The organism is Bacillus cereus group sp. MYBK14-1, assembly GCF_051916885.1.
Lineage (GTDB): Bacteria > Bacillota > Bacilli > Bacillales > Bacillaceae_G > Bacillus_A > Bacillus_A cereus.
Genome location: NZ_JBQAHM010000009.1, coordinates 1 through 57671, shown reverse-complemented (window position 1 = coordinate 57671; position 57671 = coordinate 1). Strand labels below are relative to the sequence as shown.

The window sequence follows — 57671 nt, the reverse complement described above, 5'->3', positions numbered from 1 at the left end:
CGGGAACGGACCAAACAAATCTTTATCACTTGTTAGTATATAAAAACAACGATCTATTGGATTGTTCTTTGCAAAACTTTGAGCAATTTTTGCATTTTGCTCCGCTTCTTTCACGGTTTTCCCATAACCAAATCCAATAGCTATCGTTCCTTCTACGCTCGCAAACAAGTTATCTATCGCATTTGTTTTAATAATTGATTCGATATCACCACGAGTTGTATACAAAATGCATGTCATTTCATCCACTTGTTTAAATGAACCACGTAGTTCTTTTGAAATGACATCTAGTTTTTCAAGCAAACTCGTTCGTAATTCTAAGGAAGAAATAATACAAGCACCAACAGTAGCTGAATAGCTTTTTGCTAACTCAGCTTTTATTTTTGCATCTTTTAGCCCATGTATAATGGATTGTGTTGGATCAATCATACGCTCTGAAGGAACACCTATTTTTTGAAGCTCGTCGTAAACAGCGTGAATACTAGTTAAAGCTAAATGAGCCTCTCCAGATTGATATTTAGCTACATGAAAATTGATAACTCTATTTATCTCATCTTTACTCCACAGCATATTTTCATAATCCAACACTTGCGGACTTTCTTTTATACCGATATCATGGAACACATTTGTAATAAAAGAGCGGTCTACTAAATCGATGGAAATGTTATGTGGTTGAATACTTTGATGATACATGATAGAAAGAATTGAAGATGCGACAGTTGTCTCGTCTTGCTGTAAGTATGTACTTGGAATTCGTAATTGTTCTCTTATTTCTTTTGCCATATAATAAGGTAAAGCACCTGAGAAAAAGATGACATCACAAGGCTTTAAACACTTTAATAGTTCAGAAGATTCCGCCGGATGAAGGTAAATATATGGATCAATTTCTATTCCTTCTAATTTTTGAGCAATAGGAAAAAGGTTGTCCATAAATTCCTTTGAACCGACAACTGCAATTTTTATCATCATTTTCTCTAACTCCTTATCATTAATTAACGACTATTTAACGTCAACTATATCAAATGTATAAAACTATTGTAAACAGGAAGGGGTTTCTATTCAATGAAAATTACAGCTATTCATCTTTACGCAATTCGTTTACCGCTTCGCAATCCGTTTGTTATTAGTTATGGCTCTTATTCTGATATGCCCTCTATTATCGTCAAAATGGAAACAGATGAAGGTATTATCGGTTACGGTGAAGGCGTTGCTGATGATCACGTCACAGGTGAATCATGGGAAAGTACTTTCTATACTTTAAAACATACGCTAACCCCTGCTCTAATCGGGCAAAATCCAATGAATATCGAAAAAATACACGACATGATGGACAATACAATTTACGGTGTTCCAACAGCGAAAGCCGCAATTGATATTGCTTGTTTTGATATAATGGGCAAAAAACTAAATCAACCTGTATATCAATTAATTGGCGGGCGCTACCATGAAGAATTCCCTGTCACTCACGTTTTAAGTATTGCCGATCCAGAAAACATGGCTGAAGAAGCTGCTTCTATGATTCAAAAAGGTTACCAATCTTTCAAAATGAAAGTTGGTACGAATGTAAAAGAAGATGTGAAACGTATTGAAGCTGTACGAGAACGTGTAGGAAATGACATCGCTATTCGCGTTGATGTAAACCAAGGCTGGAAAAATAGCGCAAACACATTAACAGCACTTCGTTCATTAGGACATTTAAACATTGACTGGATTGAACAACCTGTTATCGCGGACGATATTGATGCCATGGCTCATATCCGTTCTAAGACAGACCTCCCGCTTATGATTGATGAAGGCTTAAAAAGTTCTCGTGAAATGCGCCAAATTATTAAATTAGAAGCTGCTGATAAAGTAAATATAAAACTAATGAAATGCGGCGGCATATATCCAGCTGTAAAGCTCGCTCATCAAGCAGAAATGGCAGGCATTGAATGCCAAGTGGGATCAATGGTCGAGTCATCTGTTGCCTCTTCCGCAGGTTTCCATGTCGCTTTCTCAAAGAAAATCATTACGAGCGTAGAGCTAACAGGGCCATTAAAATTCACAAAAGACATCGGAAACTTACATTACGACGTACCATTCATTCGCTTAAACGAAAAGCCTGGACTCGGCATTGAAATAAACGAAGATACATTACAAGAACTAGCCGTCTTTCAAGACGTTGTACGCTAAAGGAGGACTATCATATGACGGTTCTATACGAAGGAACATTAAAACAAAATAACAATCCATTTCACGTTACATTACTATCACTAGAGCACATCGAGCAAATCTTATCACTACAAAACATTGTAGTTGAAGCACTAGAAGATAAAAGTCGTTTACAACCACTCTCACAAGAAGAATTTCAATACATTCTAGAAGGAAACGGCATGATGATCGGTGCTTTTATTGAAAACAAACTCATCGCATTTCGTGCTCTACTCGTCCCTCCTATCGACGATGAACATTTAGGGCTTGATATTGGTCTATCAGAAAGTGAACTGCACCGCGTCATCTATCAAGAAATCTCAAACGTTCATCCGAACTGCCGAGGAAATGGTATGCAAAAAATATTAGCAAACGTCATCATGGACGAATTGCAAAAAGAAGATAGCAAATATGATTATGTATGCTGCACCGTTGCTCCTTTTAACATCCCGAGTTTGAAGGATAAGTTTGCGCAAGGGATGGCGATTGCTGCGCTAAAGGAGAAGTATGGTGGTAGTCTGCGGTATGTTTTTGTGAAGAAATTGCGCGGAGATAAAGAAAGCGATTGGACGGATATTCAAAGTATTCTAATGAGTGATGCTAGTGGACAGCAGGCTTTGCTTTCGGAGGGGTATCGTGGGTATGAGATGGAGAAAACAGCAGATACTTTCATTGTGAAGTTTGGGCGATAATCTATATACTCGAAAAGAGGAGATGTCTGCTGTGACCTCTTCTCTTTTCGATTTGTTGAACAATCCTGTGGTAAATGAAATTATATCAACGATTTTTCGAATATATCTATCATAACTTACAATATATCAACGATTTTTAAAATATATCTATCAAAACTCACAATATATCAACGATTCGACAAGAAATATCGATTTACAGACAAAAATCGATATCCCTTCCTAAACCGTCATCTTCCAACTAGATAACGCTAACCAATTCTCCATTTCTTTATAATCAGGCATTATCTTCCCGACAAGACGCCAAAAAGATCGATCATGATTTAAATGAACCATATGACACATTTCATGAACAACTACATAGTCAATTACTCGCTGTGGTGCCATTGCTAGCTTCCAATTGAATGTTAGTTGTAAATTCGAATCGCAAGTACCCCAAGTACGACTACTATCTTTAATACGAATAGAACGTGGTTTTGTTTTGAAATTACTTTGATGCGCTTTAATACTCTTCTCTACTAAAGATTTACACTGCTTATAGTAAAATCGTTTTAAAGCTTGTTGTATTTTCTCATCCTTAAGCTCTTTCACATAAATATGTAACTTATCCCCTTCAAAAATCGCATTGTCTTGCTCAATGCTTGCATCTTGGGAAATCTGTATCGGATACGTATTCCCTAAATACAAAAAGCCCTCTCCTTGATCATAATCCTTTTCCTGTGGTCCACGCGCTCGCTCCGCCATTTCCTTACGTGTTGTCTGAATCCAATCCCACTTTTCCTCTAGCAACTGAACTAAGTATTCAACAGGTGTCCCTTTCGGAGCCTGCACTTCCACATTTCCATACGAATCCACAAAAAGACGCACGGACTTTTTCTTCTTATAAGTTATATGAAAATTAATTGTCTCACCTAAATATGTATGTACCATTTCATCACCTAGCATAGTATTTTTATAAATAAAAAAGAGTAGGATACGAACGTCCTACTCTATCTATTATATCATTTACTGCTTTAACGAACTCATTACCCTCTATACTTTACACCTAATCCCTTAATGAAATTCCTTGCGTATCTATCGCCGCACTCTTTGTAATTTTTATGGCCTTTTTTTCTTAATAGAGCGCCTAGTTCTCCTTTTGTCACCTTAACGCCCACGCTATCTAATATATCAAGCACATCTTCACTCGTTAATGAAAGTGCGATTTTCATTTTCTTTAGAAGAAGGTTATTGGCACTCTCCTTGCTCTGTACAGGTGCAGGCTGCCCTGGTTTCGGATCTTGCTTTCCTCTTTTTAAAGTAATAAATCCATTTAAAAATGCCTCTAACATCATCATATCGCATGTTAATACGTACTCATCTTCGATTACATCAGGGTTTTCAGGCTCGTGCTGAGGCTCTCTCTTTATTTTTGTAAGCATATCAACTACGTCTTCTTTCGTTACTTCCATCCCGCCAAGTTTAAAGATTTCTACCATATCTATGTCTTTTATATCTAAAGCATATCTTACTCTTTTTAATATATCGTTGTTGCTCATTGCCATTGGGTTTCCTCCTGAAATGTTGATTATAGTAATGCTTTTAGCATGTGTAAATTAATGTCGTTAAGTTACTACTTTAACATTTTAGGGGGAGGTTTTGTAGTCTTAACCAAATTTATGATTATAGAGGCTATACTACAATCCAAGCAATAATTTGATTCTATAGAAGGGTTACAGTAACTTTTCGGTTCATTTTTTCTTAGTTCATTAGATCTACATTCTATTTTATATTTGTTAACTATAAAAGCAGTGCATTGATTCCTCAAATACACTGCTCGTCTCTTACATTGTTATATTTCTTCTATACAAACTAGAGTTTATGGGTTTCGATGAATTTTATCCATATAGGAGACTATTGCATATCATAAATTAGCCACTTTCCGTCAACTTTCTTCAAATCAATAGTAATATTGTCAGGATTAGGGCCGTATAAAGGTTTTGGAGAGATATCTATCGTAACTTTTAATTTTGCTCTATCTCCAACTTTTCTTTCTTCTATATTCAATATATCTATTGACGCATTTTTTGGAATTCCAATACGTTTTCCAGCTTCTACATCCCAAGGGAGACTCGGATGTATATACTCACCTGCTTTGTTTAAATCTCTTGATTCAAGAGCTTTAAAAAAGCCTTTTACTGTTTCTTGTGGACTATTATTTTGAATTAGAACGTTAACTAATATAACTATAAATACAATCCCAATTATCCACACGTACCAAGGAGATTTTTTTGCAATTCTTATTAATTTTATGTTTTTATCATTTCTATTTTGGGGCGTAATATCGTTATGGAATTCTCCATTATCAAATAGTTCTTCTGATTCATCCAAATTTATTCTCTCTGTACCACAACTAGTACAGTACTTATTTGTTTTCAATAATTTCTTATTACATGCTGTACAATTCATTATTTTATTTCTCCCTGCCCTATTATTAAAATCAAATCCCCAAAGTTTCACATATTAATTTTCTATTATTTTCAATTTTTTTGATGTAGTAGCATTAAAATTACCTGATGAATCCAATTCTGTATGATAAATGTACGTTTTGACTCTAAAATTTTTATGTGGAAACTTTTTATTTACAGCACTTACCACTAAATTGTTAATTTCATTTCCGATTTTCACAGCTTCTTCTACCGTAGACTTATTATCAACTCGAACTTTTATCGGAAAATCAGCTGTATAATACATATTTGGATTATCATACAGCGTTGCTTGAAATAAAAATGGGGCTAATCCGGTTTGTTCAATAAGTAAATCCTTCGTATCATAAACTTTTATATTTGCAATATTCTTTCCTACTTCCGATCCTGCCTCTGCATCAAAGGGTTCTAATTTCTCGTTAGCAACACTTGTTTCATTTCCTACCGCCTTACCCTTATAATTCATTTCAATAAATTTCACATTACCATCCCGGTCACAATCCAACCAAACAGTACCTTCTTTATTTTTGAAAGCCCCATCCACACTTACAGATATGCTACCGCCCCCAGTTCCTGAAAACTTCTCAATCTGCACACTTTCCGCATCATTTCCTCGAACATCATATTTTGCATACCCTTCCGCCTCAGTGCCTTCTGATTCAATTTTAGTACCTAACATAATATCAAGACCTAATAATTTGAAGGCATCCTTATACTTCAAATCTTTTGGCTCTAATAATTCAATCTTAATATGATTAATAATTTTCCCATCACTTTCAAATGTATATTTAGCATAATTATCTACATATAACCATCTAGTTTCCTCTTTTGTTCTTGGGGATGAAAGCGTTCTCTCTAAATCTTCAAGTCGATAAGTTTTTTTTAGGTACATTGCTATTCCACTTAAATTTGAAGTCGAAATATCATTGCTCTCATTCGTCATAATTTTCTTCTCATCTTGCTTAACATTTTGGCTTACTTCTTTTGTTGGTACTGATTCTGTTGATTTTTGACAACCCGATGTAATTAATCCTGCTGTAAGTAAAGCTATTAATACTTTCTTCATAATTTCCCTCCAATTAAAATAAAAAAATTCTGGTAGCTCCTATAAGAAAAAATCTTCAAATCAGAAGAAAATTCCACAGTACTCTAAAATTATTATCGAATATTTAAAAATAACTATTATTCAAAAGATCTTCATACCAATACTAAATAATTAACTTTATAAATTATGTCGAAAGAAGTCGAAAAACAATATTTTTATAATCGGAAATTTAGATTTAATTTTTCCGCTGTTAAATTAATTAATTTGAACATAAAATAGGACCTCCTTACATGCACTCTGCATGTAAGGAGGTCCTATTTAGATAAAAATCATACATTTTCTTAACTTGATGGCCATGCTCAAATAAAGAGATTTTTTATTTCTGTCTATTATTCAGATTACATTTCATACCTCGATAGAGCCTAATGTACTCTACTCCAGCTCTTGTCATTTTTCTCCTTACGAGTATTCGTTAGTTCATTATATTCTCAAAGACTTCTTTTTTCAGCAAGCAGACTGTATCAACAAAAAAAGTTACATTCACAAAAAAACTCAAAACTAAATAAAATAACTACCCACAAATTAATACAATCCATTTCCCTCTATCTTCAAAGTATTACACCGTCTCACTATCCTGAGCCACACCAACACTATCCTCAAACTTATCAAGCAACCCACGCACCTCATCAGTCGATTTCGTACTCATCAATTGATTTCTCAATTCAGCAGCTCCAGGGAAGCCTTTTACATAAATTTTGAAGAAGCGGTGAAGCCCTGTGATTGAGCGTGGCAGTACTTCTGCATATTGATCTTGAAGATCAAGTTGTAGTCTTAAAAGATCTAGGTGCTCTTTACTGCTATGCTCTCTTGGCTCTTTTTCAAAAGCAAATGGATTTTTGAAGATGCCTCGTCCGATCATTACGCCATCAATGCCGTATTTTTCAGCAAGTTCCAGCCCCATTTTACGATCAAGGATGTCTCCATTGATTGTTATTAACGTATTTGGTGCGATACGGTCACGTAATTTTTTAATTTCCGGAATTAGTTCCCAATGCGCATCTACTTGGCTCATTTCTTCTCTTGTACGTAAGTGAATAGAAAGGTTTGCAATATCTTGTTTGAAAATGTGCGTTAACCAATCTTCCCACTCGCTTAACTCTTTAAAGCCAAGTCGTGTTTTTACGCTGACAGGTAGTCCGCCCGCTTTTGCTGCTTGGATAAGTTCTGCTGCAACGTCTGGACGTAGAATAAGGCCACTACCTTTTCCTCTTGATGCAACGTTCGGAACTGGGCAACCCATATTAATATCGATGCCTTTAAATCCTAGTTCTGCCATACCAATACTCATTTGACGGAAGTATTCGGGATTGTCTCCCCAAATATGTGCCACCATCGGCTGTTCGTCTTCTGTAAAAATTAAACGGCCACGTACACTTTTCATACCTTCTGGATGACAATAGCTATCCGAGTTTGTAAACTCTGTGAAGAATACGTCCGGACGACCTGCTTCACTTACTACGTGACGGAAAACAACGTCTGTCACATCTTCCATTGGTGCAAGTACGAAAAATGGTCGTGGTAATTCACGCCAAAAATTATCTATCATTTCAAATTCAAATCCTCTCACTATGAATACAATTTCAAAATCTCAATTTATAATTTGTGAAAATCAGCAATATTTATTTTAACTAAAATCGCTTATGAATGGTATTTTTGTAAACCAAAAAGCAGATGGTATAGATTTCCCCTATATCAACTGCTTTCCTATTATACTAACTTAAGCCAAGCCACACACTCCACATGCGTCGTATGCGGGAACATATCAACAGGCTGTACTTCCTGTGTTTTATATCCGCCTTCTTCTAGTACTTTTAAATCACGTGCTAATGTTGCTGGGTTACACGATACGTATACGACGCGGTTTGGCTTCATGTCGATGATTGTATTTAGTAATGCTTCGTCACAGCCTTTACGCGGTGGGTCTACGACCATTGTGTCGGCGATTACGCCTTCTTTGTACCATTTTGGAATGACTACTTCTGCTTCTCCTACGCCAAATTCAGCGTTTGTCATGTTGTTTAGTGCTGCGTTTCGGTTTGCGTCTTCGATTGCTTCTGGGACGATTTCAACGCCGTACACTTTTTTCGCTTTTTGCGCTAGGAATAACGAGATTGATCCGATTCCGCAATAGGCATCGATTACTGTTTCGTTACCATTTAATTTTGCGTATTCTAACGTTTTATCGTATAGCACTTTCGTTTGTTCTGGATTTACTTGATAGAATGAACGTGCTGAAATCGCAAATTTAATGTCACCGATAAAGTCATAAATATATTCTGATCCGTATAATACTGTCGTTTTGTCTCCGAAAATTACGTTTGTACGCTTCGTATTTACGTTTTGAACAATCGATTTTACTTCTGGGAATTTCGCTGCAATTTCTTCAATAATTGCTTTTTTGTTCGGCAATTCTGCTGTACGTGTAATGAAGACCAGCATAATTTCTCCTGTTACTTGCCCGTAACGAGCCATTACGTGACGAAGTGTTCCTTTGTTACGCTCTTCGTTGTACGCAGTGATACCGTGCTTTTCACAAATACGTTTTACTTCTTGAATTAATGTATCGTTTTCTTCTGCCTGAATTAAGCATGATTCCATATTAATGATATCATGCGTTCCTTGGCGATAGAAACCAGCTACAAGTCCGCCTTCACGTTCTCCGATTGGTACTTGTGCTTTATTACGGTATACCCACGGATTTTGCATGCCAAGTACAGGATGAACAGGAACATCACCTAGTCCTCCAATGCGCTGCATAACGTCACGTACTTGCTTTTCTTTCGCCTGTAATTGTCCCTCATATGATAAGTGCTGAAGCTGACAACCGCCGCACTGATTATATACTGGGCATTCAGCATCTTTACGATATGGGCTTTCTGTATGAAGCTTCATTAAACGACCAAATGCAAAGTTTTTCTTCACTTTAATAATTTTAATTTGCGCTTCTTCACCTGGTAATCCGTTTTTAACGAAAATAGGATAGCCCTTTACTTTCGCAACACCGGCACCATCATGTGTTAAATCTTCAAATACTACATCTATAAACTCGTTTTTCTCAACTGGTGGCGTCATTTTAGTACTCATTTTCCGACCTCTCTTTTTCATAACACTGCGTTACATTTTATCATACTTATATGGTCTTTTTCTATTGGAAGAAAAAAAGCTATTGACGATACTTCTCTGTTAATGTTACGCTACTACTAATTTAATACGGACGATGTTACCTCATATATACTTGATAATATGGATCGAGAGTTTCTACCCGGCAACCTTAAATTGCTGGACTATGGGGAAAACTAATGAATATTAGCCTATGCGCAAAAAAGGACTCATATTGATTAGCTTTCTCTCATAGATGAAAGTGAATCCATATGGGTCTTTTTTTATTTTTATTTTTCTAAAAGGTCAGACATCTTACGTATGACATAAAACCTCATTCCTTTATTTTTAGTAATATAACGAGCGTTTTATGTACAAACTTTATACGAACTTCTGAAAGGGGCAACTACATGCAATATGTAATGAGCATTATCGGTATTATTGCCGTGTTAGGTTTATGTTTTGCTTTGTCAAACAACAAAAGTAAAATCAACTTCCGTGCAATTGCAATTATGATTGGTTTCCAAATTTTAATCGGTTGGTTTATGTTTGCTACAAAGATTGGTCAACAAATCATTATTTTCATTAGTAAAGTTTTCAACAAACTAATTAAACTTGGTACGACAGGTGTCGATTTTCTCTTTAATGGAATTCACAGAGATTTTGTCTTTTTCTTAAACGTATTATTAATTATCGTATTTTTCTCAGCACTACTTTCAATCTTTAGTTATTTAGGTGTTTTACCATTCATCGTTCGCGTTGTCGGCGGTGCTATTTCAAAAATTACTGGTTTACCACGTGTTGAGTCATTCCACGCAGTAAACTCTGTATTCTTCGGTTCAAGTGAAGCGTTAATCGTTATTAAAAACGATTTACAGCATTTCAATAAAAACCGTATGTTTATCATTTGTTGTTCTGCGATGAGCTCCGTTTCTGCTTCTGTTACAGCATCATACGTAATGATGTTAGATGCAAAATACGTACTGGCAGCTCTTCCGCTAAACTTATTCTCAAGCTTAATCGTTTGTTCGTTATTAACACCAGTTGATACGAAGAAAGAAGATGAAGTGATTCAGAAATTTGATAGAACTCTATTCGGGGACAGCTTTATCGGCGCAATGATTAACGGTGCGCTTGATGGTTTAAAAGTAGCTGGTATCGTTGCCGCATTAATGATCGCCTTTATCGGTGTGATGGAAGTTGTAAACTACGTAATTAGTGCAGCTTCAGGCGCAATGGGACATGCTGTTACTTTACAACAAATCTTCGGTTACGTACTTTCTCCATTCGCATTCTTAATGGGTATTCCAACTCAAGATATTATCCCAGCTGGTGGTATTATGGGTACGAAGATTGTTTTAAATGAGTTTGTAGCAATCCTTGATTTAAAAGACACAGCTACAACATTAGCTCCACGTACAGTTGGAATCGTTACAGTATTCTTAATTAGCTTCGCAAGTATTAGCCAAATTGGTGCAATCGTTGGTACAATCCGTGCCCTTTCTGAAAAGCAAGGAAGCGTTGTTTCTAAATTTGGTTGGAAAATGCTATTTGCATCAACACTTGCTTCTATTTTATCTGCGACAATCGCTGGATTGTTTATTTAATAAAAAATCACCTTTGCTTAGACAGCAAGGTGATTTTTTTATTATCATCATTTAAGAAACTGAAGAAAACTCTAATGCCTCTTCCTTATTAATAATTTCCCCCTTATATTTACCTTTCACCGAAATATCAATAATTGATTTATTTTCTGCTTCCATTTTCCCTAAAGAAAATATATATATTAAATCATCTTTTTTTAACATCCATTGTTTTCCGTGCCAAGGACCAGTTAACTTCTGTTCTGGTGACGCCAGTATTTCTCCAAAATATTCACATTCGCCTAGAGATGTTTTTACTGTATTCTTCTTCGTATTAATAACTACATATTTAAGGAGCTTTATACTTTCACTTGAAAAAATCTCTACTTCATGATCATTTTTTTTCTTAAATTTCAGCTTTCCATCTTTTGTATTAACCAATTTACTTTGATCAATTGCATTTAGTACAAACTCATACTCTTCTTTTGTAACACCGAAATTAGGGTGATATGGAAAACTTTTTTTCTCTGCATGTTCTTCTACATATTTTAAATACCATTCCATATTACTCGCTAGATGCTCTCTCATTCTTTGACCAATACTCCCTACCTTTTTAAGAGTATCTGGTTCCATCTCTAGTGTCATAATATCCGCCGTCACTTCCGCATTCATAAGATGCGATGGAATATACTCTTCCACGCTATTCGCTTTACTCACTTCACTTTGACAACCAACTATAAATAGCGATATGAAAAAGATATATATTATTTTTTTATATTTCATTTCTATTCTCCACTCCATACATTATTCTTACTTAGTTTTATAGCGGTTTTCATTATAGTATAAAATCTTTATATTTTAATAAAATACATATCCTTATGCAAAATTGCATATTAATATGTATTCTTCTTACTTTAAAATTAGCTTAAATCACTTTCCAAATTATACAAATAACAAGTTAAAAATGTTATAATTTTCAAAAAACCATTGGAGGATATTATGAAAGCTCACGCTATTTTCGATTTCTTACATTTACTAGTCTTAACGCTGAAAAGCTATTATGTATGGGGAATGCCTATCTATGTCTTCATTATTCCTCTTATCTTTGTAGTCGGTTATATTATTATTAATTCTAATAAGAAACAAAAAAACACATCTATTCAAAGTCACTAATCTATTACCTTAATAGCCTCCTAAAAATCATATTCCCCTCATTTTCTTCAAATGATATGATGAACAAGGGTATATCCCCACCACTCTTATAGCGGTGGGGATTTTAATGTCAATATGCAACATACTACACAATAGAAGGTGATTTTTATGAGAAAATACGCAGCAATTGCTTTATGTACGTCTGCCATTCTAGCAGGCTGCAATACTAGCAATGTAAGCCAAGAACCTAAAAAAGAGAAAAAGGTTCAAGAAGTAGCTATACAAAAAGAGGCTCTACAAGAACAAGGTAAAATTTCTTATACTCCCATCACACACGAATCTACAAACACAAGTATTCATATTACAGACTTAAAAGATTCTTTAAATGAAGTACAATATAAAATTTGGCGCACAGCTGATGGAAAGGAACGTGCTAAATCTTTTTCTTCTAAAGAAAAGGAGAAACAATTTACAATTCCTTTTGACATAAAAGAATTTGAAGGAAAACGCGGTGAGTTCCAAATTGAAGCAACAGGAATGAAAGAAGATGGGAAAACAATCCCGCTTACGAAATCTACTATTACTTTCGAACAAAAGGTTCCTGTTCTTATGTATCACGCAATCGATGATTATCATGGTCAAGGTATTAAAGACTTATTCGTATCACCAGCTAACTTTGAAGCACAAATGAAACATTTAAAAGACAATGGTTATACGCTTTTAACGTTTGAACGCTGGGGTGATATAAATAAAGTAAATAAGCCGATTTTCGTTACATTTGATGACGGTATGAAAAATAATATGAATGCATTTCGCGTTTTACAAAAGCTAAAAGATGATACTTTTAAACCGGCAGCAACAGAATATATGATTGTTGATAACGTTGATGTAGAAGGAGCATTGTCTACTTCTGAAATAAAAGAAATGGTTGATTCCGGCATTTTCTCGGTGCAATCTCATACTGCAACACATGCAGACTTACCGAAAATTACAAACTATGAGGAAGAGTTAAAAGGTTCAAAAGAAAAACTAGAAAAAATAACAGGTAAGCCTGTTATCGCGATTGCTTATCCATTCGGTCATGTAGATGATAAGGTTGTTACAGAAACGAAGAAGTATTATCAATTTGCGACGACGACAAAGCCTGGGCAATTCATTACGAAGGGTGAACCTGATGAATTGTTAAAGATGAAGCGCGTTCGTATACACCATACAACGACTGTAGAGCAGTTTGCTTCCTCAATTAAGTAAATGTAAGAGCTCAATACATTTTGAGCTCTCTTTTTACTTTATATTTATATATATTTTTAGAATTTTCTTGTATTATATATAGTAAGAAATCTTTCAAATTAAAGGAGATTATACATATGTCATTTGAACAAACGTTAGAGAAATATGCTGCTCTTGCAGTTAATGTTGGTGTTAATATTCAACCTGGACAAACTTTATCAATTAGTGCACCTCTTGAAGCTGTACAATTTGTACGCCTCGTTACAGAAAAAGCATATAAATCTGGTGCAAAACACGTATATGTAGATTGGAATGATGAGACGTTAACACGCTTAAAGTTCGATCTAGCTCCTGAAGAAGCTTTCGCTGAATTTCCATCTTGGAAAGCACATGCTCGTGAAGAATTAGCAAAAGAAGGCGCTGCATTTATGTCTATCTATGCAGAAAACCCTGATTTATTAAAAGGTGTAGAAGCATCGCGTATTGCAACAGCTCATAAAGTAGCTGGAGAAGCAATGAAAGTATACCGTGATTACGTACAAGCAGATAAAGTAAGTTGGTGTGTCATTTCTGTTCCTACGAAAGAATGGGCTGCGAAAGTATTCCCTGACGTAGCGCCAGAAGAACAAGAAGCAAAGTTATGGGATGCTATTTTCAAAGCTACTCGTGCTGATTTAGAAAATCCTGTAGAAGCATGGAAAGAACATGATGAAACATTACATACAAAAGTGGATTACTTAAACGAAAAGCATTATAAAGCTCTTCACTATACAGGTCCTGGAACAGATTTAACAATCGAACTTCCAGAAAAACATGTATGGGCTGGTGCTGGTAGCTTAAATGAAAAGAACGTACCATTTATGGCTAATATTCCAACTGAAGAAGTATTTACAATGCCACTTAAAACAGGTGTAAACGGCCAAGTTTCTAGTACAAAACCGTTAGTATTTGCAGGTAATATTATCGATAATTTCACGTTAACATTTGAAAACGGGCGTATCGTAGACTATAAAGCTGAAGCTGGTGAAGAAGCTTTAAAACATTTAGTAGAAACAGATGAAGGTTCTCACTTCTTAGGAGAAGTAGCTTTAGTACCTCATGACTCACCAATTTCAAACACAAATGTTTTATTCTACAATACACTATTTGACGAAAATGCATCTTGCCACCTTGCAATCGGAAATGCTTATGCATTTAACTTAGTTGGCGGAAAAACAATGTCTAAAGAAGAACTTGCTGAAAACGGCGCAAACGCTAGTATTACACACAACGACTTCATGATTGGATCAGCTGAGCTTGATATTGACGGTATTACTGCTGATGGCAGACATGAGCCTATCTTCCGTAAAGGTAACTGGGCGTTTTAAATTTATTACCATAAAGAAACACATTGGATAATCCAATGTGTTTCTTTATTTATTTGGTTTCAATTCAAATTTTATCGTTCTATTTTCATGCGTAAACTCCGGTCTATACGTAGCGATATACGTATTTTCTTTCGCTACGTCAAATAGCATGATATCTTGAATTTTTTCATCTGGTGCTAACTTTTTACTAATAAAGCTATCAGGGTTATTATATTCTTTAAATCTTGTACCTTTCTTATCGGTAATCTCAAATTCATAAAATGCAAAAGGTATTTCCTTTTTACTATTATTTTCTACTTTAAAAATAATCCCCAAAATCTCCTCTTTCTTTTTATTCTCATCATAATCCGGATATCCTAATTTAACTGAATCGATAGTTACTTGCAAACCATCTACGTCTACTGTCTCCCCTATTTTATACACTTTATCTTGAACATCTTCTTGTTTACTTTCATTACTATCTTTAGTCTCAGTGCAAGCACTTAAACTAAAAGCTATGCCAAAAATTAAAACAATTTGACTTACCTTTTTTAACATACTCTTTCCTCCACATAAGACAATATTTCATATGTATCATAACAAAACGCTTTACTCTTTCTTGTCATATTTTGTCGTATTAATTGCTAACTGCACAAATAGAAAAAAGCTATCTTCTACAAAAGATAGCTTTCATGATGCCGATGAAACCTTAAGTCCAATGACACCCAACACAATAAAAAGAATACAAAATGCTTGAAATAAACTAATATGCTCTTTAAAAAAGTACACACTAATGATTGTAATAAGTAATGTTCCAACGCCAGACCAAATAGCATAAGCAATACTTAAATGGATCTTTTTCACAACGATGGCGAACACGCTGAAACAAATTCCATAAAACACGAAAATCAGTACACTTGGAACGAGCTTTGTTAAACCATTTGATAGTTTCATCGCAATTGTTCCAGCTACTTCAAAAATAATTGTAACAAGTAATAATAGCCAATATACCATACTAGAATCTCCTTCTCTGTTACCTTATAGAGATTCTAGTATACTACTTATAGTCCCAATGAAATATATTTAATTTCTAAATATTCCTCGATGCCGAAATGGCCTCCTTCACGACCGATACCACTTTCTTTAAATCCACCAAATGGTGCTTGTGCAACTGATGGAAGACCATCGTTTAGACCGATAATACCGTACTCTAACGCTTCACTAATTTGGAATGCTTGGCTAATGTCTTTCGTGAAAATATACGCAGCTAAACCGTATGGTGTATTGTTTGCACGTTCGATTACTTCATCAACTGTTTTAAATTTCGCAACTGGTGCCACTGGCCCAAATGTTTCTTCATTCATACAAAGCATCGTATCATTTGCCAACCCAATTACAGTCGGTTGAATGAAATGTCCCTCTAACTCTGCGACCTTTTGACCACCATATAAAACTGTTCCACCTTTTTGAATAGCATCTTCAATATGTTCTTGTACTTTTGAAACTGCATTCTCATCAATAAGTGGCCCGACAGTCGTTCCGTCACCGAAACCGTCTCCTACTTTCAACTGCCCTACTGCCTTTTGGAACTTCTCTACAAATACTTCGTATACTTCTTCTTGAACGAATACTCGGTTTGTACATATACACGTTTGTCCTGCGTTACGGAATTTCGAACCAATCACCGCTTCTACTGCTTTATCTAAATCTGCATCATTCATTACGATAAACGGAGCGTGTCCCCCTAACTCAAGCGAAACTTTTTTCATCGTTTGCGCCGCACTAGCCATTAACTCTTTCCCAATTTCCGTTGACCCTGTAAAGGACACTTTTCGAACGCGACTATCTTCCATCCATGTATCAGCAATTGCTTTTGCACTACCTGTTACGATATTGATTACGCCCTTTGGAATATCTGCTTCATGGGCTAATTCAGCTAATTTCAATGCAGTTAATGGCGTTTGACTCGCCGGTTTCACAACGGCTGTACAGCCTGCTGCAAGCGCTGGGGCTACCTTTCTCGTAATCATAGCAGCTGGGAAGTTCCAAGGTGTAATAGCTGCCATAACGCCAACTGGTTGCTTCATAACTAAAATGCGCTTATTCGGATGAGCAGCAGGAATCATTTCACCATATACGCGTTTCCCCTCTTCTGCATACCATTCAACAAAACTGTTTGCATAATTCACTTCACCAAGCGCTTCTGCAAACGGCTTCCCTTGTTCCTTCGTCATAATCGCTGCGATCTCTTCTTTATTTTCATCAATAAGCATGAACCACTTTTTTAACTTCGTTGCACGATCTGCTGCCGTTAACTTAGACCACGTTTTAAAAGCTTCATGTGCAGCATCAACAGCTTGCTTTGCCTCTGTTACTCCGCCTTTTGGTACAGTTGCAAATATTTCCTTCGTCGCAGGATTATTTACTTCAATTTGTTCTTGTAGTGTAATCCACTCACCATTTATATACATCGCCTTTTTATCTATACTTACGAAAGTCGCCTTTTTATCCAATGTTTTCTTCCTCCTCTATGAACTTCTTAATTTTTCTAGTAGCAGCAGATTGACTAATTTGCAAAAACTCAGCCACTTTATAACTTGATCCATACGTTTTATACGCTTTAAGAATTATATTTCTCTCTACCTCTTCCAGCATTTTATAAAGGCTTTGCCCCGATTGTTCAACTGCAGCCTCTTGCATAGAGAGTGGCAAATCCTCTACCGTTACAACATCATCAACAGTAATAACAATTCTCTCAATTACATTCTCTATTTCTCTATTGTTCCCTTCCCACGGATATCCAACAAACATTTGTAACGTACTCGGCGCTAGTTTCACATCACGTCCGTACTTGTTATTAAAGTGCTGCAAGTAATGATAAATAAGCGGCAAAATATCTTCTGTTCTTTCCCTAAGCGGGGGAATTGCAATTGGAATGACATTCAAACGATAGTATAAATCTTTCCGAAATGTTCCTTGTTTCACCATCTCGCTTAAATCTCTATTTGTTGCCGCCACAATTCGAACATCTACTTTTTTTAATTCTCTTCCGCCTATAGGACGAAATGTTTTTTCTTGCAATACTTGCAAAAGCTTCGCTTGAATTTCAAGCGGCATTTCACCGATTTCATCTAAAAAAAGAGTTCCTTTATGCGCGGATTCTAATAGTCCCTTTTTCCCTTCACGATTCGCACCTGTAAAAGATCCACCTGAATATCCAAAAAGCTCCGATTCAATTAAATTAGTTGGTAATGCCGCACAATTAATTTCATAAAAACTTTCATGCTTACGGTGACTCACTTCATGTAAATGGCGTACTAATCGACTTTTTCCTACTCCAGTCTCGCCTAAAACGAGAACAGTACTATCCACTACAGATACTTTTTTGATTGTATCGACTATTTTTTGCATAGCTAGACTTTTAAAAATAAGTCCTTCATGCTCATATGTTTCTCTTAATTCTTTTTTATATGTTTTTAGCTGATTATCCATTTCCTCTACCTTTTGACGTAATTGATAGAGTTCAGTAAGGTCGCGAGAATAACTAATCACTCTTCTTAAATTTCCCTCATCATCAAAAACAGGCCTTGTACGAACGTGTAAATACTCTCCTGATTTTGTAGTTTGAACGAGTTCAATTGGCCTCTTTTTTTCAATCACTTCTAATGTCGCTGATGGATAAAAGATTCCATCCTTTTGTAGTTCTTTTACATGCTTACCAACTAACTCTTCTGCAGCTAGTTGGTAGTGCCTTTCACATGTACTATTTACACGTACAACGATCCCTTGCTCATCTGTAACAAAAATTTCGTCAAACGCATATTCAAATACATCTTTTAAATCCATTAACACTCGTTCCTTTTCTGCAACCATCCTAGCCACCCCTAACTTCAAATCCATCGATCCACTTCACTACCTTTATTATAAAGTGAATTTTCTGCATTTAATATAGAGTCAACTAGAATGTTTGCTATTTATACTTCAGTTTTTAAACGCGAGCGATGTTTGTTTGCTCATAACAAGCTTGCAATGATTCTTCAATTATTGTTAAACCTTCTTCAAGTTGCTCATCTGTAATAACTAAAGGCATTAACACACGGATAACATTTCCATATGTCCCTGCTGATAATAACAGTAACCCACGCTTATTTGCTTCTGCACATAGATTAGCCGTTAACGTTTTGTCAGGTGCTTTCGTCTTACGATCTTGAACGACCTCAAATGCACACATTGCGCCTAACCCACGCACATCACCGATGCAATGATATTTATTTTTCATCTCTTCGAATCGGTTCATTACGACTTTTCCTAATTCTATCGCTCTATCATTTAATTTCTCATTTTCTATTACATCGAGAACAGCTAATGCAGCCGCACATCCTAATGGACTTCCTGCATACGTTCCACCAAGTTCACCTGGTGCAGACTCATTCATAATTTCTTTACGTCCAATGACACCACTTATCGGTACACCAGCACCTAATGATTTAGACACTGTAATTAAATCTGGAACGACATCATAGTGATCAATTGCAAAATATTTTCCTGTACGACTAAAGCCTGTTTGTATTTCATCCGCTACAAATAAGATGCCGTTCTCTGAACAAATGCGGCGTACTTCTTGAACAAATTTCTTACTTGGGACGATAAATCCACCTTCCCCTTGAACAGGTTCCATTACAACAGCTGCAATTGTTTCTGGTGCTACTTCCGATATGAAGAAGTTCTTAAACTCTTCAATAATAAAATCATCATACTGCTCTTCCGTTAATCCCTCTGGGCGACGGTATTCGTATGGAAATGGCGCTTTATATACTTCTGGAGCAAAGGGACCAAACCCAAATTTATATGGCTTCACTTTACTTGTCATCGTCATTGTCATTAATGTACGCCCGTGGAAACCTTTAGAAAATGCGATAATACCAGGTCTCTTCGTATATTTACGAGCGATTTTCACCGCGTTCTCAACTGCTTCTGCACCACTATTTAAAAACAGGACTTGCTTATCGAAACTTCCTGGTGCCAATGCCGCAAGCTTTTCTGCTAATTCAATATATGGCTCATACATCATAACGTTAAATCCAGTATGAATGTATTGATCGACTTGTTTATGGAGCGCTTCTTTAACCGTTGGATGACAATGCCCTACGTTAATTGTCCCGATTGCTCCTGCAAAATCAATGTACTGATTGCCATCAACATCTGTTACAAGAGCACCATTGGCAGATCGTACAAACGTTGGGATGCCGTTACTTACTCCTTTTGGTACTATATTTTGACGGCGTTCTAATAAAGATGCCGCTTTCGGTCCTGGAATTTGTTCATTTACTTTAGCAAATTTTTTTGTGTTCATTGCGTACCCCATCCTTTTCTTTACATTGTTTTCTCTTTTTATTGCAAAATATATGCCAACTTTCTTTTCTAGCATTTATCCTATATTCTTTGTATCCAGGCATAAAAAATAAGTCTATAAAGACTCATTAAGAGTCTTTATAGACTTATTTTCCTTACACATTAGACTTTTCTTTCTCCCAGAAAAACTCACCCGATTGAGAAATAAACTCTCCAACAGAATCTAACACTAAATCAGCAAGTGGTTCTAATGTTGGACGGTCTCCTGTACCAGATAGCACCCCAATTGCATAGCAATCGCCATTTTTAGCTAAATGTAAATCAGTTGGCGTATCTCCAACAACCGCAACCTCACATGATTCTAAATTAAATTTCTCACAAAACACTTCTATAATCTTTTTATCTGGTTTTTGCGCAGGGAATGTATCCGAGGCTATAATATAATCAAAAAAGTTCTCCAACTTATATTGTTTTAAAAATAATTCTGTTGGTGCGAAATCATCCGCCGTGACAACCCCTAATATAAATCCTTTATCTTTTAATGCCTGTAACACTTTCGGTAAGTCTGCTGTCATTTTCATATGCGAACGATGCTCATACATAAGGGAAAATAACTTCTCACTTACCCACTGATGCATCTCTTCTTCTCTAGCAGACTCAATATAATTACAAAGCCCCTTCGCTACATCAAGGCTTGTTCCAGCAGCTATTGCACTCCTTGGATTAACAAATGCTCCCTCTACACCAATCTCTTCTAATAAGGTCTGCCCTATTGTACTTGGTAAATGATATAAACTTATACATTCAGCTACAAGTTCTTCAGCTACTTTTATCCAAATTGAATGAAAATCCATTAATGTCCCATCTTTATCAAATAATATTGCTTTTACCTTCTCCATAGCATCCTACCTCTCGTTTCTTATCTCCTCCAGTGTATCAATAAAATATGGATGTAAAATAAAAGAATTGTAAAAATACCATAAAAATCAAACTAACTCCCAATTTACAATTCATTTTAACAAAGTAAAAGAGGATGCCTTTACAGGGCATCCTCTTGATGTTCAGGAACAAATAGTTCTAAACAATGATATATATTTTCGAATTCCATCGGTGCATCTCCACCATACTCACCATCTAAATTAATCATTAGTTTATCTGGTGAATGTACTTTAATTCGGTTCGCTTGTGTATATAACACTTTTGGATTATTAATATGTTCACCACGTTGTGCTTGTGTTGCTGCTTTAATTAAATCAGCGATAGAACCTTTTTTCAATACTAATAGGTCAAATAACCCATCGTTAATAGATGCATACGGTGCTACCTTTTCAAATCCACCTACTGAACGAGTATTCGTAATTAAAAACATCGTAATTTCTTCTTGTAGTAACTTTCCATCATACTCAATTTCAACATATGTCGGATGCAATGATGGTAACATCTCGATACCTTTTAGGTAATAAGCAAGCTGCCCTAATACTGTCTTTAACTTACTCGGTACTTCGTATGTTAATTCTGTAATACGACCGCCACCAGCGATGTTAATAAAATATGTATCGTTCGCTCTACCAAGGTCTAATGGCACTGTTTTTCCTTCGCAAATAATATCTGCTGCCTCTTCAATAGAACGAGGTACACCAATTGCACGTGCAAAGTCATTTGTCGTTCCAACTGGAATAATTCCAAATTTCGGACGGAATTCATGCCCAACTAAACCGTTTACTACTTCATTTAACGTACCGTCGCCACCAGCCGCAATAACAACATCAAACTTACGATCCGCAGCTTGCCTCGCCGCCACAGTAGCGTCTCCAGGACCCGTTGTCGCATGACAAGATGTCTCATAGCCAGCTTGTTCTAATTTTTGTAATACTTCTGGTAAGCTCTTCTTAAATAGCTCACGCCCAGAAGTAGGATTATAAATAATTCTTGCTCGCTTCATCATTTATTAGCACAGGAAATTTCTTTATGTATCGAAAAAGAACATACTGAACTTCTATTCAGTATTCCCATGCCTACCTCCTCTCATCTTGCTATCCTTCTTTTATCCCGCTCAAACAGGCAGTAAGAACCCGATTCGTGTAGTCCATCAAAAGTAAATATTCATTTCAATGGTTTTTTATTTGACTCCAAAATTTATCCCGCTATTTGCGGGCAGTAAATGCCCGATTGGTGAGGGCTAATAATCAGTGTTGGATGAACCTCCCACTGATTAAAGTTTCACTTTATTTCTATCCATTCTTCCATAAAAATTTACATATAACGAATAATAACTATCTATTATTTCATGAGATGAAAAAAACCTCTATGTTTAGATTTATCATTATTCCCACCTTTTTGCAACTATCATACCATAGTTGCTATACAAACATTTTTCCACTTTTGACAGTTAATCAAACGTTTGTTTAAACGATTTTGTCTCATTTAAACAAACGTTTGATTAACCTAGAAAAACACCCATGTACGGGTGTTTTTCTGCTTAATCTTTAAAAGTTACTACTATTATCGCTTATTAATCTCTTCAAGTAAGATTTTGTTAACAAGCGGTGGATTTGCTTGTCCTTTTGTAGCTTTCATAATTTGACCAACTAAGAAGCCAATTGCACGGTCTTTACCGTTTTTAAAGTCTTCGATAGATTGCTCATTATTATCAAGAATTTCTGTTACAACTTTACGAAGTGTACCCTCGTCAGAAATTTGAACAAGACCTTTCGCTTTAACGATTTCTTCTGGGTCTCCACCTTTTTCAATTAATTCATTAAATACTTTCTTCGCGATTTTAGAAGAAATTGTACCTTTTTCAATTAATTGAACCATTTTAGATAAACCAGCAGGCGTTAATGCAACGTCTTTTAATTCTTTTTGTTGTTTGTTTAAGTATGCAAGTACTTCACCCATTAACCAGTTCGATGTTAATTTCGCATCAGCACCGTCTGCAACAGTTGCTTCAAAGAAATCAGACATCTCTTTCGTTAATGTTAACACGTGTGCATCATAAGCTGGTAAGCCTAGTTCTGCAACGTAGCGAGCTTTACGTGCATCTGGAAGTTCTGGAATAGAAGCTCGAACTGCTTCTTTCCACTCATCATCAATGTAAAGTTCAACTAAGTCTGGCTCCGGGAAGTAACGGTAATCGTCAGATCCTTCTTTCACACGCATTAAGATTGTTTTCTTCGTTGCTTCATCATAACGACGTGTTTCTTGTTGGATGATACCACCAGATAACAGTTCTTTTTCTTGGCGCACTTGCTCGTGCTCAAGACCTTTTTGTACGTAAGTGAATGAGTTTAAGTTTTTCAGTTCCGCTTTTGTACCGAACTTCTCTTGTCCAACTGGACGAAGAGAAATGTTCGCATCACAACGTAAGGAACCTTCTTCCATCTTACAATCAGATACACCAGTGTATTGAATGATTGATTTTAACTTCTCTAAGTATGCATATGCTTCTTCTGGCGTACGCATATCTGGCTCAGATACGATCTCGATTAAAGGCATACCTTGACGGTTGTAGTCTACTAATGAACCATCAGCTGTATGCGTTGATTTACCAGCATCTTCTTCTAAATGAAGACGTGTAATACCGATACGTTTCTTTTTACCGTCTACTTCGATTTCAATCCAACCATTTTCACCAATTGGCTTATCAAATTGAGAGATTTGGTAAGCTTTCGGGTTATCTGGATAGAAATAGTTTTTACGGTCAAACTTCGTTTCCGTTGCGATTTCACAGTTTAATGCCATTGCAGCTTTCATCGCAAAGTTAACTGCTTCTTTATTTAAAGTAGGAAGTACCCCTGGGTATCCTAAGTCAATTACACTTGTTTGTGTATTTGGCTCCGCTCCGAATTCTGTTGGACTCGCAGAGAAAATTTTCGAATTTGTTTTTAACTCAACGTGAACCTCTAAACCAATAATTGTTTCTAAATTCATCTATGCTCGCCTCCTTACAGACTTGCTTTTTTTGTATGATAGTCTGTTGCTTGCTCAAACGCATGTGCAACGCGGTAAATTGTCGCTTCATCGAAGTGTTTACCAATGATTTGTAGACCAAGTGGCATGTTGTTAGCACCGAATCCACATGGAACTGAAATCGCTGGAACACCCGCTAAGTTTACTGGGATTGTTAAAATGTCATTTGCATACATTGTCATTGGATCGTCAACTTTTTCTCCCACTTTAAATGCCGGAGTTGGTGTTGTTGGTCCAATAATAACATCATAGTTAGCAAATACATTTTCAAAGTCGTTCTTAATTAATGTACGTACTTGTTGTGCTTTTTTGTAATATGCATCATAGTAACCAGAGCTAAGAGCAAATGTACCAAGCATAATACGACGTTTAACTTCATCACCGAAACCTTCACTACGTGTGTTTTTGTAAAGATCTAATAAGTTATTTACATTATCAGAACGAACACCGTAACGCACGCCATCAAAGCGTGAAAGGTTAGCAGATGCTTCAGAAGAAGATAGTAAGTAATACGTTGCTAGAGCGTATTTAGAATGTGGAAGAGATACTTCCTCCCAAGTTGCGCCCATACCTTCTAATACTTTTAAAGCAGCTAGTACTGACTCACGAGCTTCTTCGCCAACACCTTCGCCTAAGTATTCTTTCGGTACAGCAATGCGTAAACCTTTAACATCGCCTGTTAAACCAGCTAAATAGTTTCCAACTTCAACGTTTGCAGAAGTTGCATCCATGCGGTCAATACCTGAAATAGCTTGTAATAAGTATGCATTGTCTTCTACTGTACGTGTAATCGGTCCGATTTGGTCAAGTGAAGATGCGAATGCTACTAATCCGTAACGAGATACGCGTCCGTAAGTTGGTTTTAAACCTACAACACCGCAATATGCAGCTGGCTGACGGATAGAACCACCCGTATCAGAACCTAGAGAGAATAGTACTTCTCCTGCTGCTACAGCTGCTGCAGAACCACCACTAGATCCGCCTGGAACGTAATCTAAGTTCCATGGGTTTTTCGTAGCGTAGAATCCTGAGTTTTCATTTGAAGAACCCATTGCGAACTCGTCCATGTTTAATTTACCGATTGTAATTGTGTCAGCAGCTTTTAGCTTTTGCACAACTGTCGCATCATAAATTGGATCGAAGTTTGCTAATATTTTGCTTGCACAAGTTGTACGAAGACCGTTAGTTACAATGTTATCTTTTACACCAATTGGCATACCGAATAATAAACCATTATCTTCAGCGCCGATTTTTGCATCTAATTCTTTCGCTTTTGCGCGTGCATTTTCTTCATCTAATGTAAGAAAGGCTTTTACGTTATCTTCAACATCCGCAATACGTTTGTAAGATTCTTCTACTAAATCCGTAACGGAAATTTCTTTGTTGTTTAACTTCTTATGTAACTCTGATACTGAATGATCAAATAATGACATCGAAATTCCCCTCCTCTATTCTAATACTGCTGGAACACGGATTTGATTATCTTTGTGATCCGGTGCATTTTTTAATACTTCTTCGACTGGTAAACCTTTTTCTGGTACATCTTCACGCATAACATTTTTCATAGTTAATACATGAGTTGTTGGTTTTACATCTGTTGTATCTAATTCATTTAACTGTTCTGCAAATGTAACAATTGCATCTAGTTGTTTTTGAAATTTTTCTGCTTCTTGATCAGTAATTGCAAGACGTGCTAAATGTGCTACGTGCTTTACATTCTCAACGGAAATTCTTGACACGGCTAGGCCACCTCCATAATATATCGTTCAATCTACAATACTATTGATGATACCAAATTTTCAGTACTTCAAGCAAGTCAACACAGAGTACTTACGCCATTTTTACATAAAAAAAGAAAGGCAAATGCCTTTCTTTACAATTTACTCTTTATCTAACGGTTTATTTTTCGGAAATCTCTCGTTATCTTCTTCATTATCACGAATTGTTTTTTGTAATACAAAACAAGACATCGTTAAAAATAATGTTCCAATTAAATAGTATCCTTTTACACTAAGCGTTTCATCTAACGTATAAATCCCAATTAGCATACCTGAAAGCGCACAAACAAATGAAGTCCATGCTAAAAACGTGAACGCTTGCGTATTACGTCTTCTCATCGTTCTCCCCCTCGTTAGCTGCATACCCATTATAGATAAGTATATTTACCATGATGGATTTTTATGTAAATTCTCGTTTTATATTTATAAATCTATCATAAAAGAATACTATTTTAAAGAAAGTTTTCTGCCTAATCTGAAAAAACAATTAAAATCATTGACAATTATTTCTATTCTACATAAAATAAAAATAAATATTACGAACCTCGAAATATACGGGAGTGGAATTAATTGTTGCAATATGAACATTTTTTAGACTTACTGCTAGATAACGCCAAGAAACTTTTCTATCCTGAAGAATGGGTAAGCCTAGATTTAACACTTTCTAAAACAGAAGTATTTTGTTTACTTTGGATGGAACGAAATACAGATATTACAATGACGAAAATTGCTGATCTTCTTGATATACCAATGAGTACAACAACGGGCGTTGTAAATCGCCTTGTAAAAAAGGGATATATTGAACGCTACCGTGATGAAAATGACCGACGTATTGTATTAATTCGGTTAACAGAAAACGGCGTAATGCTCGTTCAAGAAGTAAAACAAAATGCGGCCCATTACTTTAGCTTAGTAACAGAAGCATTATCAGAAGAAGAAAAAGCATTCTTACTACAAATCTTCCAAAAAATCATGAATCACATCGCTACGTCACAGCAAAAAACAGAAGAAAAGATTTCTACACCTAAAATGAAAAACATTCCGATTGAATAAAACCCTATCTGGGTTTTTATTCAACCATTTACTTCGACATTCGTAATATTCGACATTCGAAACAAAGGGGATATGAATGATGAGAATTATCTTGTATACAGGTAAAGGCGGCGTAGGAAAAACTAGCATTTCAGCAGCAACAGCAATTCAAAGTGCGAAACAAGGATTAAAAACATTAGTAATGAGCACAGATCCTGCTCATAGTTTAGGAGATTCATTTGGTATAAAGCTATCTTCTGAACCACTAGAAATTCGTGAAAATTTGTGGGCACAAGAAATTAATACGATTTATGAAATGGAAAAAGGCTGGGGAAAATTACAGAAATATATTACACTACTCTTCACTTCTAAAGCAGCTGATGATATTACAACAGAAGAATTAACGATGTTTCCCGGTATGGAAGATTTAATTAGCCTACTTCGCGTACTCGATTATTATAAGCAAGACACATATGATGTTATCATTATTGATTGTGCCCCTACAGGAGAAACATTAGCAATGCTAAGCTTTCCAGACATGCTCGGCTGGTGGATGGAAAAATTATTTCCTATTAAAAGAAAAGTTTTAAAAGTCGTTCGTCCTGTAGCTCAACCACTCCTTGGTGTCCCTCTTCCAACCGACGATATTATGGACGAATTAACAAGTACACTTGAACAGCTCGGAGAAATGAGAGATATTTTATCAAATCGAGAAGTAACAAGTATCCGCATCGTTGTAAATCCTGAAAAAATGGTCATTAAAGAAGCCCAGCGCAGCTTTACTTATTTGAATTTATACGATTATAACGTAGATGCCATTATGATTAACCGCGTCATCCCTAACACTGTCACCGATCCTTATTTTCAGGCATGGAAAGATACACAGAAGAAATATAAAACATTAATTAAAGATAGTTTTCAACCCCTTCCTATTTACGAAGCTCCAATGTTTGAACAAGAAGTTGTTGGTTTGTCTATGTTAGAACGTGTAGGAGATTCTTTATTTAAAACTGATCATTCCCCTACAGAAGTAAAATTTAACGGGCGCACTCAATATGTAAAAAAGGATGGCGATGAGTATATTTTCGTTCTGTCCATTCCCTTCTCAAACAAAAGTGAACTTTCCTTAAATCAAAAAGGTGATGAACTTATTATTCGAGCGGGTTCTGTTAAACGGAACATCACGTTACCAAAAACATTAACACACCTTTCTATTCAAGGAGCAAAATTTGAAGAAGATGTACTAAATATTCGGTTTGGAGGTGTAGTACATGCATGAGGAATTACTACGAAGGGTAATTCGTACAAAAGTAAAAGTCGGGATGCATATATTAGAAGAGCTACCTAATCCAATCCAACAATCAGCTAAGCAAATATTAAATATTTTACAAGAGGAACTAGCTGCTTATCTGAAAGAACGAGAGCATCATGAAGTTAATTTAAAAAATATCATAATTGAATAACCATCTCTGTATAGAGGGCCTTTTTTTAGGCTTTCTATACTTTATTGGAGTGATGTAAATTGATGAAAAAACATTCCACTACTATATTCTGGATCATTCCCTTATTATTTTTCATTCATAACCTTGAAGAAGCTTTCCAAATGCCACAATACCTTGCTAATCAATTTTCAATCCGTCTTATAACTAGCCAACAATTTTTCATCGTCATTTCCGTATTAACAATCTTTGTATTACTTATCGTCTTTCTATATCAACTTAACTTCTTGTCTTCTATATGCTGGATTATTTTTATACAAGGGGCCATCTTCTTCAACTCTGTTCAACATATTATTTTGTTTTTCATTTATCGCTCTTATAACCCCGGCGTAATATCAGCATTTTTCATTACTCTCTTTTCTATTTTCTTTTTTTTATCAAAAAAACACTTAATTCATCCAAAGCAATTCGTAATTACACTCCTTTTCAGCTTATTTTCTTATCCCATTATAATTTGGATTACCTTACTGTTCGCTAGCTACTTTCATTCATAAAAAAAGACCAGGAAAACTCCTGGTCCATTACTCTACTTAACAAACATTGGATTCTACGTTATACAAAATTGGAAGGTACAGAATTAGGGTTCGTTTGTTAAGTTTATATGTTGAACGAACTAACAGCGGAGGGGTTCCTTCTGTTAGTCCATTAAACCCAATAATTATTTTACGATTTTTTCAAGCTCCTCAAGTGAAAGATCTACTGAAATTGAACCATCATTTGTTTCTTTCTTAATTGCATCTGTTACTTCTTTTGAATGGTATAATTCAATTACTTTTTTCAGTGTTGGATCATCTTTATCTTTCGTACGAGCTGCGAAAATATTAATATAAGGCTTCGCATTTTCATTCTTTGGATCTTCTAAGAAAATAGGATCCTTCGCTGGATCTAATCCAGCTTGACCAGCAACACCGTTATTAATAACTGATGCCGCTACATCTTTTAACACACGAGGTGTTTGCTGTGCGATAACCGGTGTAATTTTTAATTTCTTCGGATTTTCAGCAATACCACTTGGATCTCCAAATAGACCAAAATCCTTTTTCAGCTTTAATAATCCAGCTGCATCAAGAAGTTTTAATGCACGTGCTTGGTTCGTTGGATCGTTTGGAATTGCAATTTCTGAACCATCTGGGATTTCATTTGATTTCTTATATTTTTCAGAGTATAAACCCATTGGTGCAATTTGTGTTGTACCAACAGCTGTAATATCTAACTTATGTTCCTTTTTAAATTGCTCTAAGAACGCAATATGCTGGAATGAGTTTAGTTCAATATCTCCATCAGCTAACGCTTTATTTGGCGTTGTGTAATCAGAGAACTCAATCAGTTTAACTTTAATCCCTTCTTTTTCAGCTTTTCCCTTTACAATTTCCCAAGCGTTTCCATCCGTTCCAGTTACACCAATGCGAACTGTTTTCTCTTTTGCTCCTGCATCCGAGCAGCCACTTAACGCCGAAATCCCTACAATCGCTGATAATGCAAATGCTAAAATTTTCTTCATTTTCTTTTCCTCTCTTCCTTTTTATGATCTGCGTAACAAGACTTTCGCAAAGTAATTCCCTAAATTTTGAGCTATCTGTACGAGAATAATAAGTAACACGACCGTTACGAACATAACTGATGTATCAAAACGTTGATAACCATATGTCATTGCTAAATCACCAAGACCGCCACCACCGACAAGCCCAGCAACTGCAGAAAATTCAATTAAACCAACTGTCATAAATGTGACACCTAAGATTAATGGTGCTAACGCTTCTGGTACAAGGATTTCAAAAACAATTCTAATTGGCGAGGCGCCCATTGCTTGCGCTGCTTCAATTACTCCTTTCGGAACGGAAACAAGGTTTGTTTCAACCATTCTAGCAATACCAATTGATGCGACTAACGTCATCGGGAAAATTGCCGCTGCTGTTCCAATCGTCGTTCCGATAACACTTCTTGTTAGTGGACTTAAGGCTACTAAAAAGATAATGAATGGTACCGGACGAATTGTATTAATTATGATGTTAAGAATAGAAAAGACCCATTTATTTTCTAAAAAGTTTCCTTTTCTCGTTACATATAAAAGTAAACCTAGAGGTATACCAAGAATTGTAGCAAATATAAGGGTTACAATTACCATTAAGAGGGTATCCCCCGTCGCATCTAGTATGCGCGGCCAAAATATACTCCAATCAACTCGCATGAGCTTCTACCTCCTTCAGCTGCACTTGCAGTCTTAGATGTTGTAATGCTTTTTGAATTTCCCTCTGCTCACCTTGCAACTCTACAAGAAGATTTCCAAATAGCACATTTTGAAGTTCAATAATATTTCCGTACAGTACATTTACATCGACGTTATAGTTTTTTGCGATATATGATAGTACCGGCTGTCCTGTCTCCTCACCAGTAAATGTTAGACGATAAATTTGACCACCATTTTGAATTTTCGCTAGAACACTTTCCGGTAAATGATCATTAATGACAGAACGTACAAAGTTTTGAGTCGTCTTTGTTTTTGGTTGCGTGAAAACATCAAACAGTTTTCCTTCTTCAATAACTTTTCCCTTCTCCATTACAGCTACACGGTGACAAATTTCTTTCACAACATGCATTTCATGTGTAATAAGAAGAATTGTTAAATTGTATTCTCTATTTACTTTCTTTAATAAGTTTAGAATTTCTGTCGTTGTTTCTGGATCTAAGGCTGATGTTGCCTCATCACATATAAGAATATCTGGCGATGTCGCAAGTGCTCTAGCAATGCCCACACGCTGCTTTTGTCCACCTGATAGCTGCTCTGGGTAATAGTTTGCTTTATCTTCTAACCCTACAAACTTCAGCAGTTCATTTACTCTTTCTTTTATCTCATTCTTTGGTACTTTCGCTAACTTTAATGGATAAGCAATATTTCCAAATACTGTTCTTGAATTAAATAAATTAAAACTTTGGAAAATCATTCCAATTCTTTGTCTCAGTTTACGTAATTCTTTCGTCGATAATGATGTAATATCTTTATCATCTATTGAAATCGTTCCTGCCGTCGGTCTCTCTAACATATTTACTAAGCGTAATAACGTACTCTTTCCAGCGCCACTAAAACCAATAATGCCAAAAATTTCGCCTTTCTCAACTGATAATGTTACATCCTCCACCGCATGAACAGATTGCCCAGCTGATTCATACACTTTACTTACATTGTTAAAAGAAATCATTTTTCCCCCTCCTATATGCTGTAAAAACTTGAAGTAGAGCTTTCGAGGTAAAATAAAAAGTGCTCTCCTTCTTATCAACCATAAAGATAAGAAGGAGAGCACTTATATGTACTCGTTCACATCTTCTCATCTTCCAAGCCTTTATATGGCTTGCTGGAGTTAGCACGGTATTAAAAAAACCCGTTGCTGAGGTATCGTAGGGCCAGTCCCTCCACCTCTCTGGATAAGAATGTATCGATTTAATTGTCGTTTAATTAATTCTCATTATAGAACTCAGAATAATAAGAGTCAATACATTTTTTAGAAAAATATTAATTATCCCTTTATTAAAATTTTCAGATGAAAATTCATGAGAAAATAGTAACTTTCAAGGTTATTTAAAATTCTTCTTCCTCATATTTTTAAACAGGAGAATCTTCTCTACGAATTGAATAAATTTATTTGAATATGAAACTCGGAGGAAGATAAATATATGAAAACAGCTCTTTTACTCATCGATATTCAAAACGATTATTTTCCAAATGGAAAGATGGAATTGCGTAATCCAGTAGAAGCAAGCGAATATGCTAATCAGTTATTACAACACTTTAGAACAAACAGCGAACCTATTTTTCATATCCAACACGTAGCTATAAAAGATGACGCTACTTTTTTCCTACCTAATACAGAAGGTGTACATATTCACGAAAGCGTACGTCCACTTAGAGAAGAAACAGTTATAGTCAAACATTATCCAAATAGCTTCCGAGAAACTAATCTTCTAGAGCAATTAAAACGTTTAAATATTGAACATGTCGTTGTATGTGGGATGATGACTCATATGTGTATCGATGCTACAGTAAGGGCTGCATTCGATTTTGGCTTTCAATGTACCGTTATACATGATGCTTGTGCTACAAAAGACCTGTCTTTTAAGAACGCTACTATACCAGCTGTTTACATTCACAATACAATTTTAGCTAGTTTAAATGGCGTATATGCAAATGTAATAAGCACGCAAGAATTTTTAGCTACATAAAAAAACACTCCTTTCAGTGAGCAAAACCGAAAGGAGTGTTCCTTGTCGAACCATAGATTTTCTTTCAAATTGTATTATACAGGAAATTCTCAAAATGAATACTAAAAAATATGACTAATAAGTCAACTTTTCTCATCATTTTATTTCTGTTCACATGTTTATCCCGCTATTAATAGGTTTTAGCTCATTCCCTTCGAACGATGGTAATATATAGGATTTCAATTTTAAAAGGAGCTCTTCACATTCTGTGAAGAGCTCCTCTACTATTTCTTATAAAGTTTCAGAAGTAGTTTTTGCTTGCATGTGAAGTGCTAAGTAATCAGGTCCACCAGCTTTAGAGTCTGTACCAGACATGTTAAAGCCACCGAATGGTTGGTAACCTACGATTGCACCAGTACATCCACGGTTGAAGTATAAGTTACCAACGTGGAAGTCTTCGCGTGCTTTTTCAATATGGTCACGGTTGTTAGTAATAACAGCACCTGTTAAACCGTATTCCGTATTATTTGCAATTGCAAGTGCATGATCGAAGTCTTTCGCTTTACAGAATGCTACTACTGGTCCGAAGATTTCTTCTTTCATTAAGCGAGCATCTTCTGCAACGTCAGCAACGATTGTTGGTTGGATGAACCAACCTTTAGAATCGTCTCCTTCGCCACCTGCTAAGATTCTACCTTCTTCTTTACCAATTGCAACATAGCTCATTACTTTATCGAATGCAGCTTGGTCATTAACAGGACCCATGTTTGTACCTAATACTGCTGGGTTAGCAACTGTTAATTCTTTTGTTAATTCAACAGCACGATTTAATACATGATCATATACATCTTCATGGATTACTGCACGAGAACATGCAGAACATTTTTGTCCTGAGAATCCGAATGCTGATGCAACGATAGACTTAGCTGCTAATTCAAGATCTGCTTCTTTATCAACAACGATTGTATCTTTACCGCCCATTTCAGCGATAACGCGTTTTAACCAAATTTGTCCTGGGTTTACTTTCGCTGCACGCTCATAGATGCGGATACCTACATCACGAGATCCCGTGAAGCTTACGAAACGTGTACGAGGATGATCTACTAAGTAGTCACCAACTTCAGAACCGTTACCTGGAACGAAGTTTACTACGCCAGCTGGTAAGCCAGCTTCTTCTAATACTTCCATAAATTTCGCTGCTACTACAGGAGTTGTACTAGCTGGTTTTAGTAATACTGTGTTACCAGAAACTAAAGCAGCTGTTGTCATACCTGCCATAATTGCGAATGGGAAGTTCCAAGGAGAAATGATAACACCTACTCCTAATGGAATGTAAGAGAAACGATTATATTCAATTGGACGGCTTTCTACTGGAATACCGTCTTTTAATTTTAACATTTGACGACCATAATATTCCATAAAGTCGATTGCTTCTGCTGTATCAGCATCTGCCTCATTCCATGGCTTACCTGCTTCTTTTACAAGAATAGCAGAGAATTCATGTTTTCTGCGACGAACGATTGCTGCAGCACGGAATAAAATGTCTGCACGCATTTCTGGCTTTGATTTTCTCCAAGTTTGGAATGTTTCATCCGCTACTTGCATTGCTTTTTCAGCTAACTCACGGCTTGCTTTTGAAACACGACCAACAAGTTCCTCTTTATTTGCAGGGTTTACAGAAACAATTTTGTCTTCTGTAGTGATTTTTTCTCCCCCAATAATTAATGGATAGTCTTGTCCAAGATAAGATTCTACTTTCTTTAAACCTTCTTCAAACGCTAATTTGTTAGCCTCCACTGAAAAATCTGTAAATGGCTCATGTTTGTATGCTACTACCATTTTTTTTAGCCTCCCCTTAGAAAAACGTTTACATTTTACAACATTATTCTACACGATAATTTAGATTTATTCAAATATTCCTAGACTTATATTTTAAAAATTAATAAATTTTTAAAATATAATAAAAAAAAGAGATTCATACATGCGTATGAATCTACAAAATATGAGTATATTCCAAAACATTTTTCCCGATCAATAATATAGTAACTAATAAAAATAAAGTCCTTACATATCCAACACCTTTTTGAACCGCAAACTTCGATCCAAAATAAGCACCTAAGATCATTGATAATCCCATGATAATACCGTATTCAAAATGAATTATATCTAAAAATAAAAAAGTAATTAAAGATACAATATTACTAACAAAGTTCAAAAGTTTTCCAGATGCTGCCGCTTGAATAAAATCCAAGCCAATTAATAAAAATGCAAAAATTAAAAACGACCCTGTCCCTGGTCCAAAAAATCCATCATAAAATCCTATCATTAAAATAGCAAAGAAAAATATTAATGTTTTTCTTTGCGTCATCTTCTTATAGGTAGACACACTTCCCCAATTCTTTTTTGCAATAATATAAATAGCAATAAATACCAACATTACAAGTACTAATGGGCGTAAAATATCCGGTGGAATAAATTTTACTACTAAAGCACCTGCAACAGCTCCAACAATAGTTAACGGGATTAACTTTCCTACAATTTTAAAATCAACTTTTCCTGATCGAATAAAATACATCGCACTCGTAAACGTCCCCATTGTTGCCGCTAATTTATTCGTTGCAATTGCCGAAGCTGGCGATAAGCCAACAAACATAAGCGCAGGAAGCGAAATTAACCCTCCTCCTCCAACAACGGAATCAATAAAAGCTACTAAAAAACCGAATGCAATTAATAAAATAATGACTTGAAAACTTAATTCTTCCATGAGATTTACCCCTTACCCCTATTTTTTACAACATTTTAAATTATAACAAAATTACATAAGAAAAAAAGCTGTTCCATAGAGGAACAGCCTTCATATTTAATCTAAAATCTTCACAAGTGGTTCATCTTGTTTTGCTTCACGTATAATAATAGCTTCTGGGCGTTCTACAGATTTAATCGTTACTTGTACTTTCATATAATTCGGGAAGTATTCCATAACAAGCCCTGCCACATATTGTGTAAAACCAACTATTTCAGCTTTTCCATTAAACTGGACAGGAATATCAAGCTTCATTTCTCTTAATTCATCATCTCTATACATACCAGTACCAATAACAGCTGTATAGTCGCCTTGGAAATAATCGCTTAGTTTTGCCTTAAAGTTGGATACTCTTGCAAGGTCTTCACGTTTATTATCTGTTTTCGCTTGCTCTGATGGGAACAAATAATATTTTTCATTAATTTGTTGCCAATCTTCAACCGTTTCACTACCTTTTTCGGCATTTGCATAAGAAACAAAGTTACCTGGCACGAGCGAAGACTTTGGAGCTTGGCGATAAATCGCAAATGTTATTGGAATATTTTTGGTTTCAGGTTCTTTTTGATGTATGACTTTCAAAATTTCTTGCGCCATTTTTTTCCCTTCAGCTAACATCTTTTCATCCGGGATTGCAGCTTCACGTGGATAACCATGCTCTTCGTTAAAATATTGAACAGAATTCATTGCTAATCCAACTACCATACCAACGCGTTCCTCGCCGTTATCGCCTTTTTTCACATAATAATCATGCTCTAAAATATTTGAAATATATATTGGATTTTTTTTATTTTTCACTTCTAGTGATTCGGATCCTGTTCCTAATGCAGGGTTTAATCCTATATTAGGAAATTTAACTGCATCTTTTTTTAATTTGTCCTCTAGTTCCTTTTGTTCAGCATCTGTACGTTTTCTTTTAACAAGCATCTGTATAGTTTGAGTATCTAGAGCTTTTCCGCCTTTTAAAAAATTATCTTTCGTACTAAATGATTCTTTTGCAATTCGCATTAACCCTGTTTCAAATTCATCTATATCAAGACGACTATTTAACCCTTGCACCACTAAACCACGTGCATTTCCACCATCAAATGGAATAGTCGTCTTATAATATTCATCCGAAATAGCGTATTTTGGAACAACTGATTGTTCTTTTGCTTTCCCCGATTTCTCAGCCACTTTTTCATCTTTGTCGGCACCTGCACTACACCCACTTACAAGTAGGCCAAGGCTTAATACCGCTAATGCTATTTTTTTCATGGTAAGTTTGCACCTCTTACTTATTTAGCTCTTGTAAGAACCTCTCTTCATTCCAAACCTCAACATTATGTTTCTCCGCTTGTGCTAATTTCGAACCAGCCGCTTCACCTGCAACAACTAAATCCGTACTCTTACTAACACTTCCCGTTACTTTTCCACCTAATGCCTCAATCTTCTTCTTCGCTTCACTTCGCCCCATAACTTCTAGCTTACCTGTTAAAACAACCGTTTTTCCTGCGAAGTAAGATTCAACATTTTGTAAATCTGCAATTTTTATACCTTTGTATGTCATATTCACGCCATACTCTTTAAACTGCTGTAATAACTCTAATACATCTTCATTATCAAAATATGTCACAACAGATTGAGCCATTTTTTCGCCAATTTCATTAATTGCTTTTAGTTCTTCTTCCGTTGCTTTTACAAGCTCATCCATCGTTTCAAAGTGCTCTGCAAATGTACGTGCTGCTTTCGCTCCAACGTGGCGAATTCCAAGACCAAATAATAATCGCTCTAACGAGTTTTCTTTAGAATTTTCAATTGCTTGTATTAAGTTCGTTGCTGATTTTTCACCAAAACGTTCTAACTGTAATAATTGCTCTTTCGTCAATGCATATAAATCAGCAAATGTACGAATGTAATCAGCATCAAAGAGTTGTGTAATGACACGTTCTCCAAGTCCATCAATATTCATTGCATTTCTTGAAACGAAATGGATTAACCCTTCTCGAATTTGAGCAGGACAAGTTGGATTTATACAACGAAGTGCTACTTCTTCTTCTAAACGAACAAGTTCACTCTCACATGCTGGACAATGAGTTGGCATGCGGTATTCTTCTTCCTCACCAGTACGCTTATCAAAAATAACGTTCACAACTTCAGGAATAATATCTCCAGCCTTCTTCACAACAACGTAGTCACCAATTCGAATGTCTTTTTCACGAATTAAATCCTCGTTATGTAAAGAAGCACGACGAACAATCGTACCAGCAACTCTCACTGGCTCTAGTTCTGCAGTCGGTGTTACAACTCCTGTTCGGCCAACACTTAATTCAATGCCTGTTAATCTCGTTACAACTTCTTCAGCCGGGAATTTATAAGCAATCGCCCATCTTGGACTCTTCGCTGTAGTTCCTAGACTTTCTTGAAGGGCAACATCATCTACTTTTATAACGATTCCATCAATCTCATAATCAAGATGCGGACGTTTTTCTTGCCATTCTTCTACATAAGCTATAACTTCTTCAATTGTTTCACATGTACGGCGATTTGGATTTGTCTTAAATCCAAGTTCACCTAAGAAATCAAGCGATTCACTATGTGATGGAATTGTTTTTTCTTCTACATTCGCAAGACCATACACAAACATAGATAAGTTACGCTTCGCTGCAATTTTCGGATCAAGTTGACGTATTGAACCTGCTGCTGCATTACGCGGATTCGCAAATACATCTTCTCCATTTTGCTCTTTTTCTTCATTTAGTTTAACGAATGAACGCTTCGGCATATAAGCTTCGCCTCGTGCTTCTAACGTTACTTCTTCATTTAAACGAAGTGGGATAGCTTTAATCGTTTTTAAATTTTGAGTAATATCTTCACCCGTTACACCATCACCACGTGTCGCCCCTTGAATGAAGCGTCCTTTTTCATAATGAAGCGAAACGGCAAGCCCGTCAATTTTTAATTCACATATATATCTTACATTCGCACCATCAATTCCTTGACGTACTCTTCTGTCGAAATCACGTAAATCTCCTTCGTTAAATGCATTTCCTAAACTTAACATTGGTGACTTATGTGTTACTTTTTCAAATATATCAAGAACAGTCCCCCCAACGCGAACGGAGGGAGAATCTTCACTCATAAACTCTGGGTTCTCTGCTTCTAATTTTATAAGCTCCTGCATATTACGGTCATATTCCGCATCAGAAACAGAAGGATTGTCTAATACGTGATATTGATAGTTAAATGTATTTAATAAATCACGCAGTTCTTCTATACGTTTTTTTGCTATCTCTTTTGACATATCCTCATTCCTTTCTATTGTTTCGTCACAGGTGCAAATTTTGCTAACAAACGTTTAACACCAATTGGGCTTGGGAATGCAATATCTAATTCTTTTGCATCACCTTCACCTTTTACACTTACAACTGTACCGACTCCCCATTTTTGGTGGGAAGCTTTATCTCCTACTGCCCAGCCAATTTGTTCGCCGCCTGTCGTCTTAGCTGCAGGGCGCGCGAAAGCTGAACGAGAGCGTGTTGTCGTTGTGATTGTCGTTTTGCCGCTACTTGCCGTTCTGCCTTTTGCACCAAACGATGTTTCACGCTTTGGCGCTGTTTCATTTAATGATTCCACTAGTTCTGTCGGGATTTCTGTAATGAATCGAGACGCAGCGTTCATACTTGTTCTACCAAATAAAGTACGCATTTGCGCGTTAGATAAATATAGCTCTTCTTCTGCACGGGTAATACCTACATAAGCAAGACGACGTTCTTCTTGCATTTCATCCTCTTCCATAAGAGAACGAGTATGAGGGAATATCCCCTCCTCTAAGCCAACAATAAAGACAACCGGGAACTCTAATCCTTTCGCTGAGTGCATCGTCATTAAAATAACTTCTTCACCAGCAGTTGGGTCTTCATCTACACGATCAATATCAGCAACAAGTGCTAAATCTGTTAAGAATGCAACAAGGCTCTTATCTTCGCTTTGAGATTCAAATGTTTGCGTAACAGATAAGAACTCGTCTAAGTTTTCTAAACGACCTTCCGCTTCTAAAGAACGTTCATTTTTCAACATATCGCGATAGCCTGTTTTTTCAATAACTTCTTCTACTAATTCTGTAACAGATAAATACTCTTGCATATTTACCCAGTTATTTAATAAATTCGCAAATTCTTTTACTGCCTTTGTAATTTTTGCACTTACTCCAACATGCTCAATTTCATCAAATACAGCAGTTAATGAAATTCCGTTTTGCACACCGTAATTAATAATTTTATCGATAGAAGTCGCACCAATACCACGCTTTGGCATGTTAATAATACGTGCAAAACTAATTTCATCATCTGGATTACCGATTAAACGTAAGTACGCCAAAATATCTTTAATCTCTTTACGATCGTAGAACTTCGTACCTCCGACAATTTTGTACGGAATGTTAGATTTAAGGAAAATCTCCTCGACCATACGAGACTGAGCATTCGTACGATATAACACTGCAAAATCAGTATATTTTCGTTTCCCCATTTGAATATCGTCACGAATTTTTTTCGCAACAAAATACGCTTCGTCCTTTTCAGTTGCAGCACGATAATACGAGATTTTACTTCCAACTTGATTGTCTGTCCATAATTTCTTCGGCTTACGATTCGTATTTTTTTCAATAACAGCATTCGCTGCATTTAAAATATTTTGTGACGAACGATAGTTTTGTTCTAACAAAATTACTTGTGCATTCTCATAGTCTTTTTCGAACGACAAAATGTTAGAAATATCTGCACCACGCCAGCGATAAATAGACTGGTCAGAGTCACCTACAACGCAAAGATTTTTAAAACGCGCTGCCAAATGTTTAACAAGAAGATATTGCGCTTTGTTCGTATCTTGATACTCATCAACGTGAATATATTGGAACTTACGCTGATAAAACTCTAATACTTCTGGAACACGTTCAAATAACTGAATCGTGGTCATAATTAAATCATCAAAGTCTAATGAATTATTTTTCAAAAGACGTTTTTGATACTCTGTGTATACATCGCTCGTTAATTTTTCATATGGATCAGCCATTGTAATTTTTTTTGCATATTTATCCGCAGATAACAGTTCATTTTTCGCATTACTAATACCCGCTAAAATAGAGCGCGGCTCAAATTTCTTCGGATCAATATTGCGCTCTTTCATAATTTTTTTGACTACAGTTAGCTGATCGCCTGAATCTAAGATTGTAAAGTTACGATTAATACCAATACGATCGATATCCCGTCGTAAAATACGTACACACATAGAGTGGAACGTCGAAATCCAAATATCTTCTGCTTCTGGTCCCACAAGTGTATCAATACGCTCACGCATTTCACGAGCTGCTTTATTTGTGAAGGTAATAGCTAGTACATTCCATGGTGCTACACCTTTTTCACCAAGTAAATACGCAATACGATGTGTTAACACACGTGTCTTACCACTACCTGCACCTGCCATTAATAGAAGTGGTCCATTCGTTGTTTGGACTGCTTTTTGTTGCTGTGGATTTAAACCGTTTAATAATCTATCTGTCATACTCATATACGCCTGCACCTACTCTCCTTTTACTGCTTTAACTGTTTTTAACGCCAATTTTATATCATCATAAATAATATTTCCAACAACTACTGTATCAGCATATTGTGCCATTTCTTTCGCCTGTTCTGCATTAGAAATACCACCGCCATAGTATAACTTAGCTTGTTTCAATTCTGCTTTTACATTTTTAACAAGTTCAACATCTCCATACGTACCGCTATATTCTAAATAAAATATCGGTAAATGTAATAACTTGTCTGCTAAACGAGCATATGCAATAACGTCATCTTCTGTTAAATCACATTTCGCTTCTGTAAGCTGGGCTACTTTCGCTTCTGGATTTAAAACACAATACCCTTCCATAAAAATTTCGTCCCAGTCCATAATATCCCCAAATTCTTTCAATGCCTCATGATGAACACCTGTTACCCATTCTACTTTTCGGCTATTTAAAACACTTGGGATGTAATAAAAATCAAATCCTGGTGTAATTGCTTCTACATCAGAAACCTCTAATACACAAGGAACTGCATATCTACGAATGCTAACTAGCATGTGTAATACGTTATCAATTGTAACTCCATCACTTCCGCCTACAATAACCGCATCAGTTCCAGACTCACAAATCATTTCTAAATGTTCATCGCTTAACTCCTTATTTGGATCAAGCTTAAATACATGTTTCCATCCGGAAATATCGTACATGAAAACACCCTTCCTTTTCTCTAGTTATATATATTTCTGTTCAAAATAACAGTTTATTTTCATCATTATTGTTTTAACTTCATCTTAAATATTTGTTTAAAACGGAGAATTAAGTTTGGAATTACCTCTTCCATATTTTTTAAACTAGAGGATTTAATTTTGAAGTTCCTTTTATGCATTCTTTCATTATAACAAAAAAAGTTACTTACACACACGCACATTCCAACATCTTTTTCCACGTCAAATGTTGGATTACATATCCCAAAAATCAAACGGGATACTAATAAAAGAAATAGTATTATCTATTTCAACTTTCATAAAAAGGAGTGTTTTTCTAATGAAGCAAAATATCGGGACAATAAACGCTCTAATTCGAATTACACTTGGGCTTGTCCTCTTCGGATGTAGTGCAACTAAACTTGTACGCAAGCCGTGGTGCACTTGGTCTAACATTTTTCTATGGATTGGTGCAATGAAAGTTGCAGAAGGAATTGTTCGTTTCTGCCCTGTTGTTGAAATGTGGAAATTCGGAAAATACATGAATATGGGGGCATTTAAAATGCCTAGCATGAATTTTGCTGAAAAAGGACATGCTAAAGAAGAAGTGAATCAAACTTCCACTCATGACAAGCCAAAGTCAAAAGGAAGTTATGACGCTTCTGACAAAGAGATTGAGTCAGCGATTGAAAATATAATCCTGGCAAAACCGCTTTGAATCATTTGTCACGATGCAAGATGCTCTCAAAGGGACTTAGCTGCTGCAGTGGGCGGTTAAGTCTTCTTTATTTTACCATAAAACAGAACGTACATTCTCTTTTTCGGCCTTAAAATGTATATAAAAGATATCAATCAATAAAATTCAGAAAATTAGGTGCATACCTCTTGCTTAAAATGATATAAAAGTGATATCATTTTTATATCAGGAGGCGATCATATGAAAGAAAAACAAGTATTTTATGTAAATGGTTTTCTCGGTATTATTGGAATTTTGATTTTAGCTGCTATCGGTGTATTTTTCCTTGCACAAGAAATTTTCATAGGAGCGGCACTAACTATTATATTAGCCGCAGTTCTCGCTACAGGTATCGGTATTGTTCAACCGAATCAAGCGAAGGTTATTACGTTCTTCGGTAATTATTTAGGAACAATTCGTCAAAACGGTTTATTTTTAACGATTCCGTTCGCATTCCGTCAAACTGTATCTTTACGTGTTGAAAACTTTAACAGTAAAAAATTAAAAGTAAATGACGTTGATGGAAATCCAATTGAAATTGCAGCTGTTATCGTATATAAAGTTGTTGATTCTGCAAAAGCAATGTTTGGTGTTGAACATTATGATCGATTTGTAGAAATTCAAAGCGAAACGGCAATCCGCCATGTTGCAACAAAATATCCTTATGACAATTTCCAAGATGAAACCTGCGTTACGTTACGCGGAAATACTGAAGAAATCTCTGAAGAATTAAAACGTGAATTAGAGGCGCGTCTTGAAATTGCTGGTGTAGAAGTATTAGAAACTCGTTTAACGCACTTAGCTTACGCAACAGAAATTGCCCATGCAATGCTACAACGCCAGCAAGCAAAAGCAGTATTAGCTGCTAGAAAAGAAATTGTTGAAGGTGCTGTGAAGATGGCGAAAGATTCCATCCATATGTTAGATGAAGAAGGCGTACTAGAACTCGATGACGAGCGTAAAGCAAATATGGTAAACAACTTATTAGTTGCCATCGTTTCAGATAAAGGTGCGCAACCAGTTATTAATACAGGAAGCCTATACTAAGGGCTATAAGTAATTATGGCTAAAAAGAAAAGCTTTCCATTACGTATTGATCCTGAATTACACGCAGTCATCGAAAAATGGGCAAATGATGAATTTCGTAGCGTCAATGCACACATCGAGTATTTACTTCGAGAAATGGCAAAGCAAAAAGGGAAATTAAAAAAAGATAAAGATGCATAAAAAATCCCGCTGATTCCTCAGCGGGATTTTTACATATTAACTTTTCGTCATCTCATGCCCAATTGCACGATATCCTATATCACTTCGATAAAATAGACCATCACTCTCAATTTTACCGATTTCTTTATATACTTTATCTTTTGCTTCTTGTAAACTATTTGCCTTACAAGCAACAAATAATACACGGCCACCGTTCGTTACAAAGTCCCCATGTTTCATTGCTGTACCTGCATGGAAAACAATCACATCTTGCAGTGCATCTAGTCCACTAATAATATCACCTTTTTTATATGCTTCTGGATATCCTTTAGAAGCAAGTACAACACCGATTACAGCTTCTTCTGACCATTGTAACGTTAGTTCACTTTCATCTAATACAGCGTTACATACGTCAACTAAATCATTTTCTAAGCGAGGTAATACAACTTCTGTTTCAGGATCACCGAAGCGTGCATTAAATTCAATTACCTTCGGACCATCATTTGTTAAAATAAGACCTGCGTATAAAATACCTGTAAACGAACGGTTTTCTGCAATCATCGCCTTAGCAGTTGGATGTAATACGGTTTGAATCGCTTCTTGAACTGCTGATTCTGGAATTTGTGGTACTGGAGAATATGCACCCATTCCGCCCGTATTTGGACCTTTATCACCATCAAAAGCTCTTTTATGATCTTGGGCGATTACCATTGGATGTACAGTTGTTCCATTCACGAATGCCATTAATGAAAATTCTTGTCCATCTAAAAACTCTTCAATAACGATCTTCTTACTTGCCGCGCCGAATTTCACATCTTGTAGCATTTCTTTCACAGCTTGTAATGCCTCTTCAAGCGTCATTGCTACCGTTACCCCTTTACCCGCAGCTAGGCCGTCAGCTTTAATAACGATTGGTGCACCAACTTTTTGAATGTACTGTACTGCTTCTTCATAATCTGTAAAAGTTTCGTACGCCGCAGTTGGAATATCATACTTTTTCATAAGCTCTTTTGTAAAAGCTTTACTACCTTCAATAACAGCAGCCGCTTTATTCGGACCAAATACGCGAAGTCCCTCTTCTTTAAAACAATCAACAATTCCATTCATAAGCGGAATTTCTGGTCCAACGAAAGTTAACTCAACATTATTCTCTTTTGCAAATAAAACTAATGCATCAAAATCATTTTCATCAATATCAACTGGTGTTGCAACATCTCTCATACCTTCATTACCTGGTGCTACATATACCTTTTCTACTTTTTCAGATTGTGCAAACTTCCAAGCTAAAGCATGCTCACGCCCACCGCGGCCAATTACTAAAACATTCATATTTCATCCCCCAATAATTAAATAAGTACAAACTAGAAGCTATGCTCCTAGTTTGCTTTTTCATATCAATAAAAGGTTATCGACCGGACTTTTTAAACATCCATATCAATAAAGGTTTAAAAAGGAGGATTAAGAGAACCGAGCAGGTCTAGGCGCATTTGCCAGGAGGACACGGAGTGTAGCTTTCCTACATGAGTACCGCACTGGCATTGCAACGACGACATGCGAAGGTTATCTTAACCGGACTTTTTAAACATCCTCTATTAGTGTTTGAAATGACGTACGCCAGTGAACACCATAGCAATCCCATACGTATCTGCCACTTTAATAGAATCTTCATCACGGATTGATCCGCCTGGTTGAATGATTGCTGTAATTCCTGCTTTTGCTGCTTCTTCTAATGTATCTGGCATTGGGAAGAAAGCATCAGATGCAAGTGCGCTACCTTGTGCTTTTTCACCAGCTTGTGTAATTGCGATTTTTGCAGAACCTACACGGTTCATCTGTCCCGCACCGATGCCAATTGTCATGTCATCTTTCGCTAAAACAATTGCGTTTGATTTCACATGTTTTACAACTTTCCAAGCTAGTTTTAAATCTTTCCATTCTTGCTCTGAAGGTTCACGTTTCGTTGGAATTGAAATTGTACTTTCATCTAATGATAACGTATCTTCTTCTTGAACGAGAAGTCCACCTTGTACAGAAGTTAGTTTTTTGCTTGCACTTGTCGCTTTTTCAATATTTATAGTTAATAAACGTAAGTTCTTCTTACTTTGTAACACTTCTAAAGCTTCTTGCGAGAACGAAGGTGCGATAACAATTTCTAAGAAAATTTCATGTAACTTTTCTGCTGTAGCTTTATCAATTTCACGATTTGCTGCAATAATACCGCCGAAAATTGATACTGGATCTGCTTCATAAGCGCGAGTATATGCTTCGTGAATATCAGTTCCTACTCCAACACCACATGGATTCATATGTTTTACTGCTACTACTGCTGGTTCTGTAAATTCTTTTACGATGCTAAGTGCTGCGTCTGCATCATTAATATTGTTATACGATAATTCTTTACCGTGTAATTGTTCTGCGTATGCAACAGAAGAAGTTGCTGCGAATGGCGCTTTATAGAAAGTTGCCTTTTGATGTGGGTTCTCGCCATAACGTAAGTCTTGCTTTTTCTCAAATGTCACAGTTAATGTTTCTGGACTTTCTTCACCCATTTGCTCTGTTAAGTAGTTAGAAATTAACGCATCATACGCTGCTGTATGACGGAATACTTTCGCTGCTAGTTTACGTTTTGTTTCCTCTGCTACTTCACCGTTCTCTTTCAGTTCTGCTAACACAATATCATAATCTACTGGATCTACAATTACAGATACGAATTTATGATTTTTCGCAGCAGAGCGAATCATTGTCGGGCCACCGATATCAATATTTTCAATTGCATCAGCAAATGTTACATCAGGCTTAGCGATTGTTTCTTTAAATGGATATAAGTTAACAACAACAAAGTCAATTGGCTCCATACCTAATTCATTCATTTGTGTTACATGTGTTTCATTATCACGAACTGCTAATAGACCACCATGAATATTTGGATGTAACGTTTTCACACGGCCATCCATAATTTCAGGGAAACCAGTTACTTCAGAAATACCAATTACTTGTAAACCGTTTTCTTCTAATAACTTTTTCGTACCACCTGTTGAAATAACTTCAATCCCTTGTTCTAGTAACCCTTTAACAAATTCTACTACTCCTGTTTTATCTGAAACACTTACTAATGCACGCTTTTTCATTTATCCTTCACCCCTGGTTGTATGTTAGTTAACAGTTGATTCTTTCACAGACTGAACAATTTGATTTACTGTATTTACGTATAATTTATGTTCAACTTGTTGAATTTTCTTTTGTAAACTTTCTCTCGTATCCCCTTCAGAAACAACCACTGCTTCTTGCGCAATAATTGGCCCTGTATCCATACCTGCATCTACATAATGAATTGTTACTCCAGTTACTTTCACACCTGCTTCTAACGCTTGACCGATAGCATCTTTACCCGGAAAGCTCGGTAGTAATGATGGATGAATATTAATAATCTTCCCGCCGTATGCTTCTAGTAACGTCGGCCCGATTAACCGCATATATCCAGCTAAAATAACATAATCAATTTCATATTCTTCTAGCTTCTTTAATATCTCTTTTTCAAATGCTTCTTTTGACTCATATGCTTTCGCTGAAAAAGCAAAACACGGAATATGATGATAATTTGCCCGTCCAACAGCGCGTGCTTCTGGTTTATCACATACTAATAAACTAATTTCTGCATCCAATCTTTTTTCTTCTACCGCATTAACGAGAGATTGAAAGTTAGATCCGCTTCCAGAAGCAAAAACTGCTAATCTACTCATAGTGCTGTGCCCCCATTAAAAGTAACGCCAGCTCCTTGTATAGTACGTCCAATAATACGAGCCATTTCTCCTTGCTCTTCAAGAAGACGAACAACATCTTTTGCATCTTCTTCCTTCACTGCTACTACCATACCAATACCCATGTTAAAAATATTGAACATTTCTTTTTCTTCCAGTTTTCCAACTTCTTGAAGCAAACTAAAGATCGGCTGAATTTCCCAAGATCCTAGTTCAATCTCGGCACCGATTCCTTCTGGCAACATGCGTGGAATATTTTCAATAAATCCACCACCTGTAATATGCGCCATACCGTATACTTCATGTTTCTTCAATAGTTCTAAAATAGGTTTGACATAAATTTTCGTTGGTTTTAATAATTCTTCACCAAGAGGTAGTTCTAAGCGGCCATAAATACGCTCTAAAGATAGTTCCCCATCTTCTAGTAACACTTTTCGTACTAAAGAGTAACCATTGCTATGAATACCGCTAGATGCTAAGCCAATTAGCACGTGACCAGCTTCAATCTTTTCACCTGTTACAATTTTCTTTTTATCAACAATCCCAACTGTAAAACCAGCTAAATCATATTCTTCCGTAGAATACATTCCTGGCATTTCAGCTGTTTCTCCACCGATTAATGCACAACCAGCTTGGCGACAGCCCTCTGATATACCTTTGACGATGTTTTCAATTTTACTAGGTTCAGCTTTACCACAAGCAATATAATCAAGGAAGAAAAGCGGCTCTGCTCCTTGGACAACAATATCATTTACACACATTGCTACTGCATCAATACCAATTGTGTCATGTTTATCTGCCATAAAAGCGAGCATCAATTTCGTTCCCACGCCATCTGTTCCAGATACTAATACAGGTTCTTCTAATGCAAATTTTGATAGATCAAACATACCTCCAAAACCGCCTAAACCGCCTAGTACTTCTTTTCTCATAGTTGTTTGTACGTGTTTTTTCATGCGAGATACCGCTTCATATCCAGCTTCAATATCTACTCCTGCTTGCTTATATGGATTCGCCATCGTTATTTACACCTCGTCTTTTAATTTCTCCCCATCCAGGGCGGGCTATTTTAAGAAAGGAGCTAGCTTCTACATCAAAAGAAGTAGAAGCTTGTTTCACTTTTCTTATTTCATACTTTCTAAAAGCTCTTGCTCATAATCATAAAGAGCTGTTGGATAGTCCCCATTAAAGTAAGCCATGCATAGGCCACCATATTTCCCTTCATATGGACGTCCAATTGCATCTACTAATCCATCTTCGCTTAAAAATGTTAAAGAATCTGCTCCGATCATTTCACGGATTTCTTCTACTGTATGATTTGCTGCAATTAATTCTTTTCTCGTTTGAATATCAATGCCATAGAAACATGGATATTTCAGAGGTGGTGAAGCAATTCTTACGTGAACTTCTGTCGCTCCAGCTTCACGAAGCATACGAACAATTCGTTTACTTGTCGTTCCTCTTACGATAGAGTCATCAATCATAACAACTCGTTTCCCTTCAACTACACCTCTTACTGCGGAAAGTTTCATCTTAACCCCTTGCTCTCGCAGTTCCTGAGAAGGTTGAATAAACGTACGTCCAACGTAACGATTTTTAATTAATCCTAACTCATATGGAATACCTGTCGCCTCCGCATAGCCAATCGCAGCTGAAATACTAGAGTCTGGTACACCAGTAACAACATCTGCTTCAATAGGAGCTTCTGCCGCTAAACGTTTCCCCATATTCTTACGTGCTGCATGAACGTTAACGCCTGCAATATTAGAATCTGGTCGTGCAAAGTAAATGTATTCCATACTACAAATTGCATGTTCTACATCGTTTGTGAAACGATCTACGTGAATTCCTTCATCATTAATGATAAGTAATTCACCCGGTTCTACATCACGAATGTATGTTGCACCTACTACATCAAAAGCACATGTTTCAGATGCTACAACGTAAGCATCCCCCATCTTTCCAATTGAAAGCGGACGGAACCCATTCGGATCTAATGCAACGATCATTTCATTTCCAGTTAGTAAAAGATACGCAAACGCACCTTTCACTTTGTTTAAAGCTTCTTTTACACTTTCAATTAAAGAATCTTTCGTACTACGCTTAATAAGATGTAAAAGTACTTCTGTATCTGAACTAGTTTGAAAAATACTGCCCTCTGCTTCTAATTCACGACGAAGCATTTTTGCGTTAATTAAATTTCCGTTATGAGCTAACGCCATACTATGATCGGAAAAACGGAACAACAATGGTTGAACGTTAGCAACTTCACTTCCACCAGCTGTTGCATATCGTACATGTCCGATCGCTGATTTTCCATTTAATCCTTCTAGCTCACCTCTTGAAAACACTTCTGATATTAAACCTAACCCCTTGTGACCGACGATTTTTTCCCCATTATTTACGACAATGCCTGCGCCTTCTTGCCCACGGTGCTGTAAACTGTGCAATCCGTAGTATGAAACTTGTGCTGCATTTTCATGCCCCCAAATTCCGAAAACGCCACATTCTTCGTTTAACCCCTTTATTTCAGCAAGCATGGGATTGCCCCTTTCCAAGCCTTTCTCATTTCATCTACATTTGCTGTAAGTAATACTTCATTTTCTTCATTATGAATTGTTACTTCATTTGTACTTGTTACTTCTCCAACTTGGGTTGCTTCTACCACTTTCTCAAACGCCTCTTTATTTTCACGTTTTACAGTTATCACGAAGCGAGACTGTGATTCAGCGAATAATGCAGCTGTTGCTTCTCCATCTAATTTCACAGTAGCACCTAAGCCTTTAGCACCAATTGCACTTTCTGAAATCGCAACTGCTAAACCACCTTCAGCAACATCATGTGCAGATTGAACAAGACCAGCTTGAATTGATTCTAATACTTGTTTTTGGCGTTTTAATTCTACATCTAAATCGATACTTGGTGATTGACCGAAAATTTTGCCGTGAATCATTTTCTGTAATTCACTTCCGCCAAACTCAGCTTTCGTCTCACCAATTACATACACTAAATCACCAGCTTGCTTAAACTCTTGTGTTGTTACATGTTTTAAGTCATGCACAAGTCCGACCATCCCAACAGTTGGTGTTGGATATACAGCTTCACCACTACGCTCGTTATACATCGATACGTTTCCGCCGATAACTGGTGTTTGTAATGTGCGACAAGCTTCACTCATACCGTCTACTGATTTCTCAATTTGCCAGAAGATTTCTGGTTTTTCTGGGTTACCGAAGTTTAAGCAATCTGTAATTGCAAGTGGCTCTCCGCCAGAACATACGATATTACGCGCTGCCTCTGCTACTGCAATTTTACCGCCCGTCTCTGGGTCTAGATAAATGTAGCGAGAGTTACAATCTGTCGTCATTGCTAATCCTTTTTCTGTACCGCGTACACGTACAACTGCAGCATCTGAACCTGGCGTAACAACTGTGCTTGTGCGAACTTGGTAATCGTATTGATCGTATACCCACTCTTTACTTGCAATTGTTGGTTGCTGTAATAAAGCGAATAACGTTTCTTTATAATTTTCTACTTTTGGCGTTTCCATTTTCATTGCTTGGAATTCAGCAAAGTATGCTGCTTCTTTTGATGGCTTATGATAAATTGGTGCTTCTTCTGCTAAAGCATCTGCTGGAACTTCAGCTACCTTTTCACCTTTATGGAATAAACGAAGCATTTTATCTTCTGTTACTTTCCCCATCGTAACCGCTGCAAGACCATACTTCTCAAATAAATCTACTATTTCTTGTTCTCTACCTTTTTTCACGACAATTAACATACGCTCTTGTGATTCAGATAGCATCATTTCATATGGTGTCATTCCTGTTTCACGCTGTGGTACATCATCTAAGTACATTTCAATACCCATTCCTGCTTTACTTGCCATTTCTGCAGATGATGATGTTAAACCAGCCGCACCCATATCTTGAATTCCAACAAGTGCATCAGATTGAATTAATTCTAAACACGCTTCAATAAGAAGTTTTTCCATAAATGGATCCCCTACTTGAACCGCTGGACGTTTCGCTTCTGAGCTTTCAGATAGTTCTTCCGACGCGAATGTTGCACCGTGAATACCGTCACGACCAGTTGATGCTCCTACGTACATTACTGTGTTACCAGCACCATGTGCTTGTCCTTTTTTAATGTCTTCGTGGTTAATCAAACCTACGCACATTGCATTTACAAGTGGATTTCCTTCGTAACATGGATCAAATTGTACTTCGCCGCCAACAGTCGGAATACCGATGCAGTTACCGTATCCTGCAATTCCTGCTACTACTTCTTCGAATAAATATTTCACACGTGGTGACTGTAATTCACCGAAACGAAGTGAGTTTAATAGAGCTACCGGACGTGCTCCCATAGAGAATACGTCACGAATAATACCACCAACACCTGTTGCAGCTCCTTGATATGGTTCAATAGCTGAAGGATGGTTATGACTTTCCATTTTAAATACAACTGCTTGATTATCACCGATATCTACAATTCCAGCACCTTCCCCAGGCCCTTGTAGAACACGCTCACCTGTTGTTGGGAATTTTCGAAGCACTGGTTTTGAATTTTTATAACTACAATGTTCAGACCACATTACAGAGAATAACCCTGTTTCTGTATAATTTGGCAGACGACCTAAAATCTTTTCAACCATGGCAAACTCTTCGTCTGTTAACCCCATTTCCGCATATATACGCTCTTCTTTAATTTGTGTTGGATTTGGTTCAAGCATTAACGACATATGTTTCCCTCCACTGTTTTAAGATAGATTGAAAGACTTTTAACCCTTCAGCACCGCCAAGTAATTCATCTACAGCACGCTCTGGGTGCGGCATCATACCAAGTACATTTCCTTTTTCATTTACAATACCAGCAATATCTGAAACGCTACCGTTAGGGTTTTCTACGTAACGGAATGCGATTTGATTGTTCTCTTCTAATTGTTTAAGAGTCGCTTCATCACAATAGTAATTCCCCTCACCATGCGCGATTGGAATATTAATTATTTCATCTTTTTCATATTGTGATGTAAACATCGTTTCATTATTTTCAACACGTAACTGAACAGTGCGACACATAAATTTTAAGTTTTCGTTTCTTATTAACGCTCCTGGTAGTAATCCTGATTCAACAAGAATCTGGAATCCATTACATACACCTAAAATCGGCTTTCCTTGCTCAGCAGCTTTTTGCACTGCTTTCATTGCATTAGCAAAGCGAGAGATAGCACCGCAGCGTAAGTAGTCACCATAAGAAAATCCACCTGGTAGTAGAATTGCATCATATTCATCTAAATTCTCTGTATCGTGCCAAACGTAATCTACTTCTTCGCCAAGCTCATCTTTAATTGCATGGAACATATCGACATCACAGTTCGAACCCGGAAATACTATTACGGCAAATTTCACTGTGCGACAACCTCCTCAACTTCATAACGGAAGTCTTCCATTACAACGTTCGCTAATAGTTTTTCACACATTTCTTTTACCTTGCTATCTAAATCAGATACAGATTTATCAATTGTTAGTTCCATGTACTTTCCGATTCGAACGTCTTGTACTTCTGTGAATGAAAGACTATGAAGTGCTCCTTTTACTGCTGTTCCTTGTGGATCTAATACGCTTTCTCTTAATGTTACATATACCTTAACTTTATACATGTGAAATTCCCCCTAAACGTTTTAAAATCTCTTCATAAGCATCTGTTAAATTTCCAAGATCACGACGGAATACGTCTTTATCAAACTTTTCATTGCTCGTTTCATCCCATAAACGGCAAGTATCTGGTGAAATTTCATCCGCTAAAATGATTTCTCCTTCTTCCGTTACACCAAACTCTAATTTGAAATCTACTAATCTTACACGACAGCTTGCGAAATGATCAATCAACACTTGATTGATTTGTAGAGCCATATCTCGTAATACACTTACTTGCTCTGGCGATGCAACGTTTAATACACGAATATGATCTTCCGTTACAAGCGGATCTCCTAAATCATCATCTTTGAAGTAAAATTCTACGATTGGTTCTGCAAGTACAGTTCCCTCTTCCATTCCTAATCGTTTTGAAAGACTTCCTGCAATTACATTTCTTGTGACAACTTCTAAAGGAATAATACTCACTTTTTTAACAAGTTGTTCTGTCTCAGATAACTTCTCAACAAAATGTGTTTTAATTCCCACTTCTTGTAACTTTCTGAACAATAAAGTTGTAATTTCATTGTTCAAACGACCTTTTCCTGTAATCGTCTCTTTTTTCTCCCCATTGAAAGCAGTCGCACTATCTTTGTACTCTACCCAAACCATATCTGCTGATTCTGTACGATAAATTCTTTTTGCCTTACCTTCATACAGCAATTCTAGCTTTTGCATTTCGCAAGCCCCCTGTAGTTTGAAAAATGTGAATAATATTTTTATAAAGAATGGCACAGAATGACTCTATTCTGTGCCATATGAAATTTTACGCTTCGTTTAATCCAAGGCGTTCAAAGATTGTATCAACGTGTTGCATATGATGCTCATAGTTGAAGCATTCATTAATTTCTTCTTGTGTTAACTTGCTTGTAATACGCTCATCAGCTTCTACAAGCTCTTTAAATTGTACTTGTGTTTCCCAAGCTTCCATCGCTTTAGGCTGTACGATATCATAAGCTTCTTCACGTACCATACCTTTGTCGATTAGTGTAAGCATTACGCGCTGAGAATAAATTAAGCCGTATGTTCTTGTCATATTACGTTTCATATTCTCTGGGTATACAGTTAAGTTTTTAACAATATTACCAAAGCGATTTAACATGTAATTTAATGCGATTGTAGCATCTGGTAAAATTACACGTTCTGCCGAAGAGTGAGAAATGTCACGCTCATGCCATAATGGAACATTTTCGTAAGCTGTCATCATATAACCGCGGATAACACGAGCTAAACCAGTCATATTTTCAGAACCAATTGGATTACGTTTATGTGGCATTGCAGAAGAACCCTTTTGACCTTTTGCGAAAGCTTCTTCAACTTCACGTGTTTCACTCTTTTGTAAACCACGAATCTCAACTGCCATCTTTTCGATAGATGTTGCAATTAGTGCAAGTGTTGACATGTAGTGTGCGTGACGATCACGTTGCAATGTTTGTGTTGAAATTGGTGCTGCTTCTAATCCTAAATTTTCACAAACATATTTTTCTACGAATGGATCGATATTTGCATATGTACCAACCGCACCAGATAGTTTACCAACACGAACTGTATCAGCAGCTTGTTTGAAACGCTCTACGTTACGTTTCATCTCTTCATACCAAAGACCAAGTTTTAAACCAAATGTCGTTGGTTCTGCATGAACACCGTGTGTTCTTCCCATCATGATTGTGTATTTATGCTCTTTCGCTTTGTTAGCTAAAATGCTTACAAAGTTCTCTAAGTCTTTTAATATAATTTCATTCGCTTGTTTTAAGATGTAAGATAATGCTGTATCTACTACATCTGTAGATGTTAAACCGTAATGAACCCATTTACGTTCTTCGCCTAATGCTGGCGTTTCTGATACAGCACGAGTGAATGCAACTACGTCATGACGTGTTTCTTTTTCAATTTCATAAATACGATCAATATCAAATGATGCATGTTCACGAATTTTTTTAACATCTTCTTTTGGAATATCGCCAAGCTCAGCCCATGCTTCACAAGCTAAAATCTCAACTTCTAACCACGCTTTAAATTTGTTCTCTTCCGTCCAAATCGCACCCATTTCAGGGCGTGTATAACGACTAATCATCTTTTTCCCTCCAACAGTTGTTCTTGATGGTCCCAAATATGCAAACTCTTCGCTTTTTCTAGAGCGACTTCAATATTATCATTTAAAATATTAACATGCCCCATTTTTCGCTGTGCTTTTGCTTCTTCTTTTCCATACAAGTGTAAATAGCACCCGGTTAATCTATTCACTTGTCTTAGGACCCCTTCTATATGTTCGCCTAAAATGTTTACCATGACAACTGGTTTTAACAAATTTGTTTCTCCTAGAGGTAAATTACAGATTGCTCGAATATGTTGACCAAATTGACTCGTTTCACATGCATCCTGTGTATAGTGTCCTGAATTGTGAGGTCTTGGCGCTAATTCATTAATATAAATCTCACCATTATCTGTAGCAAACATCTCTACAGCTAGTGTTCCCACAAGTTCTAATTCATCCGCAAGTACCTTTGCATACGCAATTGCTTTTTGAGAAAGCTCTTCTGTAATGCGAGCTGGAACGATAGATTCATGTAAAATGTTATTTACATGAATATTTTCTGCTACTGGAAACACTTTTGTTTCACCACTTACACTACGAATCACAATAACTGATACTTCTTTTTCAAAAGGCACCCATTTCTCTAAAATACATTCTGCTTTATCCACAAGATTTCTTGCCGCCTCAACATCAGCTTCACTTCTTAAAACAACTTGCCCTTTCCCATCATATCCACCTGTCGTCGTTTTTAAGACGGAAGGGAATGATAACCCAGCAATTGCTTCTGTAAGCTGGTCTTGATTTTGAACTAATCTATACGTTGCTACTGGTAACCCAGCCTTCTCAATCGCATTCTTTTCTGTAAAACGATTTTGTGTTGTATTTAACAACTGACTACCTTGTGGTAAGTACGCATGTTTTTCAAGCCATTGTAAACATCTATAATCAATATTCTCAAATTCATATGTGACAACATCACTTATCTCTGCTAAATGCTGAATTGCTTTTAAATCATCATATGGTGCAACAATTTCAATATCAGCAACTTGTGCACATGGCGAATGCTTTGTAGGATCTAAAACAGCAATTTTATATCCCATCTCCTTAGCTGCCAATGCCATCATTCTTCCTAGCTGGCCGCCTCCAATAATACCGATTGTTTTTCCAGGTAAAATGATTCTCGTCATACTAGCTCACTACCTTCACGCACATCTTTTTCAATCGCTTCTCGTCTCAATTCTAATGCATCATGTATATCATCATGAAATGATCCAAGTATTTGTGCGGCAAGTAATCCAGCATTCGTTGAACCGGCTTTACCAATTGCAACAGTTGCAACTGGAACACCTCCTGGCATTTGGGCGATGGATAATAATGAATCTAAGCCGTTTAATGCTTTTGATTGAACTGGAACTCCAATTACAGGAAGATTTGTCTTCGCTGCAACCATTCCTGGTAAATGTGCTGCTCCACCAGCTCCAGCAATAATAACTTTCAATCCACGTTCACGAGCCGTCTCTGCATATTCAAACATATAATCCGGAGTCCGATGAGCGGATACAACTTTTTTCTCATACGGTATATTTAATTCATCTAAAATGTCACAAGCATATTTCATTGTTTCCCAGTCTGACGTACTTCCCATTATGACTCCAACTAGTGATTTCATATTAGAATCCCCCCGATTCAAATAAAAAAAGCCTGAAATAGAACAGTTTCTCTTTTACTATGAGAGAAAGCGCTCTACTCAGGCATACGTATCCCTTGTGAATAGAAAAATACCGAGTGACTTTCCCTCATAGTCTAACGAATAACGGTCGTTAGGTAGAGACTTGCAGGCCATATCCCCGCGATTATATGAGGTCTTATATTATTGTTTCTATGGCTATATTAACAATATTTCATAAACAATGTCAATAAATAATCGAATGTTTTTTTATTAGCAGTCAATAACGTTCGTGTTTTAGTTATATTCAAAAGAAGAATTGCAACTATATACAAGAAGAAAAGGGAATTAGAATATATATTTCTAGAGATCTATTTTATGTATTTATCGTTTAAATAGCACTTCAGTATGTTTTTAATCAAAATATATACACTCTTGTATTATTATAACGATTTAATTTCTAAGGAGGATAACTGTTAAAGAAAGAACTTTGCTATTATCCTATTTATTTTTCTCTATTGCAGTAATTTCTGTAATTATTAAATATTTATTTATAGCATCTCATTATTTAAAATATATACTTATGATAGAAATAATGTGTCCTATTTTAAGTATTACTTTAGCGACATTAGGAAAATCAGGAACACAAAAAATCATTACTATTATTTTAAAGAGTCTCTACTTCATTCTTTTTTCGTCTGTAGCTTTATTAAATTTACGGATTATAGCATTCGGTAAATAAAAATAAACACAAAAAAACCTAAGTCAAAATGACTTAGGTTTTTGCTTGGCGACGTCCTACTCTCACAGGGACAAGGTCCCAACTACCATCGGCGCTAGAGAGCTTA

At 36.4% G+C, this 57671-nt stretch carries 54 protein-coding genes, 1 pseudogene and 3 riboswitches (1 of these 58 running past the window's edge); of the genes and pseudogenes, 15 read left to right on the top strand and 40 right to left on the bottom strand.

Going from position 1 to position 57671, the window contains the following annotated elements:
* Nucleotides 1-966 carry the 5' portion of a transcriptional regulator gene (locus ACTFR3_RS21000; protein ID WP_440044800.1) on the bottom strand. 306 nt of this gene lie to the left of the window's left edge, so the window shows 966 of its 1272 coding nt (coding positions 1-966); its start codon is at nucleotides 964-966; its stop codon lies off the left edge, out of view.
* Between the two features lie 93 nt (nucleotides 967-1059).
* On the opposite strand from ACTFR3_RS21000, the gene ACTFR3_RS20995 reads away from it, so the two are divergent.
* Complete coding sequence (locus ACTFR3_RS20995) at nucleotides 1060-2169, top strand: mandelate racemase/muconate lactonizing enzyme family protein (RefSeq protein ID WP_065211606.1); 1110 nt, start codon at nucleotides 1060-1062, stop codon at nucleotides 2167-2169.
* 14 nt (nucleotides 2170-2183) lie between these two features.
* A complete protein-coding gene (locus ACTFR3_RS20990) occupies nucleotides 2184-2879 on the top strand; it encodes an N-acetyltransferase (protein WP_071740535.1) in 696 nt (231 codons plus the stop codon).
* Between the two features lie 219 nt (nucleotides 2880-3098).
* On the opposite strand, the gene ACTFR3_RS20985 is transcribed toward ACTFR3_RS20990, so the two are convergent.
* From ACTFR3_RS20985 to rlmD, 6 genes are all read right to left on the bottom strand, one after another.
* A complete protein-coding gene (locus ACTFR3_RS20985; RefSeq protein WP_016125354.1) occupies nucleotides 3099-3806 on the bottom strand; it encodes a M48 family metallopeptidase in 708 nt (235 codons plus the stop codon).
* A gap of 95 nt (nucleotides 3807-3901) precedes the next feature.
* A complete protein-coding gene (locus ACTFR3_RS20980; protein ID WP_065211608.1) occupies nucleotides 3902-4420 on the bottom strand; it encodes a DUF1456 family protein in 519 nt (172 codons plus the stop codon).
* A gap of 349 nt (nucleotides 4421-4769) precedes the next feature.
* On the bottom strand, nucleotides 4770-5324 hold the full coding sequence (locus ACTFR3_RS20975; RefSeq protein WP_000995851.1) for a zinc ribbon domain-containing protein: 555 nt from the start codon (nucleotides 5322-5324) through the stop codon (nucleotides 4770-4772).
* Nucleotides 5325-5378: 54 nt separating this feature from the next.
* A complete protein-coding gene (locus ACTFR3_RS20970; protein ID WP_000756602.1) occupies nucleotides 5379-6407 on the bottom strand; it encodes a hypothetical protein in 1029 nt (342 codons plus the stop codon).
* A gap of 595 nt (nucleotides 6408-7002) precedes the next feature.
* On the bottom strand, nucleotides 7003-7992 hold the full coding sequence (locus ACTFR3_RS20965) for a tRNA dihydrouridine synthase (protein ID WP_000566712.1): 990 nt from the start codon (nucleotides 7990-7992) through the stop codon (nucleotides 7003-7005).
* 161 nt (nucleotides 7993-8153) lie between these two features.
* Nucleotides 8154-9530, bottom strand: a complete 1377-nt coding sequence (rlmD, locus tag ACTFR3_RS20960) for a 23S rRNA (uracil(1939)-C(5))-methyltransferase RlmD (RefSeq protein WP_113304227.1) — start codon at nucleotides 9528-9530, stop codon at nucleotides 8154-8156.
* Nucleotides 9531-9651: 121 nt separating this feature from the next.
* Nucleotides 9652-9753: riboswitch (purine riboswitch) on the top strand.
* A 202-nt stretch (nucleotides 9754-9955) separates the two neighbouring features.
* On the opposite strand from rlmD, the gene ACTFR3_RS20955 reads away from it, so the two are divergent.
* A complete protein-coding gene (locus tag ACTFR3_RS20955; RefSeq protein ID WP_001200484.1) occupies nucleotides 9956-11152 on the top strand; it encodes a NupC/NupG family nucleoside CNT transporter in 1197 nt (398 codons plus the stop codon).
* 51 nt (nucleotides 11153-11203) lie between these two features.
* On the opposite strand, the gene ACTFR3_RS20950 is transcribed toward ACTFR3_RS20955, so the two are convergent.
* Entirely contained in the window at nucleotides 11204-11911 is a 708-nt protein-coding gene (locus tag ACTFR3_RS20950) for a hypothetical protein (RefSeq protein WP_000875609.1), read from the bottom strand.
* A 216-nt stretch (nucleotides 11912-12127) separates the two neighbouring features.
* Here ACTFR3_RS20950 and ACTFR3_RS20945 point away from each other — a divergent pair, with 216 nt between their 5' ends.
* The 3 genes from ACTFR3_RS20945 (at nucleotide 12128) to ACTFR3_RS20935 (ending at nucleotide 14877) form a co-directional block, all read left to right on the top strand.
* Nucleotides 12128-12301 (top strand): hypothetical protein, encoded by a 174-nt coding sequence (locus ACTFR3_RS20945; RefSeq protein ID WP_000643592.1) that lies wholly within the window; start codon nucleotides 12128-12130, stop codon nucleotides 12299-12301.
* A 147-nt stretch (nucleotides 12302-12448) separates the two neighbouring features.
* On the top strand, nucleotides 12449-13531 hold the full coding sequence (locus ACTFR3_RS20940) for a polysaccharide deacetylase family protein (RefSeq protein WP_001233731.1): 1083 nt from the start codon (nucleotides 12449-12451) through the stop codon (nucleotides 13529-13531).
* Between the two features lie 116 nt (nucleotides 13532-13647).
* Nucleotides 13648-14877, top strand: coding sequence for an aminopeptidase (locus tag ACTFR3_RS20935; RefSeq protein ID WP_000007349.1), 1230 nt, complete (start codon nucleotides 13648-13650; stop codon nucleotides 14875-14877).
* 45 nt (nucleotides 14878-14922) lie between these two features.
* On the opposite strand, the gene ACTFR3_RS20930 is transcribed toward ACTFR3_RS20935, so the two are convergent.
* From ACTFR3_RS20930 to ACTFR3_RS20880, 11 genes are all read right to left on the bottom strand, one after another.
* Nucleotides 14923-15414 (bottom strand): DUF4352 domain-containing protein, encoded by a 492-nt coding sequence (locus tag ACTFR3_RS20930; protein ID WP_000915109.1) that lies wholly within the window; start codon nucleotides 15412-15414, stop codon nucleotides 14923-14925.
* A gap of 132 nt (nucleotides 15415-15546) precedes the next feature.
* A complete protein-coding gene (locus tag ACTFR3_RS20925; protein WP_000263262.1) occupies nucleotides 15547-15870 on the bottom strand; it encodes a DMT family transporter in 324 nt (107 codons plus the stop codon).
* Between the two features lie 47 nt (nucleotides 15871-15917).
* Complete coding sequence (gene gabD, locus ACTFR3_RS20920; RefSeq protein ID WP_059304191.1) at nucleotides 15918-17369, bottom strand: NADP-dependent succinate-semialdehyde dehydrogenase; 1452 nt, start codon at nucleotides 17367-17369, stop codon at nucleotides 15918-15920.
* Nucleotides 17362-18729: a sigma-54 interaction domain-containing protein gene (locus ACTFR3_RS20915; RefSeq protein WP_440019370.1), complete on the bottom strand. Its 1368-nt coding sequence runs from the start codon at nucleotides 18727-18729 to the stop codon at nucleotides 17362-17364. The genes gabD and ACTFR3_RS20915 overlap by 8 nt, the downstream gene beginning before the upstream one ends.
* A gap of 115 nt (nucleotides 18730-18844) precedes the next feature.
* Entirely contained in the window at nucleotides 18845-20209 is a 1365-nt protein-coding gene (gabT, locus tag ACTFR3_RS20910) for a 4-aminobutyrate--2-oxoglutarate transaminase (RefSeq protein ID WP_033685433.1), read from the bottom strand.
* A gap of 154 nt (nucleotides 20210-20363) precedes the next feature.
* Entirely contained in the window at nucleotides 20364-21107 is a 744-nt protein-coding gene (locus tag ACTFR3_RS20905) for an HAD family hydrolase (RefSeq protein WP_000416664.1), read from the bottom strand.
* Between the two features lie 140 nt (nucleotides 21108-21247).
* On the bottom strand, nucleotides 21248-22153 hold the full coding sequence (locus ACTFR3_RS20900) for a diacylglycerol kinase (RefSeq protein WP_000977679.1): 906 nt from the start codon (nucleotides 22151-22153) through the stop codon (nucleotides 21248-21250).
* A 557-nt stretch (nucleotides 22154-22710) separates the two neighbouring features.
* Nucleotides 22711-24138 carry an Asp-tRNA(Asn)/Glu-tRNA(Gln) amidotransferase subunit GatB gene (gene gatB / locus ACTFR3_RS20895; RefSeq protein ID WP_001047685.1) on the bottom strand — a complete coding sequence of 476 codons (1428 nt, stop codon included), beginning with the start codon at nucleotides 24136-24138 and terminating at the stop codon, nucleotides 22711-22713.
* A 14-nt stretch (nucleotides 24139-24152) separates the two neighbouring features.
* A complete protein-coding gene (gatA, locus tag ACTFR3_RS20890) occupies nucleotides 24153-25610 on the bottom strand; it encodes an Asp-tRNA(Asn)/Glu-tRNA(Gln) amidotransferase subunit GatA (protein WP_000051433.1) in 1458 nt (485 codons plus the stop codon).
* A 15-nt stretch (nucleotides 25611-25625) separates the two neighbouring features.
* Complete coding sequence (gene gatC / locus ACTFR3_RS20885) at nucleotides 25626-25916, bottom strand: Asp-tRNA(Asn)/Glu-tRNA(Gln) amidotransferase subunit GatC (RefSeq protein ID WP_000086999.1); 291 nt, start codon at nucleotides 25914-25916, stop codon at nucleotides 25626-25628.
* A gap of 141 nt (nucleotides 25917-26057) precedes the next feature.
* A complete protein-coding gene (locus tag ACTFR3_RS20880; protein WP_001254393.1) occupies nucleotides 26058-26294 on the bottom strand; it encodes a YiaA/YiaB family inner membrane protein in 237 nt (78 codons plus the stop codon).
* Nucleotides 26295-26525: 231 nt separating this feature from the next.
* Here ACTFR3_RS20880 and ACTFR3_RS20875 point away from each other — a divergent pair, with 231 nt between their 5' ends.
* The 4 genes from ACTFR3_RS20875 (at nucleotide 26526) to ACTFR3_RS20860 (ending at nucleotide 28980) form a co-directional block, all read left to right on the top strand.
* Nucleotides 26526-27008: a MarR family winged helix-turn-helix transcriptional regulator gene (locus ACTFR3_RS20875; protein WP_000942481.1), complete on the top strand. Its 483-nt coding sequence runs from the start codon at nucleotides 26526-26528 to the stop codon at nucleotides 27006-27008.
* Nucleotides 27009-27084: 76 nt separating this feature from the next.
* Entirely contained in the window at nucleotides 27085-28266 is a 1182-nt protein-coding gene (locus tag ACTFR3_RS20870; protein WP_002100673.1) for an ArsA family ATPase, read from the top strand.
* Entirely contained in the window at nucleotides 28259-28450 is a 192-nt protein-coding gene (locus ACTFR3_RS20865) for a DUF3926 domain-containing protein (RefSeq protein ID WP_000544105.1), read from the top strand. The genes ACTFR3_RS20870 and ACTFR3_RS20865 overlap by 8 nt, the downstream gene beginning before the upstream one ends.
* A 62-nt stretch (nucleotides 28451-28512) precedes the next feature.
* Nucleotides 28513-28980, top strand: coding sequence for an HXXEE domain-containing protein (locus tag ACTFR3_RS20860; protein WP_033696808.1), 468 nt, complete (start codon nucleotides 28513-28515; stop codon nucleotides 28978-28980).
* A 164-nt stretch (nucleotides 28981-29144) separates the two neighbouring features.
* Here the strand turns inward: ACTFR3_RS20860 and ACTFR3_RS20855 are convergent, their stop codons facing one another.
* The 3 genes from ACTFR3_RS20855 to ACTFR3_RS20845 are packed head-to-tail and all read right to left on the bottom strand — an operon-like array spanning nucleotide 29145 to nucleotide 31683.
* Nucleotides 29145-29987: a MetQ/NlpA family ABC transporter substrate-binding protein gene (locus ACTFR3_RS20855; RefSeq protein WP_000721575.1), complete on the bottom strand. Its 843-nt coding sequence runs from the start codon at nucleotides 29985-29987 to the stop codon at nucleotides 29145-29147.
* A gap of 21 nt (nucleotides 29988-30008) precedes the next feature.
* Nucleotides 30009-30674: a methionine ABC transporter permease gene (locus tag ACTFR3_RS20850; RefSeq protein WP_001261865.1), complete on the bottom strand. Its 666-nt coding sequence runs from the start codon at nucleotides 30672-30674 to the stop codon at nucleotides 30009-30011.
* Nucleotides 30664-31683 (bottom strand): methionine ABC transporter ATP-binding protein, encoded by a 1020-nt coding sequence (locus ACTFR3_RS20845; protein ID WP_000622969.1) that lies wholly within the window; start codon nucleotides 31681-31683, stop codon nucleotides 30664-30666. Before ACTFR3_RS20845 ends, ACTFR3_RS20850 begins: the two co-directional genes overlap by 11 nt.
* Nucleotides 31684-31806: 123 nt before the next feature.
* Nucleotides 31807-31913: riboswitch (SAM riboswitch) on the bottom strand.
* Between the two features lie 242 nt (nucleotides 31914-32155).
* Here ACTFR3_RS20845 and ACTFR3_RS20840 point away from each other — a divergent pair.
* A pseudogene (locus tag ACTFR3_RS20840) lies at nucleotides 32156-32721 on the top strand (cysteine hydrolase family protein).
* A 250-nt stretch (nucleotides 32722-32971) separates the two neighbouring features.
* On the opposite strand, the gene pruA reads toward ACTFR3_RS20840, so the two are convergent.
* From pruA to ACTFR3_RS20810, 6 genes are all read right to left on the bottom strand, one after another.
* Nucleotides 32972-34519, bottom strand: coding sequence for an L-glutamate gamma-semialdehyde dehydrogenase (gene pruA, locus ACTFR3_RS20835; RefSeq protein WP_000259555.1), 1548 nt, complete (start codon nucleotides 34517-34519; stop codon nucleotides 32972-32974).
* 154 nt (nucleotides 34520-34673) lie between these two features.
* The gene (locus ACTFR3_RS20830; protein WP_439962937.1) at nucleotides 34674-35444 is read right to left on the bottom strand and encodes a TSUP family transporter; all 771 of its coding nucleotides are present in this window, start codon (nucleotides 35442-35444) and stop codon (nucleotides 34674-34676) included.
* A gap of 96 nt (nucleotides 35445-35540) precedes the next feature.
* Nucleotides 35541-36737, bottom strand: coding sequence for a CamS family sex pheromone protein (locus tag ACTFR3_RS20825; RefSeq protein ID WP_000717030.1), 1197 nt, complete (start codon nucleotides 36735-36737; stop codon nucleotides 35541-35543).
* Between the two features lie 16 nt (nucleotides 36738-36753).
* A complete protein-coding gene (gene ligA, locus ACTFR3_RS20820) occupies nucleotides 36754-38763 on the bottom strand; it encodes an NAD-dependent DNA ligase LigA (protein ID WP_000031450.1) in 2010 nt (669 codons plus the stop codon).
* A 14-nt stretch (nucleotides 38764-38777) separates the two neighbouring features.
* Nucleotides 38778-41027 carry a DNA helicase PcrA gene (gene pcrA, locus ACTFR3_RS20815; RefSeq protein WP_002164784.1) on the bottom strand — a complete coding sequence of 750 codons (2250 nt, stop codon included), beginning with the start codon at nucleotides 41025-41027 and terminating at the stop codon, nucleotides 38778-38780.
* Nucleotides 41028-41039: 12 nt separating this feature from the next.
* Nucleotides 41040-41729 (bottom strand): heptaprenylglyceryl phosphate synthase, encoded by a 690-nt coding sequence (locus ACTFR3_RS20810; RefSeq protein WP_000272098.1) that lies wholly within the window; start codon nucleotides 41727-41729, stop codon nucleotides 41040-41042.
* A 337-nt stretch (nucleotides 41730-42066) separates the two neighbouring features.
* Here ACTFR3_RS20810 and ACTFR3_RS20805 point away from each other — a divergent pair, with 337 nt between their 5' ends.
* The 3 genes from ACTFR3_RS20805 to ACTFR3_RS20795 all read left to right on the top strand — a co-directional run bounded on the left by ACTFR3_RS20805 (nucleotide 42067) and on the right by ACTFR3_RS20795 (nucleotide 43689).
* Nucleotides 42067-42444 (top strand): YgaP family membrane protein, encoded by a 378-nt coding sequence (locus ACTFR3_RS20805; RefSeq protein ID WP_000812346.1) that lies wholly within the window; start codon nucleotides 42067-42069, stop codon nucleotides 42442-42444.
* A gap of 219 nt (nucleotides 42445-42663) precedes the next feature.
* Nucleotides 42664-43509, top strand: coding sequence for an SPFH domain-containing protein (locus ACTFR3_RS20800; RefSeq protein ID WP_000660669.1), 846 nt, complete (start codon nucleotides 42664-42666; stop codon nucleotides 43507-43509).
* Nucleotides 43510-43524: 15 nt separating this feature from the next.
* Nucleotides 43525-43689, top strand: coding sequence for a toxin-antitoxin system HicB family antitoxin (locus ACTFR3_RS20795; protein ID WP_001085171.1), 165 nt, complete (start codon nucleotides 43525-43527; stop codon nucleotides 43687-43689).
* 36 nt (nucleotides 43690-43725) lie between these two features.
* Here ACTFR3_RS20795 and purD read toward each other — a convergent pair whose 3' ends face one another.
* From purD to purE, 12 genes are all read right to left on the bottom strand, one after another.
* The gene (purD, locus tag ACTFR3_RS20790; RefSeq protein ID WP_001101962.1) at nucleotides 43726-44997 is read right to left on the bottom strand and encodes a phosphoribosylamine--glycine ligase; all 1272 of its coding nucleotides are present in this window, start codon (nucleotides 44995-44997) and stop codon (nucleotides 43726-43728) included.
* 263 nt (nucleotides 44998-45260) lie between these two features.
* Nucleotides 45261-46796, bottom strand: coding sequence for a bifunctional phosphoribosylaminoimidazolecarboxamide formyltransferase/IMP cyclohydrolase (gene purH, locus ACTFR3_RS20785; protein WP_000745438.1), 1536 nt, complete (start codon nucleotides 46794-46796; stop codon nucleotides 45261-45263).
* Between the two features lie 24 nt (nucleotides 46797-46820).
* Complete coding sequence (purN, locus tag ACTFR3_RS20780; protein WP_440044797.1) at nucleotides 46821-47408, bottom strand: phosphoribosylglycinamide formyltransferase; 588 nt, start codon at nucleotides 47406-47408, stop codon at nucleotides 46821-46823.
* Nucleotides 47405-48445, bottom strand: a complete 1041-nt coding sequence (gene purM, locus ACTFR3_RS20775; RefSeq protein ID WP_440044796.1) for a phosphoribosylformylglycinamidine cyclo-ligase — start codon at nucleotides 48443-48445, stop codon at nucleotides 47405-47407. Before purM ends, purN begins: the two co-directional genes overlap by 4 nt.
* 105 nt (nucleotides 48446-48550) lie before the next feature.
* Nucleotides 48551-49966, bottom strand: coding sequence for an amidophosphoribosyltransferase (gene purF, locus ACTFR3_RS20770; RefSeq protein WP_000879025.1), 1416 nt, complete (start codon nucleotides 49964-49966; stop codon nucleotides 48551-48553).
* Nucleotides 49951-52170, bottom strand: a complete 2220-nt coding sequence (purL, locus tag ACTFR3_RS20765; RefSeq protein ID WP_440044795.1) for a phosphoribosylformylglycinamidine synthase II — start codon at nucleotides 52168-52170, stop codon at nucleotides 49951-49953. Before purL ends, purF begins: the two co-directional genes overlap by 16 nt.
* The gene (purQ, locus tag ACTFR3_RS20760) at nucleotides 52154-52837 is read right to left on the bottom strand and encodes a phosphoribosylformylglycinamidine synthase subunit PurQ (protein WP_000666774.1); all 684 of its coding nucleotides are present in this window, start codon (nucleotides 52835-52837) and stop codon (nucleotides 52154-52156) included. Before purQ ends, purL begins: the two co-directional genes overlap by 17 nt.
* The gene (gene purS, locus ACTFR3_RS20755; RefSeq protein ID WP_000278823.1) at nucleotides 52834-53088 is read right to left on the bottom strand and encodes a phosphoribosylformylglycinamidine synthase subunit PurS; all 255 of its coding nucleotides are present in this window, start codon (nucleotides 53086-53088) and stop codon (nucleotides 52834-52836) included. Before purS ends, purQ begins: the two co-directional genes overlap by 4 nt.
* A complete protein-coding gene (gene purC / locus ACTFR3_RS20750; RefSeq protein WP_001170544.1) occupies nucleotides 53081-53800 on the bottom strand; it encodes a phosphoribosylaminoimidazolesuccinocarboxamide synthase in 720 nt (239 codons plus the stop codon). Before purC ends, purS begins: the two co-directional genes overlap by 8 nt.
* An 88-nt stretch (nucleotides 53801-53888) precedes the next feature.
* Nucleotides 53889-55196: an adenylosuccinate lyase gene (gene purB, locus ACTFR3_RS20745; protein ID WP_000625682.1), complete on the bottom strand. Its 1308-nt coding sequence runs from the start codon at nucleotides 55194-55196 to the stop codon at nucleotides 53889-53891.
* Nucleotides 55193-56344 carry a 5-(carboxyamino)imidazole ribonucleotide synthase gene (gene purK / locus ACTFR3_RS20740; protein WP_000196774.1) on the bottom strand — a complete coding sequence of 384 codons (1152 nt, stop codon included), beginning with the start codon at nucleotides 56342-56344 and terminating at the stop codon, nucleotides 55193-55195. Before purK ends, purB begins: the two co-directional genes overlap by 4 nt.
* Nucleotides 56341-56826, bottom strand: coding sequence for a 5-(carboxyamino)imidazole ribonucleotide mutase (purE, locus tag ACTFR3_RS20735; RefSeq protein WP_000839365.1), 486 nt, complete (start codon nucleotides 56824-56826; stop codon nucleotides 56341-56343). The genes purK and purE overlap by 4 nt, the downstream gene beginning before the upstream one ends.
* Before the next feature lie 110 nt (nucleotides 56827-56936).
* Nucleotides 56937-57038, bottom strand: a riboswitch (purine riboswitch).
* 275 nt (nucleotides 57039-57313) lie between these two features.
* Between purE and ACTFR3_RS20730 the strand changes: the two genes are divergently transcribed.
* Nucleotides 57314-57565, top strand: coding sequence for a hypothetical protein (locus ACTFR3_RS20730; protein WP_000927500.1), 252 nt, complete (start codon nucleotides 57314-57316; stop codon nucleotides 57563-57565).
* Nucleotides 57566-57671 lie beyond the last annotated feature (106 nt).

What these genes read in the sequence shown, in the direction of transcription:
- ACTFR3_RS20995 (WP_065211606.1), top strand. Translation starts at nt 1,060, where the DNA reads ATGAAAATTACAGCTATTCATCTTTACGCAATTCGTTTACCGCTTCGC.
- ACTFR3_RS20990 (WP_071740535.1), top strand. Translation starts at nt 2,184, where the DNA reads ATGACGGTTCTATACGAAGGAACATTAAAACAAAATAACAATCCATTT.
- ACTFR3_RS20985 (WP_016125354.1), bottom strand. Translation starts at nt 3,806, where the DNA reads ATGGTACATACATATTTAGGTGAGACAATTAATTTTCATATAACTTAT.
- ACTFR3_RS20980 (WP_065211608.1), bottom strand. Translation starts at nt 4,420, where the DNA reads ATGGCAATGAGCAACAACGATATATTAAAAAGAGTAAGATATGCTTTA.
- ACTFR3_RS20975 (WP_000995851.1), bottom strand. Translation starts at nt 5,324, where the DNA reads ATGAATTGTACAGCATGTAATAAGAAATTATTGAAAACAAATAAGTAC.
- ACTFR3_RS20970 (WP_000756602.1), bottom strand. Translation starts at nt 6,407, where the DNA reads ATGAAGAAAGTATTAATAGCTTTACTTACAGCAGGATTAATTACATCG.
- ACTFR3_RS20965 (WP_000566712.1), bottom strand. Translation starts at nt 7,992, where the DNA reads ATGATAGATAATTTTTGGCGTGAATTACCACGACCATTTTTCGTACTT.
- rlmD (WP_113304227.1), bottom strand. Translation starts at nt 9,530, where the DNA reads ATGAGTACTAAAATGACGCCACCAGTTGAGAAAAACGAGTTTATAGAT.
- ACTFR3_RS20955 (WP_001200484.1), top strand. Translation starts at nt 9,956, where the DNA reads ATGCAATATGTAATGAGCATTATCGGTATTATTGCCGTGTTAGGTTTA.
- ACTFR3_RS20950 (WP_000875609.1), bottom strand. Translation starts at nt 11,911, where the DNA reads ATGAAATATAAAAAAATAATATATATCTTTTTCATATCGCTATTTATA.
- ACTFR3_RS20945 (WP_000643592.1), top strand. Translation starts at nt 12,128, where the DNA reads ATGAAAGCTCACGCTATTTTCGATTTCTTACATTTACTAGTCTTAACG.
- ACTFR3_RS20940 (WP_001233731.1), top strand. Translation starts at nt 12,449, where the DNA reads ATGAGAAAATACGCAGCAATTGCTTTATGTACGTCTGCCATTCTAGCA.
- ACTFR3_RS20935 (WP_000007349.1), top strand. Translation starts at nt 13,648, where the DNA reads ATGTCATTTGAACAAACGTTAGAGAAATATGCTGCTCTTGCAGTTAAT.
- ACTFR3_RS20930 (WP_000915109.1), bottom strand. Translation starts at nt 15,414, where the DNA reads ATGTTAAAAAAGGTAAGTCAAATTGTTTTAATTTTTGGCATAGCTTTT.
- ACTFR3_RS20925 (WP_000263262.1), bottom strand. Translation starts at nt 15,870, where the DNA reads ATGGTATATTGGCTATTATTACTTGTTACAATTATTTTTGAAGTAGCT.
- ACTFR3_RS20915 (WP_440019370.1), bottom strand. Translation starts at nt 18,729, where the DNA reads ATGGTTGCAGAAAAGGAACGAGTGTTAATGGATTTAAAAGATGTATTT.
- gabT (WP_033685433.1), bottom strand. Translation starts at nt 20,209, where the DNA reads ATGAACACAAAAAAATTTGCTAAAGTAAATGAACAAATTCCAGGACCG.
- ACTFR3_RS20905 (WP_000416664.1), bottom strand. Translation starts at nt 21,107, where the DNA reads ATGGAGAAGGTAAAAGCAATATTATTTGATAAAGATGGGACATTAATG.
- ACTFR3_RS20900 (WP_000977679.1), bottom strand. Translation starts at nt 22,153, where the DNA reads ATGATGAAGCGAGCAAGAATTATTTATAATCCTACTTCTGGGCGTGAG.
- gatB (WP_001047685.1), bottom strand. Translation starts at nt 24,138, where the DNA reads ATGAATTTAGAAACAATTATTGGTTTAGAGGTTCACGTTGAGTTAAAA.
- gatA (WP_000051433.1), bottom strand. Translation starts at nt 25,610, where the DNA reads ATGTCATTATTTGATCATTCAGTATCAGAGTTACATAAGAAGTTAAAC.
- ACTFR3_RS20880 (WP_001254393.1), bottom strand. Translation starts at nt 26,294, where the DNA reads ATGAGAAGACGTAATACGCAAGCGTTCACGTTTTTAGCATGGACTTCA.
- ACTFR3_RS20870 (WP_002100673.1), top strand. Translation starts at nt 27,085, where the DNA reads ATGATGAGAATTATCTTGTATACAGGTAAAGGCGGCGTAGGAAAAACT.
- ACTFR3_RS20865 (WP_000544105.1), top strand. Translation starts at nt 28,259, where the DNA reads ATGCATGAGGAATTACTACGAAGGGTAATTCGTACAAAAGTAAAAGTC.
- ACTFR3_RS20860 (WP_033696808.1), top strand. Translation starts at nt 28,513, where the DNA reads ATGAAAAAACATTCCACTACTATATTCTGGATCATTCCCTTATTATTT.
- ACTFR3_RS20855 (WP_000721575.1), bottom strand. Translation starts at nt 29,987, where the DNA reads ATGAAGAAAATTTTAGCATTTGCATTATCAGCGATTGTAGGGATTTCG.
- ACTFR3_RS20850 (WP_001261865.1), bottom strand. Translation starts at nt 30,674, where the DNA reads ATGCGAGTTGATTGGAGTATATTTTGGCCGCGCATACTAGATGCGACG.
- ACTFR3_RS20845 (WP_000622969.1), bottom strand. Translation starts at nt 31,683, where the DNA reads ATGATTTCTTTTAACAATGTAAGTAAAGTGTATGAATCAGCTGGGCAA.
- pruA (WP_000259555.1), bottom strand. Translation starts at nt 34,519, where the DNA reads ATGGTAGTAGCATACAAACATGAGCCATTTACAGATTTTTCAGTGGAG.
- ACTFR3_RS20830 (WP_439962937.1), bottom strand. Translation starts at nt 35,444, where the DNA reads ATGGAAGAATTAAGTTTTCAAGTCATTATTTTATTAATTGCATTCGGT.
- ACTFR3_RS20825 (WP_000717030.1), bottom strand. Translation starts at nt 36,737, where the DNA reads ATGAAAAAAATAGCATTAGCGGTATTAAGCCTTGGCCTACTTGTAAGT.
- ligA (WP_000031450.1), bottom strand. Translation starts at nt 38,763, where the DNA reads ATGTCAAAAGAGATAGCAAAAAAACGTATAGAAGAACTGCGTGATTTA.
- pcrA (WP_002164784.1), bottom strand. Translation starts at nt 41,027, where the DNA reads ATGAGTATGACAGATAGATTATTAAACGGTTTAAATCCACAGCAACAA.
- ACTFR3_RS20810 (WP_000272098.1), bottom strand. Translation starts at nt 41,729, where the DNA reads ATGTACGATATTTCCGGATGGAAACATGTATTTAAGCTTGATCCAAAT.
- ACTFR3_RS20805 (WP_000812346.1), top strand. Translation starts at nt 42,067, where the DNA reads ATGAAGCAAAATATCGGGACAATAAACGCTCTAATTCGAATTACACTT.
- ACTFR3_RS20800 (WP_000660669.1), top strand. Translation starts at nt 42,664, where the DNA reads ATGAAAGAAAAACAAGTATTTTATGTAAATGGTTTTCTCGGTATTATT.
- ACTFR3_RS20795 (WP_001085171.1), top strand. Translation starts at nt 43,525, where the DNA reads ATGGCTAAAAAGAAAAGCTTTCCATTACGTATTGATCCTGAATTACAC.
- purD (WP_001101962.1), bottom strand. Translation starts at nt 44,997, where the DNA reads ATGAATGTTTTAGTAATTGGCCGCGGTGGGCGTGAGCATGCTTTAGCT.
- purH (WP_000745438.1), bottom strand. Translation starts at nt 46,796, where the DNA reads ATGAAAAAGCGTGCATTAGTAAGTGTTTCAGATAAAACAGGAGTAGTA.
- purN (WP_440044797.1), bottom strand. Translation starts at nt 47,408, where the DNA reads ATGAGTAGATTAGCAGTTTTTGCTTCTGGAAGCGGATCTAACTTTCAA.
- purM (WP_440044796.1), bottom strand. Translation starts at nt 48,445, where the DNA reads ATGGCGAATCCATATAAGCAAGCAGGAGTAGATATTGAAGCTGGATAT.
- purF (WP_000879025.1), bottom strand. Translation starts at nt 49,966, where the DNA reads ATGCTTGCTGAAATAAAGGGGTTAAACGAAGAATGTGGCGTTTTCGGA.
- purL (WP_440044795.1), bottom strand. Translation starts at nt 52,170, where the DNA reads ATGTCGTTAATGCTTGAACCAAATCCAACACAAATTAAAGAAGAGCGT.
- purS (WP_000278823.1), bottom strand. Translation starts at nt 53,088, where the DNA reads ATGTATAAAGTTAAGGTATATGTAACATTAAGAGAAAGCGTATTAGAT.
- purC (WP_001170544.1), bottom strand. Translation starts at nt 53,800, where the DNA reads ATGCAAAAGCTAGAATTGCTGTATGAAGGTAAGGCAAAAAGAATTTAT.
- purB (WP_000625682.1), bottom strand. Translation starts at nt 55,196, where the DNA reads ATGATTAGTCGTTATACACGCCCTGAAATGGGTGCGATTTGGACGGAA.
- purK (WP_000196774.1), bottom strand. Translation starts at nt 56,344, where the DNA reads ATGACGAGAATCATTTTACCTGGAAAAACAATCGGTATTATTGGAGGC.
- purE (WP_000839365.1), bottom strand. Translation starts at nt 56,826, where the DNA reads ATGAAATCACTAGTTGGAGTCATAATGGGAAGTACGTCAGACTGGGAA.